Origin of the sequence: Streptomyces sp. YGL11-2, assembly GCF_050054615.1 — a bacterium.
GTDB lineage: Bacteria > Actinomycetota > Actinomycetes > Streptomycetales > Streptomycetaceae > Streptomyces.
Genome location: NZ_JBNHIN010000007.1, coordinates 154,593 through 212,263, shown reverse-complemented (window position 1 = coordinate 212,263; position 57,671 = coordinate 154,593). Strand labels below are relative to the sequence as shown.

39 protein-coding genes and 1 riboswitch (1 of these 40 only partly in view) are annotated in these 57,671 nt (G+C 72.6%); of the genes, 13 read left to right on the top strand and 26 right to left on the bottom strand.

Features of this window, described 5'->3' with window-relative positions:
* From ACO1BR_RS11265 to ACO1BR_RS11255, 3 genes are all read left to right on the top strand, one after another.
* Nucleotides 1-237: the final stretch of a PspC domain-containing protein gene (locus ACO1BR_RS11265; protein WP_426794894.1), read on the top strand. It extends 1,089 nt beyond the left edge of the window; the window shows 237 of its 1,326 coding nt (coding positions 1,090-1,326); the start codon falls outside the window, past its left edge; its stop codon occupies nucleotides 235-237.
* 110 nt (nucleotides 238-347) lie between these two features.
* The gene (locus ACO1BR_RS11260) at nucleotides 348-1,061 is read left to right on the top strand and encodes a LuxR C-terminal-related transcriptional regulator (protein WP_426794893.1); all 714 of its coding nucleotides are present in this window, start codon (nucleotides 348-350) and stop codon (nucleotides 1,059-1,061) included.
* Between the two features lie 217 nt (nucleotides 1,062-1,278).
* Nucleotides 1,279-2,403: an alpha/beta hydrolase gene (locus tag ACO1BR_RS11255; protein WP_426794892.1), complete on the top strand. Its 1,125-nt coding sequence runs from the start codon at nucleotides 1,279-1,281 to the stop codon at nucleotides 2,401-2,403.
* 169 nt (nucleotides 2,404-2,572) lie between these two features.
* On the opposite strand, the gene ACO1BR_RS11250 is transcribed toward ACO1BR_RS11255, so the two are convergent.
* Nucleotides 2,573-3,484, bottom strand: coding sequence for a C40 family peptidase (locus tag ACO1BR_RS11250; protein WP_426794891.1), 912 nt, complete (start codon nucleotides 3,482-3,484; stop codon nucleotides 2,573-2,575).
* Between the two features lie 352 nt (nucleotides 3,485-3,836).
* Here ACO1BR_RS11250 and ACO1BR_RS11245 point away from each other — a divergent pair, with 352 nt between their 5' ends.
* On the top strand, nucleotides 3,837-4,190 hold the full coding sequence (locus ACO1BR_RS11245) for a hypothetical protein (RefSeq protein ID WP_426794890.1): 354 nt from the start codon (nucleotides 3,837-3,839) through the stop codon (nucleotides 4,188-4,190).
* A 162-nt stretch (nucleotides 4,191-4,352) separates the two neighbouring features.
* On the opposite strand, the gene ACO1BR_RS11240 is transcribed toward ACO1BR_RS11245, so the two are convergent.
* Nucleotides 4,353-5,480, bottom strand: coding sequence for an NlpC/P60 family protein (locus ACO1BR_RS11240; protein WP_426794889.1), 1,128 nt, complete (start codon nucleotides 5,478-5,480; stop codon nucleotides 4,353-4,355).
* An 8-nt stretch (nucleotides 5,481-5,488) separates the two neighbouring features.
* Nucleotides 5,489-5,673: riboswitch (cyclic di-AMP (ydaO/yuaA leader) on the bottom strand.
* A gap of 333 nt (nucleotides 5,674-6,006) precedes the next feature.
* Here ACO1BR_RS11240 and pcrA point away from each other — a divergent pair.
* A complete protein-coding gene (gene pcrA, locus ACO1BR_RS11235) occupies nucleotides 6,007-8,511 on the top strand; it encodes a DNA helicase PcrA (RefSeq protein WP_426794888.1) in 2,505 nt (834 codons plus the stop codon).
* Nucleotides 8,512-8,541: 30 nt separating this feature from the next.
* Here the strand turns inward: pcrA and ACO1BR_RS11230 are convergent, their stop codons facing one another.
* Complete coding sequence (locus tag ACO1BR_RS11230) at nucleotides 8,542-10,152, bottom strand: peptidoglycan DD-metalloendopeptidase family protein (RefSeq protein WP_426794887.1); 1,611 nt, start codon at nucleotides 10,150-10,152, stop codon at nucleotides 8,542-8,544.
* Nucleotides 10,153-10,376: 224 nt separating this feature from the next.
* Nucleotides 10,377-11,207: an alpha/beta fold hydrolase gene (locus ACO1BR_RS11225; protein ID WP_426794886.1), complete on the bottom strand. Its 831-nt coding sequence runs from the start codon at nucleotides 11,205-11,207 to the stop codon at nucleotides 10,377-10,379.
* A gap of 363 nt (nucleotides 11,208-11,570) precedes the next feature.
* Between ACO1BR_RS11225 and ACO1BR_RS11220 the strand changes: the two genes are divergently transcribed.
* Nucleotides 11,571-12,029, top strand: a complete 459-nt coding sequence (locus tag ACO1BR_RS11220) for a cobalamin B12-binding domain-containing protein (protein WP_426794885.1) — start codon at nucleotides 11,571-11,573, stop codon at nucleotides 12,027-12,029.
* Nucleotides 12,030-12,046: 17 nt separating this feature from the next.
* Here the strand turns inward: ACO1BR_RS11220 and ACO1BR_RS11215 are convergent, their stop codons facing one another.
* Together ACO1BR_RS11215 and ACO1BR_RS11210 are read right to left on the bottom strand one after the other, a co-directional pair.
* Nucleotides 12,047-13,774 carry a DUF5691 domain-containing protein gene (locus ACO1BR_RS11215; RefSeq protein ID WP_426794884.1) on the bottom strand — a complete coding sequence of 576 codons (1,728 nt, stop codon included), beginning with the start codon at nucleotides 13,772-13,774 and terminating at the stop codon, nucleotides 12,047-12,049.
* 94 nt (nucleotides 13,775-13,868) lie between these two features.
* Nucleotides 13,869-15,308 (bottom strand): SWIM zinc finger family protein, encoded by a 1,440-nt coding sequence (locus ACO1BR_RS11210; RefSeq protein WP_426794883.1) that lies wholly within the window; start codon nucleotides 15,306-15,308, stop codon nucleotides 13,869-13,871.
* A gap of 169 nt (nucleotides 15,309-15,477) precedes the next feature.
* Here ACO1BR_RS11210 and ACO1BR_RS11205 point away from each other — a divergent pair, with 169 nt between their 5' ends.
* The 5 genes from ACO1BR_RS11205 to ACO1BR_RS11185 all read left to right on the top strand — a co-directional run bounded on the left by ACO1BR_RS11205 (nucleotide 15,478) and on the right by ACO1BR_RS11185 (nucleotide 22,866).
* Nucleotides 15,478-16,605, top strand: coding sequence for an ATP-binding protein (locus ACO1BR_RS11205; protein WP_426794882.1), 1,128 nt, complete (start codon nucleotides 15,478-15,480; stop codon nucleotides 16,603-16,605).
* Nucleotides 16,602-19,247: a DUF5682 family protein gene (locus ACO1BR_RS11200; protein WP_426794881.1), complete on the top strand. Its 2,646-nt coding sequence runs from the start codon at nucleotides 16,602-16,604 to the stop codon at nucleotides 19,245-19,247. Before ACO1BR_RS11205 ends, ACO1BR_RS11200 begins: the two co-directional genes overlap by 4 nt.
* Complete coding sequence (locus ACO1BR_RS11195) at nucleotides 19,244-20,548, top strand: vWA domain-containing protein (RefSeq protein WP_426794880.1); 1,305 nt, start codon at nucleotides 19,244-19,246, stop codon at nucleotides 20,546-20,548. The genes ACO1BR_RS11200 and ACO1BR_RS11195 overlap by 4 nt, the downstream gene beginning before the upstream one ends.
* A 140-nt stretch (nucleotides 20,549-20,688) precedes the next feature.
* A complete protein-coding gene (locus ACO1BR_RS11190) occupies nucleotides 20,689-21,594 on the top strand; it encodes a hypothetical protein (protein ID WP_426794879.1) in 906 nt (301 codons plus the stop codon).
* 93 nt (nucleotides 21,595-21,687) lie between these two features.
* Nucleotides 21,688-22,866, top strand: coding sequence for a hypothetical protein (locus tag ACO1BR_RS11185; protein ID WP_426794878.1), 1,179 nt, complete (start codon nucleotides 21,688-21,690; stop codon nucleotides 22,864-22,866).
* A 195-nt stretch (nucleotides 22,867-23,061) separates the two neighbouring features.
* On the opposite strand, the gene ACO1BR_RS11180 is transcribed toward ACO1BR_RS11185, so the two are convergent.
* The 20 genes from ACO1BR_RS11180 to ACO1BR_RS11085 form a co-directional block, all read right to left on the bottom strand.
* Nucleotides 23,062-24,129, bottom strand: a complete 1,068-nt coding sequence (locus ACO1BR_RS11180; protein ID WP_426794877.1) for a peptidoglycan-binding protein — start codon at nucleotides 24,127-24,129, stop codon at nucleotides 23,062-23,064.
* Entirely contained in the window at nucleotides 24,129-25,760 is a 1,632-nt protein-coding gene (locus tag ACO1BR_RS11175) for a DUF6519 domain-containing protein (protein WP_426794876.1), read from the bottom strand. The genes ACO1BR_RS11180 and ACO1BR_RS11175 overlap by 1 nt, the downstream gene beginning before the upstream one ends.
* A gap of 99 nt (nucleotides 25,761-25,859) precedes the next feature.
* Nucleotides 25,860-28,064: a hypothetical protein gene (locus ACO1BR_RS11170; RefSeq protein WP_426794875.1), complete on the bottom strand. Its 2,205-nt coding sequence runs from the start codon at nucleotides 28,062-28,064 to the stop codon at nucleotides 25,860-25,862.
* A complete protein-coding gene (locus tag ACO1BR_RS11165) occupies nucleotides 28,061-31,996 on the bottom strand; it encodes a putative baseplate assembly protein (protein WP_426794874.1) in 3,936 nt (1,311 codons plus the stop codon). The genes ACO1BR_RS11170 and ACO1BR_RS11165 overlap by 4 nt, the downstream gene beginning before the upstream one ends.
* Nucleotides 31,993-35,160 carry a putative baseplate assembly protein gene (locus ACO1BR_RS11160; RefSeq protein ID WP_426794934.1) on the bottom strand — a complete coding sequence of 1,056 codons (3,168 nt, stop codon included), beginning with the start codon at nucleotides 35,158-35,160 and terminating at the stop codon, nucleotides 31,993-31,995. Before ACO1BR_RS11160 ends, ACO1BR_RS11165 begins: the two co-directional genes overlap by 4 nt.
* Nucleotides 35,161-35,213: 53 nt before the next feature.
* Nucleotides 35,214-35,600 carry a GPW/gp25 family protein gene (locus ACO1BR_RS11155; protein WP_426794873.1) on the bottom strand — a complete coding sequence of 129 codons (387 nt, stop codon included), beginning with the start codon at nucleotides 35,598-35,600 and terminating at the stop codon, nucleotides 35,214-35,216.
* Nucleotides 35,597-35,971, bottom strand: a complete 375-nt coding sequence (locus tag ACO1BR_RS11150) for a hypothetical protein (RefSeq protein ID WP_426794872.1) — start codon at nucleotides 35,969-35,971, stop codon at nucleotides 35,597-35,599. Before ACO1BR_RS11150 ends, ACO1BR_RS11155 begins: the two co-directional genes overlap by 4 nt.
* Nucleotides 35,972-35,995: 24 nt before the next feature.
* Nucleotides 35,996-36,520, bottom strand: a complete 525-nt coding sequence (locus ACO1BR_RS11145; RefSeq protein ID WP_159508462.1) for a phage baseplate assembly protein V — start codon at nucleotides 36,518-36,520, stop codon at nucleotides 35,996-35,998.
* Between the two features lie 110 nt (nucleotides 36,521-36,630).
* Nucleotides 36,631-37,773, bottom strand: a complete 1,143-nt coding sequence (locus ACO1BR_RS11140; RefSeq protein WP_426794871.1) for a hypothetical protein — start codon at nucleotides 37,771-37,773, stop codon at nucleotides 36,631-36,633.
* Nucleotides 37,766-38,149: a hypothetical protein gene (locus ACO1BR_RS11135; protein WP_426794870.1), complete on the bottom strand. Its 384-nt coding sequence runs from the start codon at nucleotides 38,147-38,149 to the stop codon at nucleotides 37,766-37,768. Before ACO1BR_RS11135 ends, ACO1BR_RS11140 begins: the two co-directional genes overlap by 8 nt.
* 3 nt (nucleotides 38,150-38,152) lie before the next feature.
* Nucleotides 38,153-38,821, bottom strand: a complete 669-nt coding sequence (locus ACO1BR_RS11130) for a hypothetical protein (protein WP_426794869.1) — start codon at nucleotides 38,819-38,821, stop codon at nucleotides 38,153-38,155.
* A gap of 55 nt (nucleotides 38,822-38,876) precedes the next feature.
* A complete protein-coding gene (locus tag ACO1BR_RS11125; RefSeq protein ID WP_426794868.1) occupies nucleotides 38,877-40,112 on the bottom strand; it encodes a hypothetical protein in 1,236 nt (411 codons plus the stop codon).
* 1 nt (nucleotide 40,113) lies between these two features.
* Nucleotides 40,114-46,770 carry an eCIS core domain-containing protein gene (locus tag ACO1BR_RS11120; RefSeq protein ID WP_426794867.1) on the bottom strand — a complete coding sequence of 2,219 codons (6,657 nt, stop codon included), beginning with the start codon at nucleotides 46,768-46,770 and terminating at the stop codon, nucleotides 40,114-40,116.
* Entirely contained in the window at nucleotides 46,767-47,174 is a 408-nt protein-coding gene (locus tag ACO1BR_RS11115; protein WP_426794866.1) for a hypothetical protein, read from the bottom strand. The genes ACO1BR_RS11120 and ACO1BR_RS11115 overlap by 4 nt, the downstream gene beginning before the upstream one ends.
* The gene (locus ACO1BR_RS11110) at nucleotides 47,165-49,222 is read right to left on the bottom strand and encodes an ATP-binding protein (RefSeq protein WP_426794865.1); all 2,058 of its coding nucleotides are present in this window, start codon (nucleotides 49,220-49,222) and stop codon (nucleotides 47,165-47,167) included. Before ACO1BR_RS11110 ends, ACO1BR_RS11115 begins: the two co-directional genes overlap by 10 nt.
* A gap of 33 nt (nucleotides 49,223-49,255) precedes the next feature.
* Nucleotides 49,256-50,311, bottom strand: coding sequence for a DUF4255 domain-containing protein (locus ACO1BR_RS11105; protein WP_426794864.1), 1,056 nt, complete (start codon nucleotides 50,309-50,311; stop codon nucleotides 49,256-49,258).
* 202 nt (nucleotides 50,312-50,513) lie between these two features.
* Nucleotides 50,514-51,356 carry a hypothetical protein gene (locus ACO1BR_RS11100; protein ID WP_426794863.1) on the bottom strand — a complete coding sequence of 281 codons (843 nt, stop codon included), beginning with the start codon at nucleotides 51,354-51,356 and terminating at the stop codon, nucleotides 50,514-50,516.
* The gene (locus tag ACO1BR_RS11095; protein WP_426794862.1) at nucleotides 51,349-52,104 is read right to left on the bottom strand and encodes a hypothetical protein; all 756 of its coding nucleotides are present in this window, start codon (nucleotides 52,102-52,104) and stop codon (nucleotides 51,349-51,351) included. The genes ACO1BR_RS11100 and ACO1BR_RS11095 overlap by 8 nt, the downstream gene beginning before the upstream one ends.
* A gap of 187 nt (nucleotides 52,105-52,291) precedes the next feature.
* Entirely contained in the window at nucleotides 52,292-52,816 is a 525-nt protein-coding gene (locus ACO1BR_RS11090) for a phage tail protein (protein WP_159508453.1), read from the bottom strand.
* Between the two features lie 78 nt (nucleotides 52,817-52,894).
* Complete coding sequence (locus ACO1BR_RS11085; RefSeq protein WP_426794861.1) at nucleotides 52,895-54,742, bottom strand: phage tail sheath family protein; 1,848 nt, start codon at nucleotides 54,740-54,742, stop codon at nucleotides 52,895-52,897.
* A gap of 778 nt (nucleotides 54,743-55,520) precedes the next feature.
* Between ACO1BR_RS11085 and sucC the strand changes: the two genes are divergently transcribed.
* Entirely contained in the window at nucleotides 55,521-56,699 is a 1,179-nt protein-coding gene (gene sucC / locus ACO1BR_RS11080; RefSeq protein WP_426794860.1) for an ADP-forming succinate--CoA ligase subunit beta, read from the top strand.
* A 21-nt stretch (nucleotides 56,700-56,720) separates the two neighbouring features.
* Complete coding sequence (sucD, locus tag ACO1BR_RS11075) at nucleotides 56,721-57,605, top strand: succinate--CoA ligase subunit alpha (RefSeq protein WP_426794859.1); 885 nt, start codon at nucleotides 56,721-56,723, stop codon at nucleotides 57,603-57,605.
* Nucleotides 57,606-57,671 lie beyond the last annotated feature (66 nt).

Sequence of the window (57,671 nt, the reverse complement as noted above, 5' to 3'; positions counted from 1 at the left end):
GTCGAGGGCCGGACGGTCTTCGTCTCGGTGCGCGACCGCGGCCCCGGCTTCGATCTGGACGCGGTCCCCGGGGACCGGATGGGCGTACGGGAATCCATCATCGGCCGGATGGAGCGCAACGGCGGCACGGCCCGGCTGCGCTCGGCCCCCGATGGCGGCACGGTCGTCGAGCTGGAGATGGAGCGCGCCGAAGAGCGCGCCGAGCGCCGCACGGGCGCGGAGAGACGCACGGAGTGAGCGGGGCGGCGGCCGTCGGTGGGGCGGGCCGCGGCCGTGGGCCCGCGGCGACAGCGCGGGCCGGGGCAGGGGATCATGACGGGGCAGACAGCGAAGGGCGGACGGACGAGATGAGCAGCGACGAGGCACAGCAGGGCGGGACCGGGAGCGGCGCGGGCGAGGACCGCACCGTGCGGGTCGTGCTGGTCGACGACCACCGGATGTTCCGTACGGGCGTCCAGGCCGAGATCGGACAGACCGAGCGGACCCGCGTCGAGGTGGTCGGCGAGGCCGCCGACGTCGACCAGGCGATCACGGTCATCACCGCCACCCGGCCCGAGGTCGTCCTCCTGGACGTGCACCTCCCCGGTGGCGGCGGTGTCGAGGTGCTGCGCCGCAGCGCCGCGATGATGGCGGACGCCGAGCGGCCGGTCCGGTTCCTGGCGCTGTCGGTCTCGGACGCGGCCGAGGACGTCATCGGGGTCATCCGCGGCGGCGCCCGCGGCTATGTCACCAAGACCATCACGGGCACGGACCTGGTCAACGCGGTCTTCCGGGTCGCCGACGGGGACGCGGTCTTCTCGCCGCGGCTGGCCGGCTTCGTGCTGGACGCGTTCGCCTCGACGGACGCCCCGCCGGTCGACGAGGACATGGACCGCCTCACGCAGCGCGAGCGCGAGGTGCTGCGGCTGATAGCGCGCGGGTACGCGTACAAGGAGATCGCCAAGCAGCTGTTCATCTCCGTGAAGACGGTTGAGTCACATGTCTCGGCCGTGTTGCGCAAGCTCCAGCTTTCCAACCGGCATGAGCTGACACGCTGGGCGGCGGCACGACGCCTGGTCTGACCTGCGGTTCCGCGCGGAAGTGGGGATGCGGTGACGGGCGAACGCCAGGTGCCGGACGGGCGACTGTGACGGAAGGGACACGTAAAGAAGGACTAAAGTCACGCAACCAGGCTCGCGCGGATTCTCATCTAAGGGCGCGGAGAGGCTCGCTGCCCGAAGGCAGGGCCGGAACCCACGCCCACGTCCTTCGTGTTTACGTCCTGGAAACGAGATCCCGATGAGCCTGACGGGCACTCCCTTCTTTCTCTTCGCGCTCCTGCTGCTGATCGTCGCCTTCGTCCTGCCGTTCGCGGTGTGGGGCCGCGTGGCCGGACCGCCCGCGGTGAGAGGGATCGCGCGGCTGCTGATGCTGCTGTTCGCGCAGGTCACCGCCATCACGGTGGTCTTCCTCCTGGTCAACAACGCCAACAACCTCTACGACAACTGGGGCGACCTGCTCGGCACCGGCAACCACATCGACGCGGCCCGTAATCTCGGCCCGGACGGCCTGGGCGGCAAGAACCTCCACGACCAGCCCAAGGTCCACCAGCAGTTCCGGCCGGCCGACGACCCGGTGGTGGGCCCCAACGTCCAGATGACCGACCTCAAGGGCCAGATCTCGGGCGTCAACGGCGAGGTCTACGTCTGGCTGCCGCCGCAGTACAACGACCCCGCGTACAAGGACAAGAAGTTCCCGGTGGTCGAGCTGCTGCCCGGCTACCCCGGGTCCTCGAAGTCCTGGCTGGGGTCGCTGAAGGTGGCCCAGCAGCTCACGCCGCTGATGCAGAGCGGTGCCGTCAAGCCGTTCATCCTGGTGTCGCCGCGGACCAACGTGCTGCCCAACGCCGACAGTGGATGCGTCAACATCCCCGGCAAGGTCAACGCCGACAGCTGGCTGACCGTCGACGTCCGCCAGATGATCATCGACAACTTCCGGGCCGGCGACAAGCCGGACGCCTGGGGCCTGGCCGGCTACTCGGCCGGTGCGCACTGCTCCGCCAAGCTCGCGCTGGCCCACCCGGACCGCTTCCGCGCCGCGGTCGCCATGTCCGGCTACAACGACCCGGCCATCGAGCCGGACTCGCTCGCCGGCAAGGACCCGAAGCTGCGCGCCGAGACCAACCCGATGCACATCCTGAAGGCCGCCAACGACGCCGGGAAGCCGCCCCGTACGGCGCTGTACATCTCCGGTGCGGCGGCCGACGGCTACTCGGCCGGCATGGGCCTCAAGCAGATCGCGAAGCAGCCGACGACGGTGAACGTCCAGATGATCCCGGCGAGTGCCGGCGGCCACACCGTGCCGGTGTGGAAGCGCCAAGTTCCGGAGATCTTCCGCTGGTTCGGGCTGTTCCTGCGGGCCTGACCGCCCGCGGGGCAGTGGCCCGCGGCCCGGGAAGCGAGCGTGATCAAGGGCCTTTCCGCCGGATCCGGCGGACAGGCCCTTCGCGCGTTCCGGGGCCCGGAGGAGGGGCTTGGGGAGGCGGGTGTGGGGGAGGTGCTCTGCAAGGTGTCTGCGGGCGGTCGGGCAGACCCTAGGCCGGGCGGGTCGCTCCGGCGAACGGCAGCTGGTCGATCGGAGCGATGCGCACCGGTGCTCCAGGGTGCGGGGCGTGGATCATCCTGCCGCCGCCGACGTAGATCCCGACGTGGCTGATGCCGGAGTGGAAGAACACCAGGTCGCCGGGGGCGAGTTGGGACCGGTCGACGCGGGGGCCCGCGTTGATCTGGGTGTAGGTGGTGCGGGGCAGGGTGACACTGCCGGACTTCCAGGCGGCCTGGACCAGCCCTGAGCAGTCGTACGCGGACGGGCCGGTCGCGCCCCATGCATAGGGCTTACCGAGCGCGGCATAGGCGAAGGCGACGGCCCGGGCGGCTCGGGGGTCGGGGGTGGTCGCTCGTCGCCGCTGTTCCGGGCCCGAGTGGTCGCGCAGGTCCTCGGCGGTCCCCAACGCCGGGACGACGGCGCTCCGTTGGCCTACGAGCGCGGTCCCGGCCCCCGGCAGGCGCCCCCTGGCGGTCCCGGCCTCCGGCAGGTGATTGCCGGCGACGGCTCCGGTCTCCGGCAGGCGGCTCCTGGCCGCCCCGGTCTCCGGCAGGTGTGCCGTGGTGGCCTCGGGCTCCTCCCGGTGTTCCGGGTTGGTCCCGGCCCGGCGGTGGAGCCGGTGGACGCTGCCGAGCCGGCGCGCGTGACCGGCCACCGCGGTCACCTGGTGGCTGCCCGTACGCTCCAGGACCGTGGCGCCGTCCAGGCAGCGCTGCGGGTCCGCGGACAGTGGCGGCCGTACGGTCGGCGGCTGTACGGCCGGGGCCGCTCCCGTGCGGTGCCGGGTGGCGGCGGTGGTGCCGGGCTCGGCCCGGCCGGGGCCGTCGAGGGCGGTGAGGGCGGCGTCCGTGAGGGCCGGCGGGGCGGCGGTGCGGACTCGGATCATGCGGTGCGACGCCACGGGGGCCGTCACTTCCTTCCCTCGGGGAGCGGACGCGTCAAGGTGACCGCGACCATGACGGCGGCCGAGACCGGGACGGCGGTCGGGGCCGTGATGGCGACCGGGGCCGTCATCGATGAGCCGTGAGCGATGACGGACGGTGCGCCGGCGGTTGCCTGAGGGAGGACGCTAGGCGCGGACGTCACGGGAGGGCGCCGGGTTGCCCGGCATTGTTCGTTTCCGACCGTTGAGCTTGCGAGGGTGACCGGGGATTCGGCGCCGGGCGGCCGGGAGCGGCCTGCCGTGACCGATGCGGTGATTGCAGGCGCCCTGCCGGAAAGGCCGTGCTAAGGGACGGCTACGATCCACCACTATGGACGTAGTAATCAATATCTTCGTCGCCCTCCACATCATCGGTATCGCCGCCCTGCTCGGCGGTTTCCTGACCCAGATGAAGGCGATGGGCGCGGGCACCGCCCGCTTCGTGCCGGGCATGCTGCACGGTGCGCTGACGATGCTGGTCACCGGCGTCGCGCTGGTCGGCCTGAACCAGATGCAGGACCACTCGGTCAACAACATCAAGATCGGCATCAAGATGGCCGTCCTGGTGGTGATCCTGGCGCTGGTCTACGTCAAGCGGGACGAGGAGAAGATCGCCAAGCCGCTCTTCGGCGCGGTCGGCGGGCTCACGATGCTCAACATCTTCATCGCGGTGCTCTGGACCTGAGTCATCGCGGTCCGCCGGAGCCGAGCCCCCGGCGGATCCGGCTGCGGTGCCCGCCGCAGAGACGACTCACCGCGCGGTCATCCCGCTCCGTACCCGGAGGCGGAGGATGGCCGCGCGGTGGCGTGTGGGGGGCGTGGGGGGGAGAAGGGGGGCGTGGGCCCGTCAGCTGAGCCGGACGCTTCCGTAGATCGGCATGTAGTAGATCGACTCGACGCGGACGCTGGCGCCCGGGTGCGGGGCGTGGATCATCTGGCCGTTGCCGATGTACATCCCGACGTGGCTGATGTCGCTGAAGAAGAACACCAGGTCACCGGGCTGGAGGTCGCTGGTGGAGACCCGGGTGCCGGCATTGACCTGGTCCCAGGTCGTCCGCGGCAGATCGACTCCGGCGGCTCGATACGCGGCCTGCGTCAGGCCCGAGCAGTCGTAGGAGCTCGGTCCGGTGGCGCCCCACACGTACGGCTTGCCTATCTGGGCGCGGGCGAAAGCGAGCGCCTCCGCGGCCTTGCTGGAGGAACTGCTGCCGGACGATCCCGATCCCGAGCCGGTGCTCGAACCGCCGCTGGGCTGCTGCTGCTTCTGGGCGGCCTGCTGGCGCGCCAGTTCCGCGGCCTTGCGCTGGGCCTCCTGCTCCTTCTGGCGCTCCAGTTCCGCGAGCCGCGCCTTCTCCTGGGCGGTCAGCCGGGACAGCAGCTGCCGGGCCTCGGCCAGTTTGGCCTGCACGGACTGCTTGCTCTCCTTGAGGGACTCCTGGGACTGCTGGAGACTCTCCAGGCTGCGGGTCGCCTCGGCCCGCTGCCGTGCCGCCGACGCGGCCTCCTGCTCGTAGGCGGTGACGGTCTGCTTCTGCCGGCCGGTCAGCCGCTCCATGAGGTGGTTGCGGTCGACGAACTGCTGCGGGTCCTTGGCGAGCATCAGCTGCGCCGTCGGGTTCATGCCGCCCGTCTGGTACTGGGCCGAGGCGAAGGTGCCCAGCTCGCGCCGGGACTGGTTCATCTTCTCCGCGCGCTTGGCGGCCTCGTCGAGCAGGCGGTTCACGGTCCGCTGCTGACTGTCCGCCTTCTCCTTGGCGGCGTTGTACTTCTGGGTGGCGACCTCGGCCTGCTGGTAGAGGCCGTCGACCTTCTGCTTGACGTCCTCGATGGACGGCTTCGGTGACGTGGGGGCCGCGTTGGCGGTCTGCGAGAGCAGGGTCACCGAGGCGAGGGCGGCGGTGGTGAGCCCGGCGGCCGTGCGGCGGCTGCCGGGCGAGGTGAGTATGTGGGTTCGCGGCTTGCGGTGCGACGCCAAGGCCGGCGACTCCTTCCGTGGACCGCCTACCGGGTTAGCTGTCGGGTTCGGGCGGTGGCGCTGACGGAAGGCTTGCCCTACGGTCCGTACGTCCGCCTGGCGACGGCCGTACCGATCGATTCACCCCGGTGGTGCTGGTGGGTCCCCGGCTCCGGGTGCCTGGTGGCAGGGCCGGACTCGGCGGAGGCGGCCCGTGCGGACGCTCTCGTTCGCGGGGAGGCGGGCTGCCCGAACGAGACGGTAGCCAACCCGTGTGGCCCCTGTGAAGGCTGATGTTCGATATGCCCGAAACCTTTTCGTTATCTGAACTCGGCTCCGGTTTCCCTGCGGTGGAAGTCGCCTGCGGGCGGCCCATTCCGAGCCAGGGCTGATACGGTCACCGGTTGCGCCGCGTAAGGAAGGAACCGGGACCGCGCCCCGCACGAGCCCCGCAGGGTCGCCGCCGGGACCTCCGCGCCGCACTTCCCCGCGGCAATCGGCCACTCCGCAACCGCTTGTCAGTGCGGCGGCCTAGACTCGGTTGGCGATGAGCAGCCTCTTTGACGACAGCTTCCTGGCGGACCTCGGGCCCTCGGACGAGGAGCCCCCGCCGCCCCCCGAGGACGAGCACGGCCCGGCCCCGGAGGAGATGCCCGCCGACCTCTTCGGCGGCAGGTTCGACGCGCCCGTGTCCAGGGAGGCGTACTACCGCGACGGCGCCGCCCGCCCGGCCCTCGACGCGGCGGCGCTCCTGGAGGGGCTCAACGACCAGCAGAAGGCGGCCGTGGTGCACACCGGCGGCCCGCTGCTGATCGTCGCCGGCGCCGGTTCCGGCAAGACCCGGGTGCTGACCCACCGCATCGCGCATCTGCTTGCCGAGCGTCATGTCCACCCCGGCCAGATCCTCGCGATCACCTTCACCAACAAGGCCGCCGGTGAGATGAAGGAGCGTGTGGCGGACCTGGTCGGCCCGCGGGCCAACGCCATGTGGGTCTCCACCTTCCACAGCGCCTGCGTCCGGATCCTGCGCCGCGAGTCCAAGAAGCTCGGCTTCACGTCGTCCTTCTCGATCTACGACGCGGCCGACTCCAAGCGCCTGATGGCCCTGGTCTGCCGCGATCTGGATCTGGACCCCAAGCGCTTCCCGCCCAAGTCCTTCAGCGCGAAGATCTCCAACCTCAAGAACGAGCTCATCGACGAGGAGAGCTTCGCCGGGACGGCCGCCGACGGTTTCGAGAAGACCCTGGCCGAGGCGTACGCGATGTACCAGGCGCGGCTCCGCGAGGCCAACGCCCTGGACTTCGACGACATCATCATGACGACGGTCAACCTGCTCCAGGCCTTCCCGGACGTCGCCGAGCACTACCGCCGCCGCTTCCGCCACGTCCTCGTCGACGAGTACCAGGACACCAACCACGCCCAGTACACCCTCGTCCGCGAGCTGGTCGGCCCGGGCACGGCCGAGACGCCCGCCGCCGAGCTGTGCGTGGTCGGCGACGCCGACCAGTCGATCTACGCCTTCCGCGGCGCCACGATCCGCAACATCCTCCAGTTCGAGGAGGACTACCCCGACGCGACCACGATCCTGCTGGAGCAGAACTACCGCTCCTCCCAGACGATCCTCTCGGCCGCCAACGCCGTCATCGAGCGCAACGAGAACCGCCGCCCCAAGAACCTCTGGACGGACGCCGGCGCCGGCGCCAAGATCACCGGCTATGTCGCCGACACCGAGCACGACGAGGCCCAGTTCGTCGCCGACGAGATCGACCGGCTCACCGACGCCGGCGACGCCAAGGCCGGCGACGTCGCCGTCTTCTACCGCACCAACGCCCAGTCCCGGGTCTTCGAGGAGATCTTCATCCGGGTCGGGCTGCCCTACAAGGTCGTCGGCGGCGTGCGCTTCTACGAGCGCAAAGAGGTCCGCGACATCCTCGCCTACCTCCGGGTGCTCGCCAACCCCGAGGACACCGTCCCGCTGCGCCGGATCCTCAACGTCCCCAAGCGCGGCATCGGCGAGCGCGCCGAGGCCATGATCGACGCCCTGTCCGCGCGCGAGAAGATCACCTTCCCGCAGGCGCTGCGCCGCGTCGACGAGGCGTACGGGATGGCCGCCCGCTCCGCCAACGCCGTCAAGCGGTTCAACGTCCTGATGGAGGAGCTGCGCACGATCGTGGAGTCCGGGGCCGGCCCCGCCACGATCCTGGAGGCGGTCCTGGAGCGCACGGGCTATCTGGCCGAACTCCAGGCGTCCACCGACCCCCAGGACGAGACCCGGATCGAGAACCTCCAGGAACTCGCCTCCGTGGCCCTGGAGTTCGAGCAGGATCGCGGTGCGGAGGAGGAGCCGGAGGCCGGCGCCCCCGGCCCCGGGACGCTCGCCGAGTTCCTGGAGCAGGTCGCGCTGGTAGCCGACTCCGACCAGATCCCGGACGAGGACGAGGAAGGCGCCGGCGTCATCACCCTCATGACGCTGCACACCGCCAAGGGCCTGGAGTTCCCGGTCGTCTTCCTGACCGGCATGGAGGACGGCGTCTTCCCGCACATGCGCTCGCTGGGCCAGACCAAGGAGCTGGAGGAGGAGCGCCGACTGGCGTACGTCGGCATCACGCGCGCCCGCGAGCGGCTCTACGTCACCCGCTCGACGATGCGCAGCGCCTGGGGTCAGCCCTCGTACAACCCGGCCTCGCGCTTCCTGGAGGAGATCCCGGACGACCATGTGGAGTGGCGGCGGCTGTCTCCTCTGGGCTCCGGCCCGGCGACACCGTCCGCCTCGATGGGCGGCCTCTCGTCCGGCGGCGGCTTCGGCGGGGGCGTCGGCTCCTCGCTGTCGTCCGCGCGCTCCAAGGGGCCGAGCGGTTTCTCCACCCGGCGCGCCAAGGACCGCCAAGTGGTCTCGCTGGCTGTCGGCGACCGCGTCACCCACGACAGCTTCGGACTCGGCACGGTCGTCGGCGTCAAGGGCAGCGGCGACAACGCCGAGGCGACGATCGACTTCGGCGGCGAGAAGCCGAAGCGGCTGCTGCTGCGGTACGCGCCGGTCGAGAAGCTGTAGCGCCCGCGGGCGACGTCAAGAGCCGCGGCCTCAGTACGGGTTGAGGTCGTGGCTCCGCAGCCACGGGATCGGGTCGACGGCCGCGCCGCCACCGGGGCGCACCTCGAAGTGCAGATGCGGGCCGGTGGAATTGCCGGAGTTGCCGGAATAGGCGATCTGGTCACCGGCCTTGATCGATCCGGAGCGGACCTTGGTGCTGCTCAGGTGGCAGTACCACGTCTCGGTCCCGTCGGGGGCGGTCACGATCGCCATGTTGCCGTAGGCGGAGTTCCACTGGGTGCGTACGGTGCCGTCGGTGGCGGACATGACCGGGGTGCCGTAGCTGACCGGGAAGTCGATACCGGTGTGCACGGACATCCAGTTCACACCGGCCTGGCCGAAGAGCGCGCTCAGTCCGTGCTGGGTGACCGGCAGGACGAACTTGGGGCGTGCCGCCTCCTTGGCGGCGGCCTCCTCCGCCTTGCGCTTGCGCTCTTGCGCCTGCCGCTCCTTGAGGTCGAGGCGCTCCTGCGTGCGGCTGGCCCGTTCGCGGAAGTCCTGGGCGCCGGCGTTGAGTCCGGCGAGCTGGGAGTCCAGCTTCTTGTTGGCCGGGGAAGCCTTGACGGATGCGGTGTCCGCGGCGGCCTGCGTGGTCGAGCCGTCCTTGCCGTCCCCGCCGAACTGGCTGACGGAGGCGGCGGCAGCCGCACAGACACCCATCGCGGCGACCGAGGGCACCGCGACGGTCAGCAGCGCCGAACGCTTCGCCGGGCGCCGCCGCCCACGGCCCCCGCCGCGGACCGCCTTGCCCGGTTCGGGGCCGCTGACGCGCCGGGAACCGGCGGCCGGGGCCGGGGCGGCGACGGGCATCGCCTGGGTCATCGCATCGGCGATGGACGCCGGATCACCGGGGGTTCCGGGCTCGGCGGCGGGCTCGGTGTCCGGCGCGGCCTGCGGGGACGCGGCCTCCTCCGGAGCGTCGTACTCGTATGCCGGGGCGCCCTGTTGGTGGCTCTGGGCGGTGCCGTACGCGCCGGTGTCGCGCCAGGACGCGGCGTCCCACTGGACCGTGTCGTCCGCCGGCGGGCCGGCCTGCGCGGGGATGCCCGGAACGTAGTCCGCGGTGGACCAGACGGCGGTGGCCTCGTGGCCGCCGGGATCCTGGAGGGCGGTGGCGGTCTCGTAGCCGGTGGTGGCGTAGGCGCCGGTGTCGTACCCGGCGGAGGCGTAACTGCCGGTGTCGTACGTGCCGGTGGGGTAGCTCCCGGTGTCGTACCCCGTCCCGCCGGGGTAGCCGCCGGCGTAGGCGGTGCTGTCGTAACTGCCGGTGTGCTCGTAGGCCGTGGTGGCGTAGGCGCCGGTGTCGTAGGCGGGGGAGTCGTAGGCGGTGTGGGCGTACGGGTCGTAGCCGGCGGTGCCGTAGGTGGCGGTGCCGTAGCCGCCGGTGTCGTAGGTGGCGGTGGCGTAACTGCCGGTGCCGTACGCGGCGGTGGCCCGGCCCTCGGGCGGGTAGCCGCCGGTGCCGTAGCCGCCCTGGTCGTACGAGCCGGGGAGCGAGCCGAAGAGGGCGTCACCGTCGCCGTATGCCGGGGGCTGTGCATAGGAGGCATCGGAGGCAGGGGCGGTGTGAAGCTGAGCCCCTGATGGGTGACGGTCGTCCACCAACTTCTCTTTCGCCTCGGCTGCAGGAGAATTAGCGGCGACTGTACCCGGCGGTACGCGACGGCGACAATCTTCCGGGACTTTCGGGCTCGGCGGGATGGGGCGGGTGGCCGCCTTCCGGCAGCGCGCTTGCGCGCTCTTGGCGCGTCGTTCGAAGATCGTTCGACAAAAGACCGACAAGAGGCGCCGGACACCGGCCGGACGTCACCCAAGGGCGCCTGCCGTCAGGCCACCGAAATGGCCGCGCCGGCCGTTTGCGCCGTCTCCGCCGAGGTCAGGGAATTCCTTATGCCGGCCGCCACCGTGCCGTTGACCGGCAGCGCGAGATGCCCGACCCCGGCGACCCGGACGTTGTCCGCGCGCAAATCGGGGTGATCGATTCTGGCGGTCTCCGCCGGCACCATCACCTGATCCGCTTCGCTCCAGAACGCGACGAACCGCGTTCGGCAATGCGGCGCCGGACGCGCCAACTCCGCGATCACATCGGAATCCGGGCGCATTTGCCGGACGAGGGGATGCGCCGACATCAGGGGCGCGATTCGGGTGCCGGAGTGCGGTGTGCCGAGCGTGATCAGCGTACGGACGCGGGTGTCACCGCCGAGGCACTGCACGTAATAGCGGGCTATCAGGCCGCCGAGGCTGTGGCCCACGATGTCCACCCGCCGGTGGCCGGTCCGCGCGCACACCTCGTCCACATGGCGGCTCAGCAACTCGGCGGCCCTGCGCAGATCGCAGGTCAGCGGGGAGTAGTTGAGCGCCTCGACATGGCGCCAGCCGTGGCGGTGGAGGGAGCGCCGCAGCAGCACGAAGACCGAGCGGTTGTCGATGAAACCGTGGAGCAGGAGGACGGGCGGATGGGCGCGGCCCTCGGTGGGGAGGAGGGCGGGGGCGTCGGGAGCGGCGGCGTCCGGCGCGGACCGTCCCCGCGCCGGGGGGAGGGGCCCTTCCCGGGCGATGCCGGTCGGGTAGAGCAGGAGATGGCCGGCCAGGATCGCCAGCTCCACGAGCGTGCTGCGGAGGAGAAGCGGTGCGGTGAGAACAGGCAGGGCCCCCATGGCCGACCTCCCGAACGGCATGCGGAAGGCGGCGACGACCCCCGTATGCCCTCGTGGGAAGCCATGCGCAGCGGCGGCGGCAGTGCGGCGGCCCGCGCGACGGCCCGGCTGCGGCTCCCCGGGCGCCCGGACCGCGTGACCGTCGCCGGCCGTCCCTGGCGGCGACGCGACACGCGGAACACGGCGCGTAGCGAACATGTCCCATGTGTGATTTCCCCCTCGCCGCATGTCACGAAACGGCTGGGTACGGGATGCTGGAGATAACGTTCGTTCACGCTCGTGGCCGCCGGTTCGCGGTCGCGCGATCGATTGTCGGCTCGGCGGCACCGCCCTGCGGATGCCGTGCATGGCTTGGAGGCAGTGATGAGTGTGGCGCGGCAAGACGGGGCGCAGACGGGGAGCCAGGGCACGGCGGGCCGGTCCGGGCCGATCCGGGTCGTTGTCGCCAAGCCGGGGCTCGACGGGCACGACCGGGGGGCCAAGGTCATCGCGCGGGCGCTGCGGGACGCCGGTATGGAGGTGATCTACACCGGGCTGCACCAGACGCCGGAGCAGATCGTCGACACCGCCATCCAGGAGGACGCCGACGCGATCGGGCTGTCCATCCTCTCCGGCGCGCACAACACCCTCTTCGCGAAGGTGATCTCCCTCCTCCAGGAGCGCGACGCGGCGGACATCAAGGTCTTCGGCGGCGGCATCATCCCCGAGGACGACATCGCCCCGCTCAAGGCGCAGGGCGTCGCGGAGATCTTCACGCCGGGGGCGACGACCGCCTCGATCGTGGAGTGGGTCAACGCGAACGTGCGCCCGCTGGCCGTGTGAACCTGCTGCGGGGGCGGTCATGAGCCGGCCCCGGCCAGTTCGGCGTGCATGGTGGCGCGCAGACGGAGGGTGCCGACCAGGCGCTGGAACGCCTCGGACCAGTAGCCGCCAGAGCCCGGTGAGGCGCCCTCGGGCTCGTCCGTGAGCGCCGTCAGCATGTCGAGCCGGTCCGCCGCGCCCGGGTCCAGGCAACGCTCCGCCAGCCCCATCACTCCGCTGAAGCTCCACGGATAGCTGCCCGCGTCACGGGCGATGTCCAGTGCGTCGACCACCGCGCGGCCCAGGGGCTCGGCCCAGGGGACCGCGCAGACGCCGAGCATCCGGAAGGCGTCCGCGAGGCCGTGCCCGGCGATGAACCCGGCCACCCACAGGGCCCGTTCGTCGCCGGGGAGGACGGTCAGCAGCTTCGTCGCATCCCGCGACGAGCCGCCCGGCGCCACCTCCGCGGCGGCCTGCGCGGGGGTGCCGGGCGCGCCCAGCAGCGCCCGCGCCCAGCCGGCGTTCCGCTGGCGCACCGCGGCGCGGCACCATGCGTCGTGCAGCTCGGTCCGCCGGTCGCCGGCCACCGGGAGCGCGACGATCTCCGCCGGACCGCGGCCCCCGAGGTGCCCCGACCAGCTGTCCAGGGGCGTCGCCTCCACCAACTGCGCCAGCCACCAGGCGCGTTCGCCCCGCCCGGAAGGCGGCCTGGGGGCGACGCCGTCCCGTTGCATCCCGGCGTCGCAGGAGCGGGGCGGCTCGATCGTGAGCACGGGCTCGCCGGCGGCCCGGCCGTCCACGGCGACGCAGCGCAGGGTGCGCTCCGCCATCCGGTCCGCGAGCGCGGAGCCGGGCAGCGCGGAGAGCAGCTCGGCGGCGGTGCCGCGGACATTGCGGCTGCGGTCGGACAGTGCCTGTTCCAGGAAGGGCTCATCGCCCGCCGACAGGCCCTCGCCCAGGGAGTCCAGGAACATCAGGCGGTCCTCGGCGCGCTCGGTCGCCCAGGTGGTGCCGAGCAGCTCCAGGCCCGCCCGCGGGTCGCGGCGGCGCAGCGCGGTCAGCAGGGCGACGCGTTCGGCGAACAGGCCCTCCTCCCAGAGGCGCCGTACGGCCTCGGGGTCGCCGGCGCCCGGCAGTGCGGCCGGGCCGCCGATGCCGCGCAGCGCGAACTTCCACGCGCCGTTGAGCCGCGCCAGCCACAGGGCGCGCGGGCCCGCCAGGGCGAGCGCGGCGGGCCGCAGGTCCGTACGGGCCCTGGCTGTGTCGAGGAGCGCGGGGAGCAGCGCCTCGGGGGCGCGGTAGCCCTGCTCGACGGCGGCGGCCAGCCACTGGGGCAGCAGTTCGGTGAGATCGGGGGCCGTACCGCGGCGGCTCCCGGCGCCGGTGCCGCCGCGGTCGGCGAGCAGCAGGGCGAGCCTGCGCCGCGCCGCGGGCGGCAGCGGGGGCCGCGGGTCGGCCGGGGCCGGGGCGGGCCGCTCGCCGGCCGGCGCGGGGCGCAGCGCGGCGCGCCGGCGCACCGTGCTGATCGCCGCCGCGTCCAGCAGCGCCGCCGCGGCGCTCTGCCCGGGGCGGACGGGCACCGGCGGCGTCCGCCGCTCGGCCCCGAGCAGGGCGGCGCCGACCAGTTCGGACCAGGGGGCGGGGGAGGCGGAGGCAGAAGTGGAGGGGCGCCGGGGGACAGGCGGCGTGGCAGCGGTGGTGGTGGTCGCGGCCGCGGCAGCCGTTGCCGAGGTGGTCGTAGCCGCGGGGGGCGGTGGGGTCGTCATGCCCTTCCTCCAGGTGAGGGTGGTGCACGGGTGCGGGGCGTCGCTGCTGGACGCGGTCGGCCGGTGGGCCGGGGCGGGGGGCGCCGGGCCGGGGTCAGAGGGTCAGCGGCACCGGCGCGGGGTCCCACGCCGTCAGGGGCAGGAAGCCGCGGTGGCCGCATTCGCCGAAGACCGTGAGCGGGGCACCGCCCGATATCGCCGCCAGCTGCCAGACGGCCGTACGGCGCAGGCAGCGCGGGTCGAGCGGCAGCGCCGACTCGCCGTCGGCGTCGGCCAGTTGCCACCCCTCGCCGTCCCGGCCCGGTATGGGCGTGACGTCGGCGAGCACCACCGGCCAGGCGTCCAGCCAGGGGTCGTCGCGCAGCGCGTCGCCGTACGCGGCCAGGGCGGCGTCGATGCCGCAGCCGGGCGGGACCGGGCCGGGCACCGCGGGGGCGTGCCGTTCGCCCAGGGCGGCACGCAGCGGGCGGGCGGCCGGGTAGTACGCAAGGTCCGCGTCCAGCAGCAGACCGGGGGGCAGGGCCAGGTCCAGGGGGCGGTGGCCGCCCCCGAAGGAGAGATGCAGCGCCATCCGACCGGTCCGCTCGCCGCGCAGGAAGATCCGCCGGGTGGTCAACGCGCCCTCCTCGCCGTCCTGTTGGGCAAGGACCAGCCAGCGGTCCCGGACCGTCGCGGCATCCGGGCCGGTCAGCAGGCCGGCGGCCTCCGTCGTCAGCCCGACGCGGGAGCGGACGGTCGCCGCGAGCGGGGCCGGCAGCCGCTCGATACCGAGGAACCCCCGGTCGAGGAGGTGCAGCAGGGCGCACTCCTCCAGGAGACGGGACGGCCAGTCGGCGCCGGCGGCGCTGATCGCGCCCAACTCCCGCACCCGAGCGGCCAGTCCAGGGGCCTGCGCGTCGACCATCCGGGCGGCGGTCTCGTCCCAGGAGCCCGCGCCGGTCCCGGTCCCGGTCCCGGCTCCCGATGAGGGGGAGGCGCCGCCGGTGCGGCCCGCCGAGGCCAGTCCGGAGTGCAGCAGGTCCTCCAAGCGCTGCTCAAGTTCCGTGGCCCCGGCGGCGATACGCCGCATTCGGCGCTCCGCCCGCCGCTCGGCGGCCTCCGGGGCCGCGGGCGCGCGGGACGGGGGGCCGCCACCGGGCGCCGCGCCGTCCGGCGGGCATCCGGCGCGCTCGCCGCGCGCGGTCAGCCACTCGGCCGCCCACGAGGGCGGCTCCCCGGCCGCCACCGCTCCCGGCCCCCCGCCGTGCCCAGCGGCCCCGGCTCCGACCCAGAGCAGCAGCAGTCCCAGTGCGTGCTTGCACGGGAACTTCCGGCTCGGGCAACTGCACCGGAACGCCGGGCCCTTGACGTCCACGACCGTCCGGTAGGGCTTCCCGCCGCTGCCCTTGCACTCCCCCCACACCGCGCCGCCGTCCGCGCCCGTCTCCGACCACGGGCCCGGCGCCGCGAGCCTGCCGCCCGCCGTGCGTGATGCCTCGTCAGGCGCCAGTGCGAGCACCTGGTCCGTCGTCCAGCGTTCCCCCTGCGGATTCATGTCCCCGACGCTACGACGCGGCACTGACAATCGCGCAGAACCTCGCTGTTTCCGCAGGTCAAAAACGTTTTCCGGGGGATTGTCAGTGGCGTGGTGCAGGCTGGGAACCGCAAGCGGCCGGCGGTGTTCTCGCGGGGTGCCGGCCGTGCATCGCGACGAGGGGGAAACGATGTCCGAGAACACCGAAGCGACGGCGACCGGCGACCGGAGCACGGCCGGCGAGGTGCTCCGGCCGCACGCGGAGGACACCTTCGCACACGAGCTGACGGCCCTCGCGGCGGTCGACGACCGGCCGCGCCCGGAGCGCTGGCGGCTCTCACCGTGGGCGGTCGCGACGTATCTGCTCGGTGGCACGCTCGCGGACGGCACGGTCGTCACGCCGAAGTACGTCGGCCCGCGCCGGATCATCGAGGTCGCGGTGACGACCCTGGCGACGGACCGCGCGCTGCTGCTGCTCGGGGTGCCGGGGACGGCCAAGACCTGGGTGTCGGAGCATCTGGCGGCGGCCGTCAGCGGCGACTCCACCCTGCTGGTGCAGGGCACGGCCGGCACCCCCGAAGAGGCCATCCGCTACGGCTGGAACTACGCCCGACTGCTCGCCAGCGGCCCCAGCCGCCAGGCGCTGGTGCCCAGCCCGGTGATGCGCGCCATGGCGCAGGGGATGACCGCGCGCGTCGAGGAACTGACCCGCATCCCGGCCGACGTCCAGGACACGCTCATCACCATCCTGTCCGAAAAGACGCTGCCGATACCGGAGTTGGGACAGGAGGTGCAGGCCGTCCGCGGCTTCAACCTGATCGCCACGGCCAATGACCGCGACCGCGGCGTCAACGAACTCTCCAGCGCACTGCGCCGCCGCTTCAACACGGTCGTGCTGCCACTGCCCGCCACACCCGACGAGGAGGTCGACATCGTCGCCCGGCGGGTGGCGCAGATCGGCCGCTCGCTCCGGCTCCCGTCCGCGCCCGGGGGGCTGGACGAGATCCGCCGGGTCGTCACCGTCTTCCGCGAGCTCCGGGACGGCAGCACCGCCGACGGCCGCACCAAGCTCAAGTCGCCCTCCGGGACGCTCTCCACCGCCGAGGCCATCTCGGTGGTGACCAACGGGCTGGCGCTGGCCGCCCACTTCGGGGACGGAGTGCTGCGCCCCGGGGACGTGGCCGCCGGGATCCTGGGCGCGGTCGTCCGCGACCCGGCCGCGGACCGGGTCGTCTGGCAGGAGTATCTGGAGGCCGTGGTGCGTGAGCGCGACGGCTGGAAGGACTTCTACCGCGCCTGCCGCGAGGTGGGCGCATGACCGGCGGGAGCGCGGCGGGGCCGGTGCTGCTCGGGGTGCGGCACCACGGCCCCGGGTCGGCCCGGGCGGTGCGGGCCGCCCTGGAGCAGTGCGCGCCCCGCGCGGTGCTGATAGAGGGCCCACCGGAGGCGGACGACCTGGTCCCGTTGGCCGCGCGGGACGACATGCGGCCGCCCGTGGCCCTGCTCGCCCACGTGGTCGACGACCCCGGTCGCGCGGCGTTCTGGCCGCTGGCAGAGTTCTCCCCGGAGTGGGTGGCGCTGCGCTGGGCGCTGGCACACGGCGTTCCGGTGCGCTTCATCGATCTCCCGGCGGCACACTCACTGGCGATGGCGGCAGAACCGGAAGCAGAACCGTCGGCAGAGCCGGGAACGGAGCCCGGGGCGGGGACGGAGGCGGCGGCAGCGCCCGCGGTGCGGGTCGACCCCCTCGGCGTACTCGCCGAGACGGCCGGCTACGACGATCCCGAGCGCTGGTGGGAGGACGTCGTCGAGCACCGGGGGGCATGGGGGTCCCCCCGCACATCGGAGTCCTCCCGCGCATGGGGGTCCCCCCGCGCATGGGCGTCCCCCCGCGTGAGCGAAGCCGAGCGTGGGGGAGAAGCCGAGCCTGGGGGAGGACCGGGCGCGGATGCGCTGGCTCCGTTCGCCGCGCTCGCCGAGGCGATGGCGGCGCTGCGCGCGGCCTACGGGGACGGCGGGCATCAGCGCGACCCGGTGCGCGAGGCCCATATGCGGCTCCGACTGCGGGCCGCGCGCCGGGAGTTCGGGGACCGCGTCGCCGTGGTCTGCGGGGCCTGGCACGTGCCCGCGCTGACCCGGCGCACCACCGTGGCCGCCGACCGGCAGCTACTCAAGGGCCTGCCGAAGGAGAAGACGGCGGTCACCTGGGTGCCCTGGACACACCGGCGGCTGGCCCGGCGCAGCGGATACGGCGCCGGAATCGCCTCCCCCGGCTGGTACGGCCATCTCTTCGGCGCTCCCGACCGCCCCGTGGAGCGCTGGCTGACCAAGGTCGCCCGGCTGCTCCGCGAGGAGGACTACCCGGTCTCGTCGGCGCATGTCATCGAGGCGGTGCGGCTCGCCGAAGGGCTGGCCGCGGTGCGTGGGCGGCCGCTGGCCGGGCTCGCGGAGCTGGACGACGCGGTCCGGGCCGTCATGGGCGGGGGCTCCGACGCCCCGTCCGCGCTGATCCACGACCGGTTGGTGGTCGGCGAGGTGCTGGGCGAGGTGCCGGAGGACGCCCCCGCCGTCCCGTTGCAGCGCGATATCGCCCGCAGCCGGCGGGCGTTGCGGCTCAAGCCCGAAGCGGTGGCGCGGGAGCTGGAGCTGGATCTGCGCACGGACACCGACGCGGGGCGCAGCCGGCTGCTGCACCGGCTGCGGCTGCTCGGCGTCCCCTGGGGCGAGCCCGTCCGCTCCCGGGCCGGGAAGGGCACCTTCCGGGAGACCTGGCGGCTGTGCTGGGAACCGGAGTTGACGGTCCGGGTCGCCGAGGCCGGTATCTGGGGCACGACCGTGCTCGCGGCGGCCACCGCCAAGGCCGCGGCGGACGCCTCGGGGGCGGCGGCCCTCGCCGAGGTGACAGCGCTCGCCGAGCGCTGTCTGCTCGCCGGGCTCCCCGACGCGCTGCCGGTGGTGATGCGGGTGCTCGCGGACCGCGCCGCGCTGGACGCGGACGTCGGCCATCTCGCCCAGGCACTGCCCGCGCTCGTCCGGTCGGTGCGGTACGGGGACGTCCGGGGCACCGATGGCGCGGCGCTCCGCGAGGTCGCGCTCGGGCTGGCCGAACGGATCTTCGTCGGGCTGCCGCCGGCCTGCGCCGGGCTGGACGCCGACGGCGCGGCGGAGATGCGGGGCCATCTCGACGCCACCCAGCAGTCCGTCGGCCTGCTCGGGCAGGTGGCCGGGGCGGCGGCCGGCGAGCCCCCGGCGCCGCTGCGGCAGCGCTGGGTCGGAGTGCTGCACACGGTGAGCGAACGGGACGCCATACCGGGTCTGATCCGCGGCCGCGCCACCCGACTCCTCCTCGACGACGGGCAGTTGGGCGACGGCGGGGCGGAGCGGCTGATGGCGGCGGCGCTCTCGCCCGGCACCCCGCCCGCCGACGCCGCGGGCTGGATCGAGGGCTTCGTCGGCGGCGCGGACGGCGGGATGCTGTTGGTAAACGACGAACGGCTGCTGGCCCTGGTGGACGGCTGGCTGACGAGCGTGCCGGCCGCCGGGTTCACGGACGTGCTGCCGCTGCTGCGCCGGACGTTCGCGGAGTACGAGGCCGGTGCGCGGCGCACTCTTGGCGAGCTGGTCCGCCGCGGGCCCTCCCCCACTCTCGGCTCTGCTCGATGGGGAGGTACCCCCATCGCCGCCCGGCACCGGGCGGGCGACTTCACGGCCGCGGCGGCGCCCGGCTTCGGCCCCGGCCTGGACCGCGACCGCGCCGCCGCCGTACTGCCCACGCTGAGGCTCCTCCTGGGGACGGACCGCGACGGGGACGGGAGCGGGGACATGGACGGGGACGGCAGCGGCTGCACCGATGCCGTCCATGCCGCCGATGCCGGCAATGCCGACACCGACGTCATAGACGCCGGCGACGCCGACACCAACAGCCGCAACGCCGACATCCTTACGGGGGCGGGGAGATGACCGCAGGCACCGAAGCGACCACAGCGACCACATCGAATACGGCGACCAAGGCAATCACAGCGAACACGGCGGCCACAGCGACCACGGTGTCGGACACGCCCGCGCCCGCGCCCCCGCCCGCGCCCCCGCCTTCCGCCGCCGAGCGGCTCCGGCGCTGGCGGCTGGTGCTCGGGGACGCGGGGGCGGACGGCACGGGATGCGAACTGCGGGGTCGGGACGCCGCGATGGACGGGGCGCTGGAGTCGCTCTACGGGCAGGGCCGGGGCGGCGGCCGGGCGGATGGCCGGGGCCGCGACGCCGGCGAGCGCCGTACGGCCGGGCTCGGGGCCTCGGCTCCCGGGGTGGCGCGCTGGCTCGGCGACATCCGGACGTATTTCCCGTCCTCCGTGGTGCGGGTGATGCAGCGGGACGCCATCGACCGGCTGGGGCTGTCCGCGCTGCTGCTGGAGCCGGAGATGCTGGAGGCCGTGGAGGCCGACGTCCATCTGGTGGACACGCTGCTGTCGTTGAACAAGGTGATGCCGGAGACGACCAGGGAGACCGCACGGGCCGTCGTCCGCAGGGTCGTCGAGGACCTGGAGAAGCGGCTGGCCACCCGCACCCGGGCCACGCTCACCGGGGCGCTGGACCGCTCCGCGCGGATCAGCCGGCCCCGGCATCGGGACATCGACTGGGACCGGACGATCCGAGCCAACCTGAAGAACTACCTGCCGGAGTACGGGACGGTCGTCCCCGAGCGGCTGGTCGGATACGGCCGGGCCTCGCGGACGGTGAAGAAGGACGTGGTGCTCTGCATCGACCAGTCCGGGTCGATGGCGGCGTCGGTGGTGTACGCCTCGGTGTTCGGGGCGGTGCTGGCGTCGATGCGGGCCATCGACACCCGGCTGGTGGCCTTCGACACCTCGGTGGTCGATCTGACGGACCAGCTGGACGACCCGGTGGAGGTGCTGTTCGGGACGCAGCTGGGCGGCGGTACGGACATCAACCGGGCGCTGGCCTACTGCCAGTCGAGGATCAGCCGCCCCGCGGACACCGTCGTGGTCCTGATCAGTGACCTCTACGAGGGCGGCATCCGGGACGAGATGCTCAAACGGGTCGCGGCGATGCAGGCGTCCGGGGTGCGGTTCGTGACGTTGCTTGCGCTGTCCGACGAGGGGGCGCCCGCCTACGACCGGGAGCACGCCGCGGCGCTGGCGGCCCTGGGCTCACCGGCGTTCGCGTGTACACCTGATCTGTTTCCGGACGTGATGGCGGCGGCAATCGAAAAAAGACCCCTTCCCATACCGGACATGACGGAGTAACGGTGACAGGAGTGCCGCAGGGACTTGCACGGCACCTGGTCCGTCGTGCAAGGATCACCGCATCGCTCGATCACCCGTGATGCGCGTGACACCGAGGCACTGTGCCCGGGTGTCCCCGTCCGTATGGGAAGGTCCCCTCCTTGTCCGCTGTGTTCGCCATGCCTGCCGCCGTGCGCCTGCCGCGCACCGTGGTCGTGCGGCGTGCGCTGATGGCGGGGCTCTTCCTGGTCGGCTTCCTCGCTCTCGGCTTCACCTTCGGCACCGGCGCACACGCCGCCGACCAGGTGCAGGCCGACGGCCGCTCGGGCTCGCAGGCACTCACCGGGGCCTCGGCTCCGGGCGGGGCAGCGGCCGGAGCCACCACCCCGGACCGGGCCGCCATCCGGGCCGGGGCGGCGTACCACTCCTCCGGACTGCCGTCCTCCCAAGCCGCGTTGGCGCGGCAGGAGGCGACGGCCGAGGCCCAGGCCACCCGGCGTACGGACACCGCGGCCGGTGCGGTCACGGATGTCGTACGCCCCGCCGACCGGGTCGCCCAGCCGGTGGCCGGAGTGGTCGGCGCCATCAAGGACATCGGCGGTCTTGGGGACGTGGTCGGCGGTGCGCTGCCCGTCCACCTCCCGTTCGGTGAGCTGCCGGGCCGTCCCGGCGACGGCACCACGCCCGGTCACGGCGGGGCGCCGAGCGGCGCGCTGCCGGCCGGTGCCGGGAGCGTCGTCACCGGCCAGGCCGCCGGCGCGCAGCCGGTGATCCGCCCTGCGCACTCCGCGGGCGGCGCGCACCAGGCGGCCGCCGCACCGCCCCGTCCCGTCGTGCACCAGCAGCGGGACACCGGCCACCACGGCCTGCCGGGCCAGCTCCCGCAGGGCCCCGTGGCGCCCGCCGCGCAGTCCGCGGGTGACGGTCACGGCCCCCGTGGCGGGGGCCAGTACGCCGCCTTCCCGGCGGACTCCCCGCGCTTCCGGCTGCTGCCCGGTGGCGTCCGCACGGCTGATGGCGCCCCGACGCGCCGCCGTGCCGAAGAAATCCTCGAATTCCCCGGCTAGGGCAGACCGTTCCGCGTCTGTAACTGGACCTGCCGCGCGGGGGCGGGACAGGTCTGCCCAACACCACTCCTGAATTCGAAGGACTTCTCCACCATGCGCTCGAACATCCGCCGTTCCATCGCCGTTGCCGCCGCCGCTTCCGGTCTGTGGGCCCTGGGCTCCGTCGCCGCCAACGCGGCCGAGCTGCCCGCCACTCCGAGCCTGCCCGCCGCCGGCTCGGTGACCGGCGCCACCCAGCACCTGCCCACCACTGACGCCGCCGGCACCGTCACCAAGACCGTCTCCGGCGTGGCCGGCAAGGCGACCGGTGTCCTCGGTGGCGGGGTGTCCGCCGACCGTCTGCCCACCGGCCAGCTGCCGCAGCTCGGCGGCGCCGTGGACGGCGTGCGGCAGCTCGTCGCCGGTGCCGGGCTCTCCGGCGTGCACGCCGACGGCTTGACGAAGGCCGCCGACGCCAAGCACGGCAAGAAGGGCGACGAGGGCAACGACGACCAGGGCGACAAGAAGGGCAAGAAGCACGGCAAGGGCGCTGACCTGGGCAAGGTCGGCAAGCTGCCGAAGCTGCCCGCGACCCCGGGCCTGCCCTCCGCCGGTCTGCCCGGCGTCCCGGCGCTGCCCGGCGTCCCCGCGCTGCCCAAGACCCCCGAGCTGCCCTCCGCCCCCGCGCTGCCCAAGGCCCCGGGTTCGGTCGACAACCTGCTGGCCGGTCTCGCCGGTGCGGGCGTCCGCCCCGAGCAGCTGACGAAGCAGGCGCAGGGCGCGCTGGCCACCGCCCGTCCGGTCGTCGACAAGGTCGCGGCCGACGTGCTGCCGCCGGTCGCCGGCCGCGCCGTCACCAAGGTGCTCCCGGTCGCCCAGGGCGAGGTCGGCAACGCCGGCAAGGTCGCCGGTGACGTGGCCGCCAAGGCGACCCCGTTCGTGACCGTCGTTGACGGCCACGCGCAGCTGTTCGTCGAGGGCCTGCGCACCGAGGCCGTCCCGTTCGCCCAGCGCGTCGCGGCTGACGCCACGCCGTTCGCGCAGGCCGTCACCGGCAACACCACCGCTCTCGCGCAGGGCCTGGGCGCCGACTCCGTGCCGTTCGCGCAGAGCCTGACCGTCGTGGTCGTGGCCGACGCGAAGGGCACCGCGACCACCACCGTCGCCGGTGTGAAGAGCCTGGCCCCGATGGGCGCCGTGCCGGCCGTGCCGGCCAACCTGGCCGACCTGACCAACGCCGCCAACATCCCGGCGCTGCCCGCCGCCCCGGCCCTCCCGGTCCAGGGCGTCTGAGGCCCTCCGGGCATCAGCCCCGGTAGCGGCCGCGGCGGTGGCCGGTACCGGAAGTCGCCGGATTGATACTGCGTGACGGCACGTCACTCCGGCGCATCTCATAACAGCCGGGCGGCCCTCTGTGGGGGAGGGTCGCCCGGCCTTTGCGTTTCCGCGCGCCCGACGGGACCGGCACGGGTGGTGGGGGCAACGTGACTATGCGGAACGTGAGTTGGGGACCTGTAGGCGGTCCCAGGTGACCCGGCCGGGCACCCCGTCCGCGTCCTTGCCGTGGAAGCCGAGCCTGCGCTGCCAGGACGCGTACGACTTGCGGTGCGCCTCGTTCCACTCCGGGCCGGGGCCGCTGTGCCGGTAGTGGTCGCAGCCCTCGGCGACCAGCCGCCGGCCCATCGCCTCGATCACCGGTCCGCGCGCCCCCGGCCGGAAGAACTCCCCACCGGGGAACGGCTCGTACGGCGGATGCTGCGGCATCGGAGGCACCAGCGATTCCGACGATTTCGACGACTCGGGCGACTCCTGTGATACCGGCGGCCCACCCCCGGCACCATCGGCGGAACCGAAACCGAAACCGGAACCGGAGCCGGAGCCGAAACCGGAACCGGAACCGGAACCCGTGGTGGAACCGGTGTCGGTGCCTGGGCCGGTGTCGGTCGCCACCGGCCCCTCAGCCGGCCGGGCCAGCCGTTCCCCGATCCGCTGTCGCAGGTCGTCCATCACGATGCCGCGCGGGTCGATCTTCCCCGGTTGCCACTCCTTGTGGCCGATCACCGACCGCTCGCCCCAGCCGTGTGCCCGGCAGATCGCCGCCGCGGCCTTCTCGATCGCCAGCAACTGGGCCTCGGGCCAAGGGTCCACGCCGTCGCCGAGGTTGACGCACTCGAAGCCGTAGAAGTGGCGGTTGCCGTCGGTGTCCGCGGTGCGGTCCTTCGGCAGCACCTCCTCGTCGATCACGGCCTGGAGGACGTCGCGGTCGCCGAGCCCGGCGTGGTTGGCGCGGCCGTTGCCGACGAGGTGGACCTCGCCGTTCTTGTCGATCACCCCGTGGCAGAGCGGCCCCGGCAGGTCCGGGCGCCCGTCGTAGCAGAGGGCGACCGAGCTGTCGGTGCCCTCGGTGGCGGTGTGGTGGACGACCACGCCGTTCACCGGGCCCCACGGGCCCTTGGTGTTGCGGTTGTGCCGGCGCCAGTCGCGGACCTCGTGGACGGTCAGCCCCTCCCCGCGCAGCGCGGCCAGGAGCTGACTGCCGGTCAGCGGTACGGCCATCAGCCCGCCCCCTGTTCGTCGACCGCCGCTTCGGCCTCCGCGGTGGTCTGCGACCGGCTGCGCACCGGGCCGCCCAGGGTCCCGAGCGTCGACCCGCCCCCGCCGGCCGACAACGGCGAGGCGCCGCCGGTCTCCTCGGCGCGCGCCTTCGCCTCGGCCGCCAGTGCCGCGTCGTCCGCCGCCGGGATGCCCGCCGACAGCGGTCGGAACGCCAACCGCAGGTCGGGGACGGCCTGTTCGCCGTGCACCCAGGCCAGCGGCGCGTAGTGGACGGCGATGCCGAGCGGCGGCCGGAGCAGCGGGCGGCGCGCCGCGTCCGTCGGCCACTCGACGCCGCCGGTGGCGGTGCGCGCCGGGATCAGCCAGAAGTCGCCGGTGCGGTAGGTGCCGCCGGCCGCGAAGTACACCTCGACGCCGTCCTCCAGCGGCAGCCAGACGCCTTCCTCGACCGGCACCGCGCCGTGCCTGAGCCGGCCGGGCCTCTCGCCGCGCCGCACCGTCCTGCGGCTGCCCTCCTGGTGGTCCCAGCGGCGCAGGAACGGATGCAGCTCGGGCCGCCGGCCGACGCCCGGGGCGGGCTCGTCCGACAGCCGCACCCGGCGCCCGGGCAGGTCCAGTTCCTCCACCCGCAGCAGCGGTGACGGCTCGCCCCGGCTGGTGTACGCGGTGTCCACGAACTCGACCAGGTCGCCGACGTGCAGCGACAGCTTGTCGTCACTGCCCAGGGATGCCAACTCCACCCACGTACCGTCGAGTTCATCGACCGGGAAGGTGACGGATCCGTTGTCCCGGGACCAGGTGAAGGTGGCGTCCTTGGCGGTGCCGCCGTCGTGCACCTCGACGCGGTAGAGCTGGTTCTCCGGCCCCCGGTAGCGGGCGTCCGGGGCGACCAGGCAGGGGTCGTCGTCCGTGTGGTCGGGGCGTTCGCTGCGCGCCGCCATCCAGGAGGCGGGGGATGCCTCCTTCTGCGCCCAGCGGGTGAACGCGGTGCGGATGTCGTCGATCGGGGGGTTGTCGCCGTCCAGCCCCAGCGCGGACGCGGGCAGCGGCAGCACCTGCCACACGACCTTGGCGCGGGCCGCGGTGTCCGGCATCGCGGCCCCCAGCGCGACCTCGCGCAGCGCCGGGTCCTCGGCCGCAGTGACCATCCGCTCCCACACCTTCAGGTAGACCAGGTACGGGAATTGGGAGGGCAGCCGGTCGCCGGGGCGCTCCGGGTCGCGGAAGCCGTCGGGCTGGTCCCAGTACGTCCAGGTGGTGGGCGGTGCGGCGGGTTCGGCGGCGTCCGCGGCCTCCTCGCCCTCCTTGTGGCCGCCCTCGGCCGGGACCGGCTCGCCGGGCTGCGGGCGGCCGGCGTCGCAGAGGATGCCGTCGACGTAGTAGCGCCCGGCACCGATGACCAGGTCGTCCAGCTCGCGGCTGCCGCCCCGGAGGTCGATCTTGAATCCGGTGGCGCCGTGCGGTCCGCCGTGCGGGCCGATCAGATCGGTGGCGAGGGTGCGGGCCTGGAACAGCTGGATCATGGTCTGCTCGTTGGCGTCGGCGTCCAGCTGGACGCGGCCCTGCTGCGCCACCACCGCGGAGTAGTGCCGCTCGGGCCGGTAGGTGATGCGGGAGAGATCAGCGTGCATGGAAGGGGTCCCCCTCGTACGGGATGCTCGAACGGTCGTCGGTGGCGGTGGCGGTGGCGGTGGCGGTGGCCGTGGCCGTGGCGGTGAACGGCGGGCGGCTCATGTGACGAACACGATCCCCGCGTCGGTGCCCGCCGGGGTGTACTCCGCGAGCCGGGCCCGCAGGCTGTCCTCGCGCTGCGGCTGGTAGAGGTCGTGGTACGCGCCCAGCTCGGCGCCGTCCTCCGCGCCCCGCCGGATCTCCTCGGCGCAGCCCGCCGCCAACTGCCCGTACCACGGCGTCCCGTAGCGCTCGGCGCGGAGCTGCGGACGCACCCGCTCGGCGCCCCCGGGCCCCGCCAGGTCCGGCTGGCAGCGGTACCGGCGCGGGGTCCGCGACCCCGGCGGGACGTAGCTGAACCGGATGCAGCCGACCCCGCGCCGGGCGACGTTCAACCGCCCGGTGAACAGGCTGTTCTCGGCGAGCTGCACCGCGTGCGTGTGGACCTCGCCGATGACCGTGGTCCGGTGCGCGAACAGCACCGCGTGCGCATGCCGGCAGTCCGGCGCGGACAGCGCCTCGCGGTCGGACCGGGTGGCGTCCAGGATGCTGTCGCGCAGATGGATCGGCAGCGGGTCGGTGCCCACCTCGTCGCCGATCACCTCGATCGTGCCGAGGATCGTCCGGTCGATCTCCACACAGGCGGTGGTCCGGTCCAGTACGAGGCTCGGCTCCTCGGGGGAGGCCGGATGGCAGTGCGGTTCCAGCGACCAGCCCGGCACCAGGGTGCAGTGCCGCAGCACCAGCGCCCCCAGCGGTCCGGTGACGTTGAGGCCGCGGCCGGTCACCAGCAGCCCGTCCAGCACCATCCGGGGCCGCTCCCCGGGCGCGCAATCACCGTCCCGCGCACGGATGTTGAGGGCGTCCGGGCGGTTGCTGTACCAGTCGAGCAGCCGGATGACCGGCCGGGTGCCCTCGGCGGCGCGCAGCTCCAGCCGGTCGCCGGGGTCCAGGTCGAAGTCCAGCTGCTCCTGGTAGGCGCCGCTGTGGGTGATCTCGATGATGCCGTCGGGGCCGCACCGCCCGGCCCGCCGGTCGTGCCGCCACGCCGCGTAGGCGTCCATGATCCGGTGGAAGTCGTGGCCGGGGCCGACCCGGTAGACGGTGGCATCCGGCGCGGTGGCCCCCGTTTCGCTCAGCTCGCGGGGGTACTCCCCGCCGCCCAGGTCGTCGCCGAACCCGTAGTGGTAGTCCACCCAGACGCCCTGGCGCGGTGCGGACCGCGAGCCGAAGGCCATCCGGCCCAGCTCCGGGTCGACGGCGACCTGGCCGCGCCTGGGCCGGTAGCGCCAGTCGCTCAGATCGGCGACGACGATGTCGGCGGGCGGGACCGGGTGGTCCTCGCCGTCCCGCCGGATCACCAGGCTCTTCCCCGGCCCGTAGTAGTCCGCGAGCCGGTCGTGCAGCTGCCGGCGGCGGATCAGGGCCGGCACGTTGTCGACGGTCGCGATGTGTGTCGCGGACGGCTCCGGCTCCGGGCGCGTCACCAGCGGGGTGTCGTTGCCGAGGATCGAGAAGGTGTAGAGGTTGCGGGCCCGGTCGATGCAGTACGCGGGCGCCCGGGTCACCGCGTACGGCCGCAGCCGCCAGACGAACAGCCCGACCCCGGCCGGGGTGTAACCCCCTTGTGTGCGGAGCGAGTTGACGCGCCGTACGTCCACCGAGCGGGCCAGCGCGGCGAACGGTCCGTCGGCCAGGTCCAGTGCCGCGCCGTCGCGGACGTCCACCAGCCGGCCGCGGGAGTGCCGCCGGGCGTTGACCGCCGCGGTGCCCGACCCGTACAGCTTCACCGGCTGCTGGTGCGCCACCAGCCGGGACAGCTCCACCGCCCGCGCCGGCCAGCCCGCCACCTCCTCGGACAGCTCTTCCAGCAGCGCCAGGGTGCCCTTGCGCCGCCGGTTGCCGACGGTGGCGGCCACATCGCGGCGCGGCGCCAGCGCCTCCGCCAGCCGCCGCCGTGAGGAGTCCGGCAGCCCGCCGTCCCGCAGCCCGGTGGCCAGCACCCGCTCGTAGCCGGGCAGCGGCCGGTAGCCCACCAGATCGCCGAGGTAGGGCAGCGCCCACTCGGCGGCGGTCTCCACGAACCAGTCGTCGTACTGCTGGTCGACCCCGTCGCGGACCCGGTCCACCTGCTCGGCGATCACCGCCAGCAGCGCCCGCAGCGGCTCGCCTCGCGCGAAATCCTCGGAGTCCCGCAGCCTGAGCCACTGCGGGAGCAGTTCCGCGAGCCCGTCCGGCTCCCGCGCCGTGCTCTGCTCACTCATCGGGGTACCTCCGTCAGGATCAGCGTGTCCGCGACCCGCGGCGAGAACAGCGCGAGCTGGGCCGGCCGGATGCCGCGGAAGACGCAGACCGCGCGGCCCTTGGGCAGCGGTCGGGTGTCGGTGATGTCGGGGTTGAGCCGCAGGAGTTCGGCCAGCGAGATGCCGTACCGGGCGGCGACCGCGGTCAGCGTCTCGCCGTCCGCGGTCACTTCGTGGATCCGCTCGTCGTACGTGGCGAGGCGGGAGGGTACGCGGGTGGCCGGCGGGCCGGTGAACCGGTCGGCCAGGCGGGCGAGTTCGGCCGGGGTGACGGACGCCGGAACACCGGTGAAGGCGTCCGCGTCCACGTAGTCCACGCCGGGCACGGACTGGGCGGCGGCCAGCACCTCCGACAGCTGCGCCGGCTGCCCCAACTCCCGCCCGTCGTAGCCGAGCTGGGCCAGCAGGGCCTGCCGGACCCGGGGTTCGACCAGCGGCCAGGCGTAGTCCGGCGCGACCTTCACCCGCGCCACGAGCAGCAGCAGCACCGGCTCCCGGACGTCCACCCGCACCGGCAGCCGGGCGTCGCCGTACTCCGCCAGCGAGGACCGCAGCGCCCGCAGCACCTCGGCGTCCGGCGCGATCGGGATGTCGTCCACCCCCGCCACCGTCACATGCAGCACCTGCCGCCGCCCGTCGAAAACCTCGCGGGCCGCGGCCCGGCCGATGCCCGCCCGGGAGCGGGCGAAGTCCTCGTAGTCGGCGAGCGACACCAGCCGGTCCAGTGCGGACACGGCCAGCGGGACGGTGCGCCGGGTCAGCGCCGGGCCGTCCGCGTCCGCACCGCCGGTGGCCGGCTGCGGGTTGGTGACGCCGGTGACGCCGAGCGGGCGGGTGATCGCCTGGGTGATCCGGCCGGCCGCCACGTTGGCGGCCCGGCCGGTGCCGAAGCGGTAGCGCGCCCGCACGTTGTCGTGGCCGGTCGGCAGCCGCGCGCCGTGCACACCGTCGCCGAACGTCACCGTCGTCCTGCCCTCGCCCGTCGTGCCGGTGACGTACACCCGCTCGCGGGGGCCGCGCCCGGCCAGGCTGTCGACGGCGTGCCACAGCAGCCCGTCGACCCGGATCTCCAACTGCGGGGTGGCGCCCAGGGGGTTGGCGGCCGGCAGCCACGTCAGCGGCGACTGCCACAGTGCGAAGGTCTGGTTGATCCGCGCGGCGTCACCGCTGCCGATCGCCTCGTCACGGCTCTCGCCGTGGGTGGCCGGGACGACATTGCCCTGGATGCGGACCGACTCCCGCTTGTAGCGGTGCGTCAGACTGCCGGTGAGGGTCAGCGTGGTGTGCACCCGGTCGCCGGGCAACCGCGGATCCAGGGTCTGCTCAACCTTGGCGATCACCGCCAGCTCGGTGCCCCGCACCCCCGTCACCCCCGGGATGTCGGTCCGCTCACCGGACACCACCAGATAGCGCCCGGGCCGCAACCCGTCGTACAGCTCGGCGAGTTCCAGCCGGTCGCCGTGCACGTCCTCGCCCAGCGGCTCGTCCGCCTGCGGGAGCGCCTGCCCGGCGGCGTGGACGGTGGTGTCCCGGATCGCCGACAGCGCCACGTCGTGCTCGTCCAGCCACGGATCGGCGAGGGTGAGCACGGTGCCCCGGCCGGTGATCCCGTACTGGGTGTGCACCGCGGCACGGACCGCCGTGACGCGGGTGGTGACGAACGCCAGCTTCGTGTCACCGGGGATGCCGTCCGGCCCGTCCGCGCCCTTGAGGGGCCGCTCGATCGCCACCCAGCTGCCGACCGTGATCCCGTCGTAGACCGTGTCCAGCGGCAGCGAGCGCCGGTCCGCCGGCTTCGGCACCGTCGCGATGGCGATCTCCACGGCGGGCGGCTCGCCGCCGGCCGCCACCCGCACGCTGACCTCGTACTCGCCGTGCGTGATCTGCCGGTGCTCGCCCGGCCCCAGGTCCCAGGACTGCGGTGTCCCGTTGTCCACGGAGATGTGGATCCTGCCGTCCTCGCCCGGCCGGGACACGAACAGCGTCCGCTCCGGCAGCCCCGCCAGGAACCGGGCGGTGACCCCGGGCTCCTGCGAGGCGGACGGACGGCGGCCCAGCCAGCTCAGATCGTGGTCGTGCCCTGTACGGGTGTGCAGTTCGACCTGTCCGGGCCCCAGCGCGAAGGTGCCGTCGCCGGGCAGGTTCTCCGCCCGCTGCGCGGAGGTCCCGGTCTCGATGTGCTGGAACTCCGCCCGCACCGGGACCTTGCCCGCGGTGTCGTACACCACCCGCATGCTGGTCAGCGACGCCCCGGTCAGCGGCCAGTCGGCCGTCCTGATGACCCGGCCGTGCTCGTCCTGCACGGGCTTGAGCGGAGCCGTGGCGCCGAACGGCGTGGCGGTCGCCCGCATGGCCAGCAGGGCGCGCAGCAGCGGCAGTTCGGGCGCCGTGCGGGGCGGGACCGCCTGCCGCCAGGCCGGGTAGAGGCCGTCGGCGACCCGCGGATCCAGCGCGGCGAGCAGCTGCGCGCCCAGGTCCGAGCCGCCGTCGAAGACCCGCTCGGGATCACGGGCCACCGCCCGCGCGCCGGACGGCGGCCGGACGACCCGGGTCCGCAGCGCGGGCAGCACGGCGGCCAGGGCGGTCAGCGCGGCGGGGGTGGCGGGCGCACCGGTGGCGCCGTGCGGCCGGGGAGCCGCGCCGGCACCCGCGTCCGCGCCCGGGGCCGCGGGCTGTGGTCCCGGGGCCGGTTCCGGTTCTGGCCCCGGTCCGGGTTCCGGTTCGCCGGACAACTCCGCGGCCCGGCGGGCCAGATCACCGATGACGCCCTGGAGCTCCTCGAACCACGCGGCGACCTCCTCGTATCCGGCCGCCACCGCCTGCGCCTCCGCCAGCCGCTCGTGCGGCCCGGCCAGCCGCGCCACCAGCGCGTCCGGTGTGCCGATCCCGCCCAGGTCCGCGCGCAGCGGCGCCAGCACCTGCGCGTCGAAGTCGGCGATGAACCGGCTGATCGGCCGCGGGTTGGGGGTCTGCGGGGAGGGGGGAGGCGGGTAGTCCGGATCGTCCGGTTCCATGGCCGTTGAGGGAGGCTCCGTGATCCACTCCCGCAGCTCGGCGATCAGCTCCGGCAGCGACGCCGGCGCCGCCTGCGGCAGCGTCAGCGCCGTCACGTCCTCGGTGCGGTCCGGCCGCACCGCCGCCACCGGCAGCAGCACCCGCTGCGCCCCGAAGTCGAAGAGCAGCCGGTCGCCGACGGTCAGGCCCGTGGTGGTGCCCGCGACCAGCAGCCCCGGCCGGGTCTTCAGGTCGTCCGGGGTGAGCAGGGCGGGCCGCCGGTGCCGGATCGCCAGCTCGTTCCACGCCCAGCGGGCCGTCAGGTCCTCGTCGGTCTCGAAGGTCTGCGACTCCTCGCCGGACCCCGCCGGCACACTGTGGCTGCGCGCCCCGCGCGGGATCAGCACCGGCAGGTCCGCGGCCCGCGGATCGCGGTCGAGGGTGTACGCGAGATGGGTGTCGGCGGCGACCCCGGGCCGCGGCCGGTGCCCCACCAGCCGCCCCAGCAGCGCCAGCGAACGGTGCTCGTTCGCCGTCCGCAGATAGCCCTCGTCGGCGATCCGCTCACTGTGGAACGTCAGCAGATCGCCCAGTACGGCCCAGGAGTCCAGCAGCCCGATGGACGGGTCGTCGGGGGTGCGGACGGTCAGGCCGCGCAGCGCCGGATAGGCCGGCGACGCCAGCCGGTCCAGCATCGCGGCGAGGAACGAACCGTACGTGCCGACGCGGTAGTCGAGGGCCGTGCGGCCGGGCGGGTTGTAGAGCGCGGGGTCGGCCCGGCGCTCGTCGTGCCCGCCCGCGCAGCCGTCGCACCCTCCCCCGTTCTCGGCTCCGCTCGAACGGGACGTACCCCCGTCCCCACTGCCCCCGCGCGCCGTCTCGTTCTCCGTCTCCGTCATCGCCCACCCCCGAGCTCGATGACCAGCCGGCCGTTCTCGGGCCGGTCCGGGTTGTTGTCGCACCGGGCGATCTCCAGCGGTCCGAGCCGCAGCACACCCGCCTCCAGTTCCCCTTGGTCCTCATGGAAGAGCCGGCGCAGCCGGGTCACCGCCACGCTCCGCACCCCGGGCACCGCCGCGGCCACCGCGGTGAGGCGGCTCAGCCGGACCGGCTCGCCGAACGTCAGCGCGTCCGGGTGGAAGAACCCCAGCCGCCCGCCGGGCAGCGCACGGTTGCCCAGCACCCGGCTCAACTCGGCCAGGATCTGCCCGTGTTGGTGCCCCGGCTCGGCGCACACCGCCAGCGCGATGTCCACCGGCACCAGCCGGGCCGGCCGCACGACCAGGTCGTGCCCGATCCGCCGGTAGCCCTCCAGCGCGTACGCCACCGCGTCCAGCAGCGCCGCCGGAGGCGCCTCCGTTCCGTACGCGTCGACGGCGATCTGCGCCTCCTGCCCGGCGCCGGTCCAGCGGATCTCCGCCGCCGCGCGCTGCACGCCCGGCAGCCCGGACGCCAGCTCCGCGTAGTCCTCCGCCGTGACGGCCCGCAGCCGGGTCCGCTTGAGGTCGAGCGGCGCCAGCTGCCGCACCTGCTCGACCGGCTCCGGCTCCGTACCGCCCACCGCCGGCAGCGGATTGCGCACCCCGGCCACCGGCAGGGGCGCCGCGGCCTCCGACTCCCGCGGATCGCGCCGGAGCACGAGGTGGTTGATCGCCTCGGCGCCCACATTGCCCGCCGTGCCGCCGCCGAGCCGGTAGTGCAGCGTCAGCCGGCCACCGGGCGCCGGCCGGGCCCCGTACCGCCCGTCGCCGAACCGCAGCGCCAGCCGCCCGTCGTCCTGCAGCTCACCGGTGAAGTGCCGGTCGCGCGGCCCGCTGCCGAGCAGATCACGCCGCGGCAGCCAGACCGCCGCACCGTCCCCGCCGTCACCCGCCCCGGGGGCGCGCTCCACCAGGCGCACCGCCGGCAGCGCCTCCCGCGGGTCCTGGACGACCGCCGCGGCCGGCCCGTGCAGCACCGGCTCCGCCGGGTCCAGCCCGGACGCGTACCCGGGCCCCCACGTGTGCGCGATCTCCCACGCCGTCCGCGCGTCCAGCACCGTGCCCGCCCGGGCCCGTGCCGCCAGCACCGCCAGCCGCCGCAGCTTCCCGTCCAGCAGCTGCGGGCTCCGGTGCAGCAACTCCCGCAGCGCACGCACCGGATGGGCCACCAGCTCCAGGCTCTCCAGCACCTTCAGCCCGAACAGCACGGTCAGCTCGGCGACCTCGTCGTCCGTCAGCCGGTCCCGCTCCCGCGCGTCGCGCCACAGCTCCACCAGCCGCTCCCGCACCCGATCCGGGATCGCCGCCAGCCGCGCCGCCTGCCCGGCGGCCAGGAACGCGGGCCGTGGGAACGGCACCGTCTGGACGACGGGGGAGCGGTGCAGCAGCGGCCGGAACCGCGGCGCGATCCCCGGGTAGACGGACTGCGCGAGCAGCCTCCGCAACGCCGCGGCCTGCGCGTACGCGGTGCCCGGCACCACCTTCTCGGTGCGCCGCCCGGCCTGCTCCAGGCCGATCCCGGCCCGTTCGGCCGCCTCCTCACCGGCCACGGTGAACAGCTGTCGCACCTCGTCCGGGACCAGCGCCCGGCCGCCCTCCGCCCGGTCGATCAGGTCGTCGACCAGCCGCGCCACCTCGTTCCCGCCGTGCCCGCCGTCCCAGCAGCCGAACGCGGGCGGAGCGCAGGAGCCCAGGACGGCCGGGACCGGCGGCACGGTCACCGCCTCGGGGACCTCGTCCCCGGCCCCGTCCAGCGACCGTCCGTGGTCCACCAGCACCACATTGCCGCGCGCCACGCTCACGTCCTCGACCTCGGCGCAGTCCCGGCCGCCGCGGGTCGACAGGCACAGCGGGAACTCCAGCGCGTCCTCCGCCGCCCACGTCACCTCCAGCACCGGCTGCCCGTCGAGCCGGTCGATCGCCGGGGTGACGGAGGTGAGCCGGACCGCCTGCCGGTGCGCCGGGTCCTGATCGCCCGGCGTCCCCGTACGCGGCCCCTTCACCTCCTCGAAGAGCAGCAGATCGCCGGGGGAGAGGCGCAGCGCGCGCTCCGTGCGGTCGTCGTCGGTCCACGCGTCGCGCAGCGTCGCGGCGGTGGCGCCGCCGCGCAGGGTGCAGACCTCCCCGCCCCAGGTCCACAACCGGATGGTGTTGTGCTCGGGGCGCAGCACCAGCGGCGCCGCTGCGACCGGTTCGAAGACCTCCACCGCACCGCGCTCGTCCAGCACGGCCAGGTCCCCGTCGTCGATGACCGTCCCGATCTCCGGCTGGTCGTGCGGCCCGAACGTCCTGGTGTCGACCGCCGCGAAGCGGTACCCGCCGGCGAGCAGCGTCAGCTCCTCGACGACCTCCAGCGACACGAACGCGCGGGCGTTGCAGCCGTCGTGCATCGGGTAGTCGATCAGCCGCACATGCCGCCGGACCGAGACCCGCCGCCGGGCGGTGTCCAGATACGCCTCGGTCGCCACCGCGTCCTGCTGGTAGCTGATCTGGTCGGCGGTGTACGCGAGCAGCTCGACCAGCGTCATCCCGAGGTCGGCCGGGTTGCGCTCGGCCCAGTCGGGCGTGGTCAGCCGCAGCCGGTCCAGCACCAGCTGGCGCAGGGTGTCGTAGTCGCGCGCCGTGTAGTCGATGACCGGCGCGGGCCGGAACGTGTCCAGGCAGCCGCCGGCGTCCTCGTCCGCGCAGTCGAAGGGGCTCGGGCAGTCCGCCCGGAAGAAGAACTCCTGGCCGAAGTACCGCTGGTCGAAGCCCTCGTACGGCTCGGTGCCGGGCCGGCCGTACGGGTCGGTCTCCACGAGGGAGAGCCGGTAGCGGGAACGGTCCCCGGTCCGGTCCAGCGTCACGAACAGCCGGTCGTCGAGCTCCGGATCCTCCTCCCGCTCGACGGATATCTCCAGGGCCGCGAGCCCCGTCACCCGCCGCCCCCCGTCGATCCGGACGTTCTCCGGCCGCAGCCCGTGCGGCGCCTTCCCGAGGAAGGTGACCGTCAGCGTCACCCCGTCGTCCGCCACCTCGACCTCGTCGATGCCGTTCAGCCGGGCCGCCCTGATACGCCCCCGCCGGCTGTCCGCACGGCACACCAACCCACCGGAGAACTCACCGGAGAACGCCCCGGAATTACCGGCCACTCGCCTCATCCCTCGCCCCGCCCCTCGAACACGTCGTCACGCCGGCTCGCGGTGGCGCGCACCACATAGCGCAGAGACACCCGGACGACGTTGTCCTCGCTCACCACGTCCAGCGACTCGACCTCGATCAGTTCGCCCAGCCACCGCTGCAACGACGCCTGGACGGACAGCTCGACCGCCGACGCCAACTCCGGGCTGTTCGGCGTGAAGACCAGATCCAGCAGCCCGCAGCCGAAGTCCGGCCGCATCACCCGCTCGCCCGGACTCGTGAACAGCAACTGCTCGATCAGATCGCGTACATGCGCGTCGGGACCGGCGTGCGCGGTCCGCCCGCGCCGGTCGATCCGGAACGGAAAGGCGATCTCGGTACGGACCTTCCGTGTGGTGCTCATCGGCTGCTAACCCCCTGCCGGCCCTGGTCGACGAACGCCACGACCGGCGGGCCCTGCGGCACCAGCCCGGCGCTGAAACACATCGCCGCGGTGGTGTCCAGCAGCACCGGCACCCCGTCGGCCCGCACGGCGTCCGCCGCCGCGCCCGGCATCCAGCGCACGCTGGTACACGGCTGCGGACGGCCCGCGACGACATGCGCACACCCGATGACCGTGAACGGATCCGCGGTCGAGGCCACCAGCGCGCCGTCGATCCGCACCCCGTCCGCCCCGCCGGCACCGCCCGCGGCGGCCGATAACGCGCGCCCTCCGTGCGGGCAGCCGATCAGCGTCCCCCCGTGCACAACATTCCCGACATTCCCGGTGGCCACGTGGACCTCACTCCCCCGTTCCGGTTATCGCTTCTTGGGCACGGTCAACCGGCCCTCGTTGATGTCCACTTGATCGCCGGCCAGGGAGATCGACGCCCCGTGGCCGTTGTTGATGTGCACCCCGGTCGCGTCGATCCTCACGTAGGCGCCGCCCGGAGCCTCCAGCAGAATTCCGGTGGTGGGCACGTCCGACATCACGATCTTGTGCTTCCCCGGCGTCTGGATCACCACCGGATGCGCCGTCGCCGGATCGGGCTGCGCATCCTCCGGCAGCTCCTCCCGGCGCCCGTACCAGCACCCGGTCCACACCGGGAAACTGGGATCGCCCTGCTCGAACTCCACCCACACACCCGCCCCTACGGACGGCACCACCACCTGCCCGGCCCGCTCCCCGGTGAACGGAAAGCACGGCAGCGCCCAGGTGGAGGTCTCGTCCCCCAGCACATCCGGGACCTGGACCCGCAACCGCCCGATTCCCATCGGGTCGTCGTTCGCCGCCACCCGGCCACGGAACTTGCCGAGAAAGCGGTTGTTCTGTGCAGCAGCCATGCGCGGCTTCTCCCCTTACGGACCTCGACGTGCGGACGGTGCATAGCGGCGGGACCTCGGCTGATGGCCGGACGATGGCCCACGCCATACGGCTACGGCTGTGGCTATGGCTATGGCCGGACGGTGCCGCTGCGCGCGATCAGCCCCTCCCGCGACAGCGTGAAATTCTGCAGATACGAGCCGGGCCGCAGGTTGTGCGTCACGGACTTCACGTAGTAATCGCCGTCGTAGGTGATCCCGGAGCCCCGCACCCCCACCAACTCCCTCGGCCGCAGCACATATCCATGCCGCGTCACATCCAGCGACCCCGAACCCGAAATGGCATCCGCACTGGTGGCGGCCCGCCCCAGCGCCTCCGCCTTCGCCAGCCCCTCGTCCATCTTCGCCGTCCCGCTCAGCGTCTTCCGCTTGAGCGCCGGCGACCCCCGCAGCCCCAACGGCGGGCGCAATGGACTGATATCGGGCTGCGAGAGCAGCGGCGCCTGCCGCGTCACCGGATCCTGCACCCGGGCCTGCGGCTCCTCCCGCGCCGTCCCGTCGTAGGCGAAGGTGAGTTGGTCGACCGTCGAATTCGCGTCCATGTTGACGTTCAGAGCGTGCTGCCGCTGTCCCAGCCGCTGCTCCGGCCCCCAGAACGCCGTCGACCGCCCCGGCACCGGCCCCGGATCCAGATAGAACGTGTACCCGTTCGCCCGCGCCAGTTCGTTCACATACTGCAGATCCGTCCCCGTCTGGTAGTCGACCCGCACCTGCTCCCGCGGCGGCTGCGGAATCTGCTCCCGGATGATCCGCGCGTCGATCCCGTAATCCGCGTACTGGGAGAGAATCCGCTCGACGCGCTGCGACGGCGCGAGGTTGGGGTACCGATCCGTCCGCTCTTCCAAGTCCATCAGCAGCGTCAGGTCTTCCCCGGTGACCGTCAGGGTGCTCTGCCCGGGGTGGTTACTGCTCCCCACCTCCTGCCGCACGATCACCCCGTCCAGCAGCACCGTCGGCGTCCCCCGCACCGCAACCGTCAGAATCACCCTGGTCTTCGGATCGAAGAACCCCTCAGGCAGCAACCGATCGACGATCGCGCCCCGCTTCGTCAGATCGAACGCCAGCTGAAACCCGCTCCGTTCACCCGCCGTACTCGTGATCTGCGCCGACAGCAGCGCATCCACGACCTCCTGCGGCACCAGCCGGGCCAACTTCGGCCCCATATACAGCGACACATGAATGGGCCCGCGCCCCACCGGCGCGTCGTCACCCATTCCGCACCCCTGGCCCGCCCATCCCACCCGGGAACCCACCCGGCAGCGGAACGGCTATCTCCGTACCCGGCTCATCCGTCAACTCCCGGGGATCCAGTACCGGGTTGGCATCCGCGATCCGCCACCACTGCCCCGGATCCCCGAAATACCGCTGCCCCAGCTGATCCGGCCGCTCCCCAGCACCCACGACATGCGTCACGGCATCCCCCTCGCCATGCTCCAGCTGCGGCAACAACCTCCGTTTCGCATACCGCACTTCACTCCCATCGGGCAGCGTGTGCACCCCGATCCCGATCCCCGCGTACCGACTGCTCCGCGGATACGGATGCGCCCCGGGCACATCGTCCAACGCCCGCTCATACGGCTCGATGCCCATGCCTCAGATCCCCCTCCCCAGCCCCAACTGCGCAAAGGACCCACCCCGAGCCCTGCGGGCCAACTGCTCCTTCTGCGCCAGATGCGCGAGATACAACGCCGCCCCGGGATGCCCGGCCGGCAGATCACTCACCGTCAGCACCTTCATCCCGATACTCAACGAAGCGCGTATCGGACACAGATTCACATCGAACGCCGACTCACTGACGGACAACTCCGTCAGCCGCACCGGCATAACGCGCTTGCTCCCCCACGTGAACAGCGTCAACGGCGTCTCGATGGGACTGATCTCAATAGTCCCCTTCTTGGTCAGCTTCGACGCCGCCAACAACTGCGCGACGGTCGGCTGCACCAGCATCTCCAGCACCGCCAACTCCGGATGAATCCCGTCCGGCGCCGCCACATCCAGCTGATCGGTGGCATCGATCTCCGCCGTGAACTTCCAGGTCTCCTCCGCCGGCCCCTTCAGCCGCAGCGCCTCGTTGCGATCCCCGCCACTGCCACCTCCACCGCCCCCGCTGTCCCCCTCCCCACCCGCAGCCTGCGGCGCCACCTGCCGCTCCAACGTGTCGGGATTGAACTGCAACACGATGATGCGCTGCGGAATCCCGAGCTCGGGATCGACAACGACTATTCCGGAACGGATGGGTTTGGGGATGTCTCGGTAGCTCATGCCGTGGTGCCTCTCAGCGGTAAGAGGATGGGGTGCTCGGAGGGCATGTTCCGCGTCACTCCTGCTGTTGGGTCACGGAAATGTGACAGTCATCGCACCAGAAGCCGAAGAGCTTTCCCGCAAAGCCCATGACGCCGAACGGTGTCGGGCCGCTGTCGAGCGACGCAAGGAAAGGCATGGCCTTGCGGCATTCAGGGCAGTACGGGTGCGGCTCGGGAGTAATCCAGCTGGGCAGCCCGCCGACTTGATGTCGTGACCAGCCGGCGTATGCCCGCAGGCTCTCCCCGGTCTGATTGGGGTGGCGTTCCAGGGTGAGTGAGCGAGTCCCCGGAATGACGCGTTCGGCGTGGTGGGCAGACGGGTTCGGAGTGTCCTGCGGTCCGTAGAACGTGGTGAGGTGCCCATCCTGATTGATCTTCACAGTCACCGTTTCCAGCGCATAACAATCGCAGGAGTACCAGAAGAAGGAGGGGTCGCAAGACAACTCCATGGGAAGGTGACCGGCCGCCAAAGTGAGAACGCGCTCTGTGGGTTCGCGGCAATCGAGGCAGATCGGTGTCGGTCCCGGAAGGGAGCCGCCCATGATGTGTGGGCTTGCCTCTGCGTCGGTGACAAAGCCCATGCAGGAAGGGTGGTATCCCGCGCTGTTGCCGCTGTCGGGGAGTTGCCCGGCAAGCGCGATCAGCGTCTCCCAGTCCAGGCGGTCCTCAAGTTCGTCGCGGACCGAATGAATGGCCTCTCTCGCATGGCCGGTCCGGATGCGAGCCACCGCTTCGAGGTCGTCCCAGTCATCTTCGTCGTGCCATCGCGCCAGGAGCGCATCGGCGAGTTCGTCGGGCGCGCCGGACAGGAGACTGCGCCTGATGAGCTTGCTGTCGATGCGGTCGGCGATCGGACGGACCCGGTCCGGCTCGTAGGCGGCAATGCTGAACACCACGTCGGAGAGCGGGGAACCCGGCTGTGGATCGGCGGCATAGTCGGAGACGAACTGGTCCAACAGGCTTGCGGGGAGCCACGGGACCAGCCGTGCGGCGGCATGCACGAGATCTTCGTCCTGTCGCAAGCGCTCAGCGGCGCGTGTTTTCCCCTCGCGTGCATCAGGGATCATCTGGAGATAGCGTGCGACGTATTCCGCTACGCGGCCGTCTTTCGTCTCCATGAGGTGCTGAACTGCGGCCAGCGCTCCACTTTCCGGCAGCCTGGAGAGGATTTCAATGATCCGATCCCTTTTTTCCTCGTCGGGGATCGATGAATCCATGGCAATCGCTGGCACATCGCGCTCGGGCGTCATCTCAATCCTCTCTTTTTGTTTTGTTCCAGTATTTTATCAGCATTTTTTCTATCTCGGGGTCGTAATCGATGATCTTGAGTCTGGCTAGCTTTTCGTAATGACTGATGAATCCCTGCACGAGGTAGGGGTAGAGCTTCTTCTCTTTATCGAGATAGAGTAAGTATGTCTCGAAGTCCCGTTCGACGGCCTTTGTCAGGTTCTTCGAGTCTGCCAGTATCTGGGCTTTCGTGTTCTTTTCCAGATAGGTGCGCGATACCTCCTTGTGGAGCCAGATGGGGAGATATACGGCATGGGCCTCGTTGTAGGCCTGCTGGGCTCCCTTGCCGCGAGTCCTTCGAGTCTTCCCCTTGTTCTTCCCCCTCTTGATTACGACGTCGATCATTTCCAGCCCCTCATTCCGGTAGTGCTCTTCCAGTTCAGCCTCCTGCTGCTCCGAAAGTGGCCGGCCTCCCTGTTTGTCGATCATTTGTTGCCGTGCTTCATTGCGCTTCGCCTGAATGATGGCGGCGCCGGAGGGTATGTGGTCAGGGGTGAATTTCTCGTCCTCGTCCTTGCCCTTATTCCACTCCCCATACTTGCGCTTCTTTGCATCCTGCCAGCTGAGGGACTCGCCCTCTTTCGGGTATCCAGTGCCATGGCCGACAGGGACGCTTTCCATGATGGCCGCCAACTGGGGGGAGAGGCCGGCACCTCGTTTGTTCCTTTCCGGATCTGTTTCCTCTGGTTGCCTGGCGGTGGTATTTCCGTGCTGTGGCTGCTGCTGGTGCCCGCGCGCGGCAGCAGGCGGAGTTTGAGGTGCTTCCCCTGTTTGCCCGTTGGCAGGAATCTGCTGTGTCTCGTAATCCCCTTCGGATTCTTCGGGGTTGAGGTGCGCCAGGATGTCGCCGGTCCTGTCGCCGTGCATGGTCAGGGAGGTGAGCCGGTACCAGAGGCGCAGTCCGGCCAGGGATGCGCGCATCACCGGGCGAACGACACCTTTGTCCAGCAGTGCGCCCACCTTGGGCTTGAGTCGCGCTGAAATCTTCTGGAGCCGTTGCTCCTTCGACTCCTTCGACTTCTCCTTCTTCTTCCGCTCCTCGCGGCGCCGCTTCTTCTGTTCCGCGCGGTGCTTCTTGTGGTCCCGCATGTGGTCCCGCTTCTTCCTGAAGAAGTCGCGGGCCTTCTTGGCGCCGTTCTTGAGGGCCTTGCCGAGTTTGGACTTGCGGAGTTTCTTGCCCAGGGCCTTGCCGGCGTTGCGGACCTTCTTGAGGGCGGACTTGACCTTGCCCTTGATCTTTTTGAGGGCGCGGCCCAGGGGGGACTTGGGCTGGCGGGGCCTGGTGCGCTTGGGGGCTTCGGTTTCCTTTTTCTTCTTGGAGGATGCGGGCTTCTTCTCCGGTTCGTGCTCGGGCTTGTGCTCCGGGGGCTTCTCCTCGTGCTCCTTCTTGGGGGTCCTGGTGCCCGGTTCCTCCTTGGCGGGCTTCTTGGGGTCCGGGGTGTGCTCGTTCTCCGGCTTCTTGGGGTCCGGGTGCTTCTTCGGGTCCTCCGCGTCGCGTTGGCGCTTGGCGGCGTCCTCCTCGCGGCGGTGGTCGCGTTCGTGGTTGGGGGTGCGGCTGTTGGGGCGGTCGTGGGAGGTGGCGGGGCCCTTGGAGCCGGGGTGGGTGGTGGGGTGGTGTTCGGTGGAGGCGCCGGGGCGGGTGGGGACCTTGGGGCCCTTCGGTTTAGCGGCGCCGGTGGGTTTGCGGAGCGCCTGGGTGGCCTTGCGGACGGCGCCGCGGGCGCGGTTGACGGCGTTGCCGGCCGCCTTGCGGGCGCCCTTGCCGGCTTTCTTGAGGCCCTTCATGATTTTTTGGGCGATGCCCTTGAGGCGGGTGCCGACGCCCTTGGCGGCGCGGCCGAGGCGGGCCAGGAGGAGGTTGGTGATGAGTTCGAGGAGGGCGACGACGCCGGCGGCGACGGCTTCGGCGAAGAGGCATGCGGCGGGGCCGGACTTCACCGCCTTGAGGAAGGCGAAGAACTTGCCGAAGGCGGCGAGGATCGCGCTGATGGACTGCCAGGCGGCCATCAGCCCCTGGATGATGGTGAGGATCGCGCCGGCCGCGGGGATGATCATCGAGACGACCTTCTCGATGACGAGCTGGGCGATCATCATCGGGAGGGCCGCGATCACCGCGTCCCACGCCATCTTGCCGATCTGCTTCAAGGACATGCAGCCCTTGATCAGGACGTTGATGACGGCCTTGCCGAGGCCGAGGATGCCCTCGACCTTGGTGTCGAACCACTGCTTGACGGCGGTCTTGATGGCGCCCCAGAGGTGTTCCTGGATACCGGTCTTGGCGGCGCTGCCGGCCTTGGACAGCCAGCCGCCCGGGTCCGGGGCGATGTCCGCGACGAGGGCGGCGAACTGGCCGAGTGCCTGGATCGCGGCCTCGGCGAACTTGAGGGCGCCGACGATGGCGTCGCGGTAGATCTTGATGGCGGCCTTGAGGCCCGCCTCCAGGACGTTGAGGAGGGCGTTGAGCCCGGCCGCGAGGGCGTCGAGGAGGTCGTTGACGGCCTTCTTGAGGCCCTCGGCGAGCTTGTTGACCGTGTCGATGGCCTTGTCGCGCAGGTCGTTGATGGCCTTGCGGAACTTGTCGCGGAGTTCCGGGAAGGCGGCCAGCAGGACGTCACCGATGGCGATGAGCGCGTCGGCGACCGCGTTGATGGCCTTGACGGCGAAGTCGCGGACCGCGTCGATCGCCTTGTTCGCCCAGTCCTTGAAGGTGTCGATGACGCTGTTGATGGCCTTGCGGGCCGCGTCGAAGACCTTGGTGACCGCGTCCAGCAGGCCCTTGAAGAAGTCGCCGACGGCACTGATGAGGCCGCCGAGGAGGCTGTCGGAGTCCTTCTTCTTCTCTTCCTTCTTCTTCTCGGCGTCCTTCTCGGCCTGGTCGGCCTTGTCGCCGATGTCCTTGTTGTCACTGTTCTTGCGGTCCTCGACCTCCTTGTCCTTGCCGTCGCGCTCCTTGGTTATCTTGTCGTTGCCGTCCTTGTGCTCCTTGTCGGTGTCCTTGTCGGCATCGTCGATCTTCTTGTCCTGCTCGTCGCGCCAGTTCTGACGCTCCGTCCTGGCCTGGTCGGCGACCCGGCCGCGTTCGGCGGTCTGCTGGTCGGCGTTGTGGGAGACCTCGGCGTCGATCTCCTGCTGCTTCTGCTGCTTGGCCTTCTGCTCGCCCTGCTGCTGGTCCTTCTCCTTGCCGGCCACCTCGGTCCGCGCCTGGCCCGTGGCGCTCTTGATGTCCCCGCCGCGCTCCTGCTTGGCCACCGCCCCGGCACCCGGCTTCGGCGCACCACCGGGCGCCGCGCCACCACCGGCCCCAGCAGGAGTCCGGCCGCCCAGGGCCTTCCCCTGGAGTTCCTCCTTGGGCGCGTTCGGGAAGATCCTGTCCTCGCCCAGCGACTTGGACGCGTCCGCCCGGCCGGTGTCCTGGATCTTGCCCTGCTTCTCCTTGAGCTTCTCCGCCTGCTTGTCCGTACGCTGCGGATCGCTCTCCCCCTCCAGCTTGATTTTGGGGGCCGGCCCGACCGTCTTGTTGCGCAGCTCGGGGTCGGTCGTCGGAACCTGGTCGGCCGCCGCCGCCACGCTCTGGGCGTCCTCGGCCGTCATCTTGTCGTCCTTGGCGGGCGGCAGCGTCGGCGTCTGGATGTTGTCGGTCGGCTTGGCGCCCTCGGCCTTCTCGCTCCCCTTGGCCCGCTGCTTGTCGCCCTGGTCCTCGGGGCCCAGTCGTTCCAGCTGCCCGGTGACCGGAGTCTCGGCGGCCTCCTCCTGCGGAGGTCCCGACTGGGTCTGCGGAGCCCCCGAAGGCCGTTCACGCTTCGGCGGGTTCGCAGCCAGCCGCTGCTGCTCGTCGTTGACCTTCTTGTCCGCCGCGCCGTCCAGCCCCGGCAGCGCCTCCTGCGCCTGGTCCGGGGCCAGCTGACCGACCGTGTCCAGCGCCGACTGCGGATCCTGCGACGAGACGTCCGGCGGCGGCTCCTTCTTCTCCTCGGCGCCCTGCGCGCCCCCGCCGCCCCCGCCGCACGCGCCGCCCTCCTGCTTCTCGGCAGCCGGCTCCGGCGGCGCGCACCCCCCGCCGTCCTTCTCCAGCGAGGCGTCCGGCTGCGCCTTCGCCCCCTCCGGCGCCGGCGCGCCCATCTTCCCGGGATCGTCGGCCTGTTCGGCCGCCGGGCTCACCGCCGCCTGGGCGACCGACGGCGCCCCACCGGGTCCGGCGGCCGCCGACGGCAGGGCAGCCGGCTCGCTCCCGCCCACCGGCCCGCCGGGCGCCGCACCCGGCCCGGCCTCCTTCGGCACCGCGCTCTTCGCGGCCGGCGCCTCCCGCTCGGCCCGCACCGGCTCGGCACCCCGGCGCGCCGCGGGGGACGGATGCCGGTCCTCGCCCGGCGTACGGTCCGTGTGCGCACCGGCCGGCGGCGCCGACGCCGCGGCCGTACCGGACGACGCCGACGCATCCGCACCGGCCCCCGCAGCACCGTCCGTCGGAACCCCAGCCGGCTTCCCGGCCGCCGCCCCCTCCGGCTGCCCCGGCGCCTCCCGCTTCTCCTCCTGGGCGTCCTGCTCCTTCTTCTCCGCCTGCTCGTCCTGGGCTTCCTTGGCGTCGGGCGCCTCTTCGCCGCTGCCGCCCTCCGCATCCCGGTCCGCGTCCTTGTCGTCCGCGTCCTGCTTGGCGCGGCGGGCGCCGTCCTCGCCCTGGTCCTGGGCCTGCTCCGGATCCCGCTTCTCCTCGGCCTCCGGCTCCTGGGCCTGCCGCTCATCGGCCTCCGGATCCGGACCCACCTCCTGCTCGACCGGCTTCTCCGGCTGGAGATCCTTCTCGGTACGGTCCCCCGCCTCGGCCGCCGGACCGTGCTCCGGCTGCGGTGCCTCGCCCTCGACCGGCCCCAGTTCCGCACCCGGTGCCTTGGTCTCGGCCTCCGGCTCGTCCTCGTGCTCCTCGTCGTCGGCCGCGTTCTCCCGCTGCTGCTCGACCTGCTCGGCCCGCGTGGGCGGGGGCGCGGGGAACGACGGCAGCGCGGCATCGGGCTGCTCGGCGGTCGGCACCGACGACACGTCCAGATCGGCGGCCGGAAGGAAGTCCTCCGGCTTCAGCTCCGCCTCGCCCGCACCCGGACCACCCCTGGCCGCCGAACCGGCGTCCCCGCCCGCGCCGATGTCCCGCTCGGCACCCGCCTCCAGCCCGACGGGCTGCTCCTCCTCGCGCGGCGGGCCGTCCTCCTCGTCCTTCTCGTTCAGCCCGTGCTCGGACAGCGCACTGTCGCGCTGATCGGCCCGCTCGTCGACCTTCTCCGGGCGGACCGGCCCCGGCTGCTCCTTCTTCTTCTTTTCGAGCTCCTCCTGCTTCGACCCGTCCGCCGGCTTCTTCGCGTCGTCCAGGCGCTTGCGCTTGTCGGCACCCGGGCGCATCGCCTGCTGCGGATCGGCCTCCTCGCGCTCCCGCTGCGCCTTGCGCTCCTCCTTCGTACGCTCGGCGCCGTCCTGAGACCGGTCGGCCCGCGCCGCGTCGGCCTGATCGGCCTCCTGGCGCTCCTGCCCCTGCTTCTCCTCGGCCTGCTGCTCCTGGTGCCTGGTGTCCGCGTTCTCCTCGGCGCGTACGTCCTCCTGCGCCGTGCGCTCGCCGGCCTCCTGCTTCTCCGCCGCCGCGTCGCGCTGCGCCCTGCTCTGCTCGCGGTCCCCCTGCTCCGCCTGTCCCTTGGCGTCCCGCTTCTCCTCGCCGGCGTCCTCGGCGCGCTGCTGCTCCGTCTGCGCGGCGCCCTGCGCACGCTGCTCGCGGGCGTCCCGCTCCTCCCGTACGAGGTCGAGGGCGTCCCATACCGGCTCCGGCGCCGGCGACGGCTGGAAACCCACCGGCAGCGCCTCGGACTCCGCCACCAGGTCCAGCAGCCGGTCGAACTCCGAGCTGAGCAGCCGCACTTCCAGCCGGTCCAGCACCGACTCCTGCAACTCCGGCGCCATCCGCGCCAGTTCCAGTCGCACCCGACCCGACCGGTCCTCCGGATCCCCCCGCAGCGACCGCAGCACCCCGTTCGCCAGCCGATCCACCAACGTCGCCGGATCCACCAGCTCCATCCGCCGCCGGTCCGCGTCCACCGTCGCGTACCGCAGCCACCCCGGTGTCGCCTGCCCCGGCTCCACCTCCGCCGCCGTCCCGCCGTCCCGTACGGCGCCCAGCATCGCCGCCCGCACGGACTCCTGCGCCGCCGCCTCCGCCTCCCGCTCCGCGGACTCCTGCGGCAGGCTCACCGCGCCCAGGTCCCGGCCCGCCCGCAGCGCCCCCAGACCGTGCGGATTCTGCACCGTGTGCAGCAACTCGTGCGCCAGCAGCCGCTGTCCGTCCGCCGTCCCCGGCCGGTAGGCGCCCTCCCGGAAGAAAATGTCCCGGCCCACCGCGAAGGCGTCCGCGCCCATCAGCTCCGCCAGCTGCCCCGAATCCCGGTCGGTGTGCAGCCGCACCTGGCCGAAGTCGTGGCCGAGCTGCTCCTCCAGTTCCCGCCGCACGCTCAGATCCAGCGGCTGCCCGGCTCCGCTGACGATGTTCTTCGGCTCCGGAACCGCAGACCTGCCCCGCTCCCGCCGCTTCCGGCGCTTCTCGTCACGGGCCGCCCGGGCATCCTGTGCCGCCGACTGCGCCGTACTCACCGGACCTCACCCCGCCCCGCGAGCCCCGCGTGCACGGCCCGGGCCAGCGCCTGCCCGATCCGCACCGGAGACGTGGTCGCCGGCAGCGGCGGCAGCCCGGCCAGCCCGTCCACCGCGACACCCGCCCCGTCGGCTGCCAGCGGCACCCCGCCCTCCCGCACCAGACGTGCCAACTCCCGTTGGAACGCGGCCGATACGCGCTCCGCGTCCACACCGGAGGCGAAACCGTCCAGGACCAGCTCCCCGATGTCGATCCGGACGCCGCCGACGGCATCCGGCCCGCCCGTCCCCGCCGGACGCGCCACCGCCTCCCCGGCCCCTGCGCCGCTCCCGTATCCGGCCGCTGAGCCACCCCCGTATCCGGCCCCGTAACCAGCCCCGAAACCGGCCTCGTTCACACCCATCCGTGGACCTCCGACGGCGTCAGGGAGCGCTCCAACTTCAGGTACTCGGTACGTGCGGCGGCCAGCATGTGGCGCATCTGGAGCCGGTCGCCCTCCTCCGCGGCCAAGAACGCCCCCGACAGCGCGATATTGCGGATCGACCCGCCCGCGACCGTCAGCTGCGCCAGCAGACCCGGCTCGATCCCCTTCATCGGCGCCTGCGACGGCAGCACCCGGCGCCAGATCTCGGCCCGCTCCCGCTCGGTCGGGAAGGGGAAGTCGACGACGAAGCGGATACGGCGCATGAAGGCCGAATCCAGCGCCTTCTTCATGTTGGTGGTGAGAACCGCCAGCCCCCGGTACGCCTCCATCCGCATCAGCAGATAGCTGACCTCCAGGTTCGCGTAGCGGTCATGGCTGTCCTTCACCTCGCTGCGCTTCCCGAACAGCGCGTCCGCCTCGTCGAAGAGCAGCAGCGCCCCACCCCGCTCGGCCGCGTCGAAGACCCGGCTCAGGTTCTTCTCCGTCTCACCGATGTACTTGCTGACCACCTGGGACAGATCGATGATGAACAGATCCAGCCCCAGCTCCCGGGCCATGACCTCGGCGGCCAGCGTCTTCCCCGTTCCGGAACCCCCCGCGAACAGCGCCGTCACCCCGAGACCGCTGCGCAGCGCCTTCGCGAACCCCCAGTCCTGATACACCGTGCTGCGCTGCCGCACATGCGCGACGACCTCCTGCAGGATCCGCAACTGCCGCTCGGCCAGCACCAGATCGTTCCAGCCCGCGCGCGGCTCGATCCGGCGGCCCAGCTCGTCCAGCCCCATCCGCGCCTCGGTCAGCCCCGCCTGCCAGGCCAGCTCGGCGGGGTCCGACGTCTCCGCAGCCGGCAGATCGCGCCGCACCGACGCGGCCGCCGACCGCACGACATGCGGCGGCAGCTGGAACTGGGCCACCAGGCCCGCTAAATGACGCTCCGTCACATCAGGCAGGTCCGCGAACGCCGCCGACCACACCCCCAGCTGCTCCTCGTCGGACAACCGCGGCACGGTCACCCGCTCCCCGCGCGGCTGCCCCGTCTGCCGCGGATCCTGGCCGGACACCACCAGCGGCACCGCCGCACCCGCGATGAACGCATCCGCCGCGGCATGCTGCTCCCGATCCATCTCCCCGACCTCGACGAGCAGGGCAGCCGGCAGCAGGATCGCCTCACGCTGCCACAGCCGCGCCAGCCGATCGCGTTCCGCCGCATCGGTCGGTACGTCGTCGGCGGCCATGGAGTAGAGCCCCAGCCCTGAACGGCGCGCCGCCACCGCCGCGATATCGGCCCGGGAACGGAGATCGCCACCGACCAGCTCGACCCGCAGCGGCGCATCCGGACCCACCCCCGTCCACCCCGCCGCGACCCGGCCCGCGGCCACCTCGTACGAGGGCGGCAGCTCCTCGGGCGCGGCGGTGCGGCGCAGCAGCCCGTGCAACCTCGCGTCCAGATACGGCGAACCGACGAGAAAGTGCAGGATCCGCTCGTCCAGCCGCAGCCGGCTGGTGGTCAGCCGGGTCTCGTCCTCCAGGTCGACCAGCCGCCAGCGGCGCAGCGGGGCGACGGGCGTGAGCGCACTCCAGTGCGGCTCACCCAGCGCCGCCAGGGCGAGCGAGAACGTCGGATGCGCACGGGCCGGATCGCCACTGGCCGCGGCGCAGCGCGCACCGGTCGTCGGATCCAGCTCGGCCGCGGCCGTGAGCAGCACGACCTCCTGCTCGAACCGCGTGAGCCCGAAACAGGCGGTGAGCACATCGAGCGCGCGGGGGGAGGGGAGGGCGGGTGCGGGTGCGGAGAGGGAGGGTGCGGGGGAAGAGGGGGAAATGGGGGAGGGAGGTGTGGGGGAGGGGGTGTCGTGGGGGGTGTCCGGCTCCGTCGGCGTGGCCCTGCGGGCGCGGGCGGCATGGGCGTCCAGGCGCGCGAGTACGGCCCGCACGGCCGCGGCCAGCGCCGCGCCGTCCGCCTCGCCGCCGGCTCCGCCGTCCGCCGCCCCGAACGCCCCCGGACCGCTCGTACCGCTGCCTGTCATGTCCCTCTCCGCCCCCGTGCCGCGCACCGCGTCTCAGCTCCCCCCGCCGTCGGTACGGCCCGCGCCGCCCGTATCGCCCGCCTCGCCCGAACCGCCGCCCGCCGCCTTGCGCGGCCGGTTGCGGGTGCGTGCCGCCGGACGTCCCGCAGCACTTTCGGCGGCGCCTGCGGCTGTGTCTCCGCCCGACCTCGCGGTCGAACTTCTCCTGGTCGCTGGGGACTTGGCGGATCGCCCACCCGGCGCCTTCTTCACGGCCCGCGTCGCGGGGGCGGTCGCCCCGCCGGCGGAGGGAGCCTCGCCGCCGGCGGGGCCCTCGCCCCCGGCGCCGTCCGTGCGGGTATCCACGGCCGCCGTGCCCGACGTCCCCGCCAGCGGCACCGCCTTCGCCGCCTTGGCCGTCTTCGCCGTCCCCGGTGGGGCCTCCGTTCCCACCGGCGTGTCCGTCACCTCCGGTGCCACCGGCGGCAGCGGCACTTCCGGCGGCACCTCCGGCACCACCGTCACCTCCGGACGCCGCACCGGGCGCGCCGGGGCCGGCTTCTGATGGCCGTCCAGCAGCACCAGCGACGCCTGGTAGACCACCGAGAGGGCGTACGGCGTGTTGTTGAGCATCCCCCAGAGCTTGGAGGTCTCGTCCACATCCATCTGGGTCGGCGTGAAGCGCACCTTCTGGGGCGACTCGGCCAGGTCGCTCCCCGCCAGATAGGGCCGTTCGGTCGCCTCCACGATCAACTCCCGTGGCAGCACGGGGATTTCGTGCAGGGTCCGCACCACGCTCCCGATCAGCCGCTGTCCGACCAGCTCCTGCTCCTCCCCGTACGCGCTGATCAGGAAGTGGAGGTCGATCGCCGCGGCGGGCCGCTTCAGCAGTGTGCCGTCGGAGGCACGGGTGACCAGGTCGTTGTTGCGCATCGAGGAGTTGTGGGTGACCTGGTACAGGAACACGGTGATCGTCGGGTCCGTCGGCGGATCGGACGGCGGCTTGCGCGTCTCCACCGACACGGCCATGTCGATCTCGGGATGGAGGTTGTGCTCGATCAGCAGCGCGAGTGCCTGTGTGACCGTCGCGACCGCGAGTGCGTTGCTCATGACGTCCGTCCCCCCGAAACCGGCCCCGACCGCGCCACCCCGCGCATTCCCGTCTCGCGCATCCCCGCCCCGTTCACCGGCGGCCCGTTCACGGGTGTCCCACCCGCCGGTGCCCCGCTCGCCGGCGCCCCCATCGCCCGCACTCCCACCCGCAGTCGCACTCGCACGCGCACTCCCGCTCCCTCTCCCGCCCGTAACCCCGTCACGTCGGCCGCTCCCCGCGCGCCAGATAGTCCGCGAGCGTCAGTGACGGCGCGCGCCGCTCCGCGCGCGCCGGCCGGCCGCCCGCCGCGGGCCGTTCCGCACCGGCCGCACTGACCTCCAGCCGGCCGATCTGCACATGCACCACCCGCTCGGCGGGGCCGCGCTGCCCGCGCCGCCCGCCGGGCGCGGCCCGCGGCACGGGTGTACGGGCCGACGGCAGTACGTCCGCCCGCGGACGCAGCACGGCGACCGGCCCGTCGGACGCGTCCGCCGTTCCCGACGCGCCCGCCGGGGACGCCGCCGCCCGGCCCGCCGCGGTGCGCTCCGCGCCCGCCGCCCCGGTCCGCCCGCGTGCCCGGACGCTCTCGGCGGCAGCGGCCCGCAACCCGGGGTCCGGCGCGGCCGCCGGCCGCAGCAGCGGGCTCGCGTCCGGTCCGGTCGTCCGCCCGGCGTCCGCCGGGTCCGCCCGCGCCACCTCGCCGCGCAGCACGGTCTCCCGCTCGCTGATGGTGTGGATCTCCCGCTCGTACCGCGGCTGTTCGCCCGCGTACGGTGTGGCCGGCCCGGCCGCCGCCCGCGGATACAGCGGCTCGGTCCCGCCGTCCTCGCCGGCCCCGGCGCCGCGCAGCGCCTCCACCCGCTCGAACGGCCCCGGCAGCCGCGGCTGTACCAGCACCCGCCGGCCCCCGTCGGGACGGCCGGGTGCCCCGCCGTGCCCGCCCGGCCCCCCGAAGGGGTCGCCGGGGCCCGTCGGTACCGGCGCGTACCGCGCCAGCAGCCGGCCGAAGTAGTCGCCGGACTCACCGGACCTGCCCGACTCGCCGGGCATCTGCTCAGACATCCGCGCACAGCTCCAGGTAGTAGCGGCGGCGCAGCGGGCTCAGCGCCAGGATCTCGGGCTCGCTCCAGCCGTAGGCCGAGGCGAGCAGATGGACGTCGAGGAGCACGTCCCGCGCCCAGGCGTCCAACTCGGTCCACAGGTACGCGGCGATGTCCAGCTCCGCCGGGGTGGCCGCGCCGCACTCGGGGCAGGCGATGTTCAGCGTCAACTCCGCTCCGGGGTCGGCCTGTTCGGACGCCCTGGCGAAGCGATCGAGCACCGTTGCGGGCAGCTGCCCGATCTCGTCCGCCGACGCCTTCCGGCCGCCCCGCACGGCCGAGACCGCACAGCGCGCGGCCAGCCGCCGCCGGGCGTCGGCCTCGTCCGCCGCAACGGCCGACACGGCGGCGAGATCCGCGGCGCCGGGCAGCCGGAACGCCACCTCCCACTCGCCCTCCGCTACCCGCAGTCCGCCCTCGGGCAGCAGCGGGCGGGTGGCGCCCAACTCCCGTGCGTCCAGCTCGAACTCCATCGCCGCACCGCACTCCGCCCGGGCGCAGTCGATCTTCACCTGCATCCGGTCGCCGAACAGCGCCCGGCGCAGGGCGAAGAGATCGGCCGCCCGCTCCCCGAGCGGCACCGACAGCAGTGCGTCGGTGTCCGCCCCGGGCCGGGCCGCGCGGTGCAGCAGCAGGGCCCGGCCGGCGCTCTGCCGGTCCAGCCCGGCCTCCCAGGTGGCCAGCAGTTCCGCGGGCCCCGTGACCGCCATTCCTCACCTCGTCCCGCTGCCTGTGCCGTTGCCTCGTGCCTGCGCGAGGCCGTTGCCCCGTTCCTGTGGTCGCGTGGGCCGTCGCCCCGCACAGCCGAGTTGCCCGTCACACCGGACAGCCGAGTTGCCTGTCACAGCGGACAACCGAGCTGCCCGTCCGCCCCCGCACAGTCGAGTCGCCTGCCCCTCACGCCGGATGTGTGAAGGACGGTTCCTGGGGTTCGGGGACCTCGTAGTCGCGCTCCCAGCCCTCGCATTCGAGCTTGAGGCTCTGGATGGCGACGGCGTTGGCGTTGGCGTCCATCTCGCCCAGGACCTGGTACTCGCTCGGCCAGGAGCGGTAGATCTTGTGCGAGACGGCGACCTGGCCGGCTTCGTTGAGGACCTGGATGACGATGTCCTTGCGGAAGTCGGCGAGCGAGACCTCGGAGCCGAGGCCGGCGCCGACCTGCCAGACCTTGTTGGCCCAGCGGTCGAACTCCGGGTCGTGGGTCACCCCGCGCTCCAGGGTGATGCCCTCGAACTCGGAGCGGCCCGGGGACTTGCGCGGTGAGCTGGGGTCGCCGCCGTTGCGGTGCTTGACGACCTCGGTGGTGCGCTTCAGCGGGCTGATCTTGCTGACCCCCGCGACCGTACGGCCGTCCCACAGCACCAGGAACTTGAAGTTCTTGTACGGGTCGAAGCGATGGGCGTTGATCTGAAACTCAGCCATCGGAATCCTTCACGTCCTTTGCCTGCACTGTGCCTGCATGTCCTGTGCCTGCACGTCCTGTGCCTTCGCGTCCCTGGGCTAGAGGTCGAACTGCCCGGCCAGCTGCTGGATCTTGACGATCACGAACTCGGCCGGCCTGACGGGCGCGATGCCGACCACGACGTTCACGATCCCGTTCTCGATGTCCGCCTCCGTCGTCGTGTCCTTGTCGCACTTGACGAAGTACGCCTGCCGCGGCGTGCCGCCCTTGAAGGCGCCCTTCTCGAAGAGGGAGTGCAGATACGCCGAGGCGTTCAGCCGGATCTGCTGCCAGAGTTGCTCGTTGTTCGGCTCGAAGACGACCCACTGGAGGCCGCGCAGCAGGCTCTCCTCCACGTGGAGGGCCAGCCGGCGCACCGGTACGTACTTCCACTCGCTGTCCAGCGCGTCCGCGCCCGCCAGCGTGCGGGCGCCCCAGACCAGCGGGCCGACCACCGGGAAGGTACGCAGGCAGTTGATGCCGAGCGGGTTCAGCAGCCCGTTCTCGCGGTCCGTCAGCTTCACCGTCAGGGCGTGCACCCCCGCCAGCCGCGCCCCGGTGCCCGCCGGCGCCTTCCACACCCCGCGCTCGCCGTCCGTACGGGCGATGACGCCGGCGACGGCGCCGCACGGCGGGAAGGAGCGCAGCCGGCCGGTGAGCGGGTCGGTGAGCTGGAGGTGCGGGAAGTACAGCGCGGAGTGGTTGCCGCGGACCGGGTCGAAGGCGCCGATGCCGGCCCGGGCGGCGTCCACGCTGCCCCAGGCGGCGGGCGCGTCGGCGAGCAGGAACATCCGCCGCTCCGTGCACAGCCGCTCGGCCGCCGAGAGCACCGTGAGCATGTCGTCGACGGACTCGTACGAGGCCAGTTCGGGCAGGGCGAGCAGATTGACGTCGGGGACGTCGCGCAGCGCCTGGAGGCCGCTCTTGCGGGCCTCGCTGCCGATGATGTCGCGCGGTCCCGGCGGGTCGCCGTCCTCGCCGCCGCACAGTGCGAAGACCGGCGGGTTGACGGACGCCTCCAGGCCCAGGTCGTTGGCGCACTCGCCGAGGAAGCGGACCACGTCGTCGGGGTCGGTGGAGCCGGCGACGACCTGGATGCGGCGGCCGAAGGCGGTGACCTGGGTGCCCGCGAAGGCGTGCTTGCCCGGGGCGTCCGGCAGGGACCGCAGCTTGTGCTCCAGGAGCAGCGCCAGGTCGGTGACGTCGCACGGCGCCGGGCCGTCGCAGTCCGGGTCGTAGAGCGTGAACTCGCGCTCCACCTCGCCGATCTTCACCGTCAAGTCGACGTTCAGGTCGGGCAGTTCGCGATGGAACGCCTTGGAGACGGTGCCGGACGGGTCGGGGCGGCCCTCGCCGACCACGGCCACCCGGATCAGCGCGGAGCCGGCGTTGACCACCGTCTCGGCGTACCGGCCGTCGCCGGGATCCATGGACAGGCCGGAGAAGGACTCCCGGGCGGAGCCGTGCGCGTCGAGCACCTGGAGGTTGAAGGTGTCGTCCGGGCACGGGCAGTCGTGGTCGACGGCGACCCGCAGGCCGTCGCCCCAGATGCCCGGCTCCTTGGCGTGCACCTCCAGTACGGGGCACTGGCTGTGGCCCTCGGTGGACTCCAGGGTGACCTGGGCCTCCTTGCCGGTGCCGGCCCTGGCGACCCGGACGATCACCGCGACGGTGCCGCCGTTGCCGAAGAACTGGTGGACGGCGTACGCGACCGGGCTGCGCGAGGTCAGCCCGCCGAAGCGGCGCTCGAAGTCGGCGAAGCTGGTGATCTGTACCGGGTGGTTGAGCGGGCCGCGCCGGGTGTGGCCGACGAACGCGGTGACGGATGTCGTAACGGTGGTGATGCTGTGGATGCTGCTGGGAAGCTCTTCGACATAGACGCCGGGATAGGCCGTATGTGTCGGCATTCCCCCTCCAATCCCCTTAGGCACCGAGTGTGAGGACACCAAGAAATCGAGAACGCCGGGAGGGATGGTGGGAAGAAGGGGGAGGGAGGGCGGGTGTGGAAGAGCCCACGGCCGCGACCGGTCGGTTCCGCAGCGGTCGTGCATCCCCCAGCACCCATCAAGTTCCCCCGTCTGCTCCCGGTGCAGAACGATCTGCCGACCGACCTGCACGGGACCAAGCCCGAAGCGCGACTCCGGCTTGTGACTCCTGATGCTTAAGTGCGCAACGCAGTCTCCGCCGTGGGGAGTTGAGGGGTCAAGAGGGCGATCCGGACACCCTGTGCGGAGGTGTTGTGCGGCCCTTGCGCACCTTCTCTCCAAGCGGATTCCCGCGTACCCGGAACCGGAACCGCGTCGGACGGGGCGCCCGGGTGCCGCCGCCCCCGCGCGCGAACGGCGCACGGCATCGGAGTGCACGGCGGATGGCGACACGGCCGCCGCGCCGTGATCGGCAACCGGCGGAATATGTCCTGCAACCCGTCGGTGGCATCCGGAAATGCGACGGAGAGCTAACGTGGCTTAAAGATCTGTGACCGTAATCACCGCCGGAGTGTGATCTGCGATTTAGGGCCGCGCGTCCTGCGGCGATAACCTGCGAGACGGACATGCCGCGTATCCGGACACCGTGTATACGCCTCCCCTGTGACAGCGCCGTCACGTTGCCCTTCGCGGCACGCCCATCGCAGACAACGAACCGCGATCACTACGGCGATTCTGAGAAGACAAGGGACGGACGCGCGTGGACCTGTTCGAGTACCAGGCGAGGGACCTCTTCGCCAAGCACGGTGTACCGGTGCTGGCCGGTGAAGTCATCGACACGCCTGAGGGGGCCCGCGCGGCGACCGAGCGCCTTGGCGGCAAGTCGGTCGTCAAGGCGCAGGTGAAGGTCGGTGGCCGCGGCAAGGCCGGCGGCGTGAAGCTGGCCGCCACGGCGGACGAGGCCGTCGCCCGCGCGACGGACATCCTCGGCATGGACATCAAGGGCCACACGGTCCACAAGGTGATGATCGCGGAGACGGCTCCGGAGATCGCCGACGAGTACTACGTCTCGTACCTCCTCGACCGCACCAACCGCACCTTCCTGGCCATGGCCTCGGTCGAGGGCGGCGTGGAGATCGAGGAAGTCGCGGCGAAGACGCCCGAGAAGCTCGCGAAGGTCCCGGTCGACGCCAACGAGGGCGTCTCGATCGAGAAGGCCCGCGAGATCGTGGCGCAGGCGCAGTTCCCGGCCGACGTCGCCGAGCAGGTCGCCGAGATCATGGTGACCCTGTGGGAGACCTTCATCAAGGAGGACGCCCTCCTCGTCGAGGTCAACCCGCTGGCCAAGGTCGCCGACGGCCGCGTCATCGCGCTCGACGGCAAGGTCTCCCTCGACGAGAACGCCGAGTTCCGCCAGGCGGAGCACGCGGCCCTGGAGGACAAGGCCGCGGCCAACCCGCTGGAGGCCGCCGCCAAGGCCAAGGGCCTGAACTACGTCAAGCTCGACGGCCAGGTCGGCATCATCGGCAACGGCGCGGGTCTCGTCATGAGCACCCTGGACGTCGTCGCCTACGCCGGCGAGAACCACAGCGGCGTCAAGCCCGCCAACTTCCTCGACATCGGCGGCGGCGCCTCCGCCGAGGTCATGGCGAACGGCCTGGAGATCATCCTCGGCGACCCGGACGTGAAGTCCGTGTTCGTCAATGTCTTCGGCGGTATCACCGCGTGCGACGAGGTCGCCAACGGCATCGTGCAGGCCCTGGAGCTCCTGAAGTCCAAGGGCGAGAACGTCACCAAGCCGCTGGTCGTCCGCCTCGACGGCAACAACGCGGAGCTGGGTCGCAAGATCCTCTCGGACGCCAACCACCCGCTGGTGCAGCGTGTGGACACGATGGACGGTGCGGCCGACAAGGCCGCCGAGCTGGCCGCGGCCAAGTAAGGGACGAGGACTCCAACAACCATGGCTATCTTCCTCACCAAGGACAGCAAGGTCATCGTCCAGGGGATGACCGGTGCCACCGGCATGAAGCACACCAAGCTGATGCTCGGTGACGGCACCAACATCGTCGGCGGCGTCAACCCGCGCAAGGCAGGCACCGAGGTCGACTTCGACGGCAACGCCGTCCCGGTCTTCGGCTCCGTCAAGGAGGCGATGGAGAAGACGGGCGCCAACGTCTCCGTCCTCTTCGTCCCGCCGGCCTTCGCCAAGGCCGCCGTCGTCGAGGCGATCGACGCCGAGATCCCGCTGGCCGTCGTCATCACCGAGGGCATCGCGGTGCACGACTCCGCCGCCTTCTGGGCGTACGCGAAGGCCAAGGGCAACAAGACCCGCATCATCGGCCCGAACTGCCCCGGCCTGATCACCCCCGGCCAGTCCAACGCCGGCATCATCCCGGGCGACATCACCAAGCCCGGCCGCATCGGTCTGGTGTCGAAGTCCGGCACGCTGACCTACCAGATGATGTACGAGCTGCGTGACATCGGCTTCTCCTCGGCCGTCGGCATCGGTGGCGACCCGGTCATCGGCACCACCCACATCGACGCCCTGGAGGCGTTCGAGGCCGACCCCGACACCGACCTGATCGTGATGATCGGCGAGATCGGCGGCGACGCCGAGGAGCGCGCGGCCGACTTCATCAAGGCCAACGTCACCAAGCCGGTCGTCGGCTACGTCGCGGGCTTCACCGCGCCCGAGGGCAAGACGATGGGCCACGCCGGCGCCATCGTGTCCGGCTCGTCCGGCACCGCCCAGGCGAAGAAGGAGGCCCTGGAGGCCGCGGGCGTGAAGGTCGGCAAGACCCCGTCCGAGACCGCGCTGCTGGCCCGCGAGATCCTCGGCGGCTGACGGCTCCCGAGGCGGCACCGCCGATATGACGGCCGTGGGCCCGTGCCCCCAGGGGTGCGGGCCCAC

Excerpts from the sequence above, each read along its gene's own strand:
- ACO1BR_RS11260 (WP_426794893.1), top strand. The coding sequence starts at position 348 with ATGAGCAGCGACGAGGCACAGCAGGGCGGGACCGGGAGCGGCGCGGGC.
- ACO1BR_RS11255 (WP_426794892.1), top strand. The coding sequence starts at position 1,279 with ATGAGCCTGACGGGCACTCCCTTCTTTCTCTTCGCGCTCCTGCTGCTG.
- ACO1BR_RS11245 (WP_426794890.1), top strand. The coding sequence starts at position 3,837 with ATGGACGTAGTAATCAATATCTTCGTCGCCCTCCACATCATCGGTATC.
- pcrA (WP_426794888.1), top strand. The coding sequence starts at position 6,007 with ATGAGCAGCCTCTTTGACGACAGCTTCCTGGCGGACCTCGGGCCCTCG.
- ACO1BR_RS11225 (WP_426794886.1), bottom strand. The coding sequence starts at position 11,207 with ATGGGGGCCCTGCCTGTTCTCACCGCACCGCTTCTCCTCCGCAGCACG.
- ACO1BR_RS11220 (WP_426794885.1), top strand. The coding sequence starts at position 11,571 with ATGAGTGTGGCGCGGCAAGACGGGGCGCAGACGGGGAGCCAGGGCACG.
- ACO1BR_RS11215 (WP_426794884.1), bottom strand. The coding sequence starts at position 13,774 with ATGACGACCCCACCGCCCCCCGCGGCTACGACCACCTCGGCAACGGCT.
- ACO1BR_RS11210 (WP_426794883.1), bottom strand. The coding sequence starts at position 15,308 with ATGAATCCGCAGGGGGAACGCTGGACGACGGACCAGGTGCTCGCACTG.
- ACO1BR_RS11205 (WP_426794882.1), top strand. The coding sequence starts at position 15,478 with ATGTCCGAGAACACCGAAGCGACGGCGACCGGCGACCGGAGCACGGCC.
- ACO1BR_RS11200 (WP_426794881.1), top strand. The coding sequence starts at position 16,602 with ATGACCGGCGGGAGCGCGGCGGGGCCGGTGCTGCTCGGGGTGCGGCAC.
- ACO1BR_RS11195 (WP_426794880.1), top strand. The coding sequence starts at position 19,244 with ATGACCGCAGGCACCGAAGCGACCACAGCGACCACATCGAATACGGCG.
- ACO1BR_RS11185 (WP_426794878.1), top strand. The coding sequence starts at position 21,688 with ATGCGCTCGAACATCCGCCGTTCCATCGCCGTTGCCGCCGCCGCTTCC.
- ACO1BR_RS11180 (WP_426794877.1), bottom strand. The coding sequence starts at position 24,129 with ATGGCCGTACCGCTGACCGGCAGTCAGCTCCTGGCCGCGCTGCGCGGG.
- ACO1BR_RS11175 (WP_426794876.1), bottom strand. The coding sequence starts at position 25,760 with ATGCACGCTGATCTCTCCCGCATCACCTACCGGCCCGAGCGGCACTAC.
- ACO1BR_RS11170 (WP_426794875.1), bottom strand. The coding sequence starts at position 28,064 with ATGAGTGAGCAGAGCACGGCGCGGGAGCCGGACGGGCTCGCGGAACTG.
- ACO1BR_RS11165 (WP_426794874.1), bottom strand. The coding sequence starts at position 31,996 with ATGACGGAGACGGAGAACGAGACGGCGCGCGGGGGCAGTGGGGACGGG.
- ACO1BR_RS11155 (WP_426794873.1), bottom strand. The coding sequence starts at position 35,600 with ATGAGCACCACACGGAAGGTCCGTACCGAGATCGCCTTTCCGTTCCGG.
- ACO1BR_RS11145 (WP_159508462.1), bottom strand. The coding sequence starts at position 36,520 with ATGGCTGCTGCACAGAACAACCGCTTTCTCGGCAAGTTCCGTGGCCGG.
- ACO1BR_RS11140 (WP_426794871.1), bottom strand. The coding sequence starts at position 37,773 with ATGGGTGACGACGCGCCGGTGGGGCGCGGGCCCATTCATGTGTCGCTG.
- ACO1BR_RS11135 (WP_426794870.1), bottom strand. The coding sequence starts at position 38,149 with ATGGGCATCGAGCCGTATGAGCGGGCGTTGGACGATGTGCCCGGGGCG.
- ACO1BR_RS11130 (WP_426794869.1), bottom strand. The coding sequence starts at position 38,821 with ATGAGCTACCGAGACATCCCCAAACCCATCCGTTCCGGAATAGTCGTT.
- ACO1BR_RS11125 (WP_426794868.1), bottom strand. The coding sequence starts at position 40,112 with ATGACGCCCGAGCGCGATGTGCCAGCGATTGCCATGGATTCATCGATC.
- ACO1BR_RS11115 (WP_426794866.1), bottom strand. The coding sequence starts at position 47,174 with ATGGGTGTGAACGAGGCCGGTTTCGGGGCTGGTTACGGGGCCGGATAC.
- ACO1BR_RS11110 (WP_426794865.1), bottom strand. The coding sequence starts at position 49,222 with ATGACAGGCAGCGGTACGAGCGGTCCGGGGGCGTTCGGGGCGGCGGAC.
- ACO1BR_RS11105 (WP_426794864.1), bottom strand. The coding sequence starts at position 50,311 with ATGAGCAACGCACTCGCGGTCGCGACGGTCACACAGGCACTCGCGCTG.
- ACO1BR_RS11100 (WP_426794863.1), bottom strand. The coding sequence starts at position 51,356 with ATGTCTGAGCAGATGCCCGGCGAGTCGGGCAGGTCCGGTGAGTCCGGC.
- ACO1BR_RS11095 (WP_426794862.1), bottom strand. The coding sequence starts at position 52,104 with ATGGCGGTCACGGGGCCCGCGGAACTGCTGGCCACCTGGGAGGCCGGG.
- ACO1BR_RS11090 (WP_159508453.1), bottom strand. The coding sequence starts at position 52,816 with ATGGCTGAGTTTCAGATCAACGCCCATCGCTTCGACCCGTACAAGAAC.
- ACO1BR_RS11085 (WP_426794861.1), bottom strand. The coding sequence starts at position 54,742 with ATGCCGACACATACGGCCTATCCCGGCGTCTATGTCGAAGAGCTTCCC.
- sucD (WP_426794859.1), top strand. The coding sequence starts at position 56,721 with ATGGCTATCTTCCTCACCAAGGACAGCAAGGTCATCGTCCAGGGGATG.